We start from the raw sequence: 55,941 nt of genomic DNA, 5'->3' as shown, positions 1-55,941 counted from the left end.
GCTCATTTATTTGGATCGACGAGACTCAGGCCACGACCGCAGGGGACGGCCGTGACCTGCGCCCGCAGTCTTTATTTCTTGTCCTTCAGGTACGCCTGATAATCCTTGTCCATGGCATCGACAAAGGCTTCGGGGGTGATATTGCCGGACAGAAGAAGCGGCGTGTTGTCGTCTATTGTCTTCAGCATCGTTGGGCTCGACCAATCGGGGTAATGGCCGAGAGCGTCGTTTGCGTTGAGTGTCTTCCACATTTCGATGCCGGAGCTGAGGAGCGGCGTGAGCTTTGGCTTTGCGTCAGCCGCGAGCGAAGTTGCCGGGAGATAGCCAGCATTGGCCCAGGTTTCCGCAGCCTTCTCTGAAACCATATAGTCGATATATGCGCCGGCTAGGTCCTGTGTTGGCTTAGTTTTGGCAAGGCTCGTTATCGCCCAGGCAAGATCCACACCCCCGACACTCATGGGCTTGGAAATGCCTTTCGGGGCGGGGATGGCCATGAAGCCGATATCCGGATTGTGTTGCATGTCACCGAAATACCAGGTCCCGGAGATAAGAAACGCGCCCTGTCCTGAAATGAAAAGCTGGACGGCGTCGTCACCCGAGATGCCTTCGAAACCAGGGAAAAAATAACCGCCCTGTGCCCACTGCTGCACGAGTTTGGCGGATTCGATGTTCCCCTTGGTGTTCCAGGAGCCGCCTCGGCCGTAGATCAGATCGTCAAGTTCGGCGCGATTGCTCGCGTCGATATGCGCTTGGTCGATGGCGCCGATCATATGCAGGGCCAGATGTTGCTTTGCCGAGCCCATCATGAAGGGCGGAACCCCCTTTTCCTTCAGCTTGTCGAGATCGGCCAGGAACTCCTCGAAGGTTTGCGGCAGCGCTACTCCTGCATCGGCGAGGATCTTTTTATTGTAGAAGAGGCCAACGATCTCGCCGAGGCCGGAGATGCCGTAGGTCTTACCGACCCCAAATTTTCCATCCTCCCAGCGGTCTCGAGCAAGCACGGAATCCGACTGGAGCTTATCCCAGCCATATTGTTTGATGTAGTCGTCGACCGGCAGGAGCAATCCTTCCTTGACCATCGCCCCCATGTCACCGGCACCTTGGTTGACCTTCGTGATGACAGGGCCATCACCCGCTGAAACCGCAAGCTTCAGCGTCAGCTTCATGTCATCAAAGGTGCGGGCAGTGCGTTTGATAGTGACGCCGGGATGGGCAGCTTCGAAGTCCTTGTTAAGCTGCTCTATGACCGCACTCTGGCCTTCATAGGTTTGGTCATCCCACACGGCCAGGTCGTCAGCGCGCGCGGCTGCCGAAAGGCCAAAACTCAGAAGCGCCGCGCCAGCAAGCGCGACAGCTGCTTTCAATCCGTATGCCGGCAGTATGCTGATCGATTTCACAGTTCTTTTCATCTGCTCCACCTCATCTGGTTTATTCTCCACTCTCCGCTCAGGCCTTGCGCCAAGCACCGGCCGAACGTTTTCTTCCCCCAGAGCTTTGCCTGGCTGGCGAATCTGAGGTAATCGTCAATGCATCCGCACCTCTCGCGACCTAAAATGACAAAGCGCCACGCAGGAGGTGGCAAAGTGATGGACACCAGCTGCTTCATCCGCCCCGCGATTGAAGCGGATATCGACGCCTTTTTCGACATCTGCCTGAAAACCGCGAATGGCGGTCATGATGCCAGCACGCTTTATAGCGACCCGCATCTGCCCGGCTACATCTGGTCGGTACCCTACCTCAAGTTCGCCCAAGACTTTGCCTTTGTTCTCGTTCAGGACGGCCAGCCGGTTGGCTACGTCGTGGGGGTACCGGACACCGGCGGGTTCGACAGAGACTTGCAGACAAACTGGTGGCCGTTCGTCCGCCAGCAGGTTGCGGGACTGGCACCCACCCGTCCGCGCGACGCCGACGTGATGGAACGAATTCAAAATCCGCGCAGCGGAACGGCGTGGCTTCAAGACCAGTATCCGGCGCATCTTCACATCAACATCCTTCCCGGACTTCAGGCAAGCGGTTGGGGACGCAGGATGATCGGCACGGAGCTTCAAGCGCTTCGAAGCCGCGGGGTCGGAGCCGTGCATCTCGGTGTCGACCCAAACAACGAACGCGCCAAAGGTTTCTACCGTCACCTTGGCTTTTCCGAATTCGAGCGCGATGGCTCCGTCGCCTTTGCTATGCGGATTGACCAGGCATTGGGTTGAAGTACTTCCTGGTTTCTGCGAGGCACGGCAAGGCCCTGTCTCGTAGGTATAAGGACCCTTGATTGGAGAAAATCTCACACGCCCAGAGCTGCCTGCTCCCCACAAGGCGAGATCAGCGTACCTATCTGGATGAACGTTCGCCTGAAGGCGTGGTGCCATCATCGGCAGTAGAACAGGTTGCTCGGCGGAAAGCTGTCCATCAATCGAGGGCTTCATCATGAGCAAATCCTCGGCAGCCAGGTTCAAGGAGTCGGGGGAACGCGAAAGAGGAAAGAGCTAGCTAAACCTAGCCTAATTCTTCTTCGGGCGATCTTGACGGGCGCACGGCTAACCAGACGATACGTATGGCGCATACTTCTACTCGACCCTCTTTATTTCATCGCGCATTTTCATCGCACGTTAATCTCAAGCCTACAGCTGGCCTCCCATTTGTCAAGGACATAGACAAATTACTTACTTCGATGTATTGAATTCCAGTTGGTCGCGATGATTGCCAACTCAATACCGCCCCCATTAAGTATGTGCTCCGAACTAATTGGACTGAGCTAGCCGGATGGCAATGACATCTTCTGTCGCACAGACTCCGATCGCACGAAAAATTTCAACCAATGCCGTCATCCGAACCGTGTTCGCGAACGGATCGATCTCTCGCGCCGATATTGCCAAGCTGACCGGCTTGTCAAAGCAGACGATTTCCGATGTCGTGCGCGACCTCGAGGATGACGGATGGCTGAAACCAGTCGGGCAGACTGATGGTCGCCCGGGCCGGAATGCGATCACCTATGAAATCAATGCCAGGGCGGGACTGGCCGTCTCTATCGATCTCGGGAGCACCAAGATTGCTGCGGCTATTTGCGATCTGTTAGGGAATGTGGTTGCTGAAACCAAAGTATCCACCGATCCGCGCGGCGGAATGCATCTCGTCAATCAGTTCAGTGATCTTATCGTGGAACTCGCACTTGCGGCCGGGACGACTGCCGACAAACTTCGTCTCGTCGTTCTCGGCAGTCCCGGTGTGCTCGATCCGGCCACCGGACATATCAACGTAGCGCCAAGCATCCCCGGCATCGACGCAATAAATCTGCGGCAAGTCTTCAGCGACAGAATGGGGATACCCGTGATCGTTGAAAATGACGTCAACCTGGCCGCGCAAGGGGAGAAATGGCGGGGACACGGTGTCGAAACCAGCAATTTTGCTTTCGTTGCTCTCGGCACGGGCGTCGGCATGGGCATCATCGCCAACGGAACTCTGTTGCGCGGCGCGCGTGGGGCGGCCGGTGAAATCGCCTATCTTCCGATCGGTGGAGATGCTTTTGATCCTGGTGGATTTACGCTTGGAACCTTTGAGAGTGCGGTCGGCAGCGTCGCTATGTTGCGCCGCTACGTCGGTTTCGGCGGGCGTAATGCATCCACCGTGGCCGATCTCTTCGCCGCGTTTAATGCGGGAGAAACAAGCGCCGTGGCCGCAATCGAAGAGACGGCAAGGCTGGTCGCAGTCGCCATTGCTGCGATCGGAGCGGCACTCGATCCTGAACTGGTAATCACCGGTGGCAGCATCGGCGCAAGACCGGAACTCGTAAACGCCATCCGCGGTTTCCTGCCGCGTTGCACACCTTATCCGCCGCGGATCGAGATCAGTCGCTTTGGGAACCGGGCCGCCCTCATGGGAGGAATGGGAATCGCGGTCGAGCGCATGCATGACGATCTATTTGGGGTAAAATTGAGGGAAGTTTGAAGAGTGTGTGCCTTAGGAAGCGAAACCGGCCAACGTGACAGCGCGGCCACTTGAGAAGCGCTGGAAATGCGCTAGATTTTCGATCATGATAACAGCAACGCAGATACGCGGCGCGCGCGCCATGATCGGAATGAGCATCGAAGAGCTCGCCGCCGCTAGCGGGCTGCCGGTCGAGACCGTGACAGCGCTGGAAAACGGCGAATTCGCGGGCGAGCCGCACGCGCTGTTCGATGTGCGCAGCACGCTCGAGGCGAACGGCATTATCTTCCTGTCGAGCGGCAATCAGGATGAAGGCGGCCCCGGCATCCGGTTACGCGCACGCAGTTCCAGCGATGACGGCATCCGACCGGAAAACCTCAACGCCGCCAACGACGACTGACGGAACCAATCGGTCGCCCGAGCGTTTTGCTGTCCCATAACATATCGGGGGCAATCTCTTGAATCGCAGCAATGGTCTCTACGTCATCATCGGCGTTCTTGTCGTCGCCGTCATCGGCCTCGGCGCCTATATTTTCCACGAGGAAAACAAGCCGCAGGGGATCGAGATGAGCATCGGTAAGAACGGTGTCTCGATCGAACAGAACTGATCTTCAAAGATAGGTTTTTGCAAGGTCGGCGAGTTTGCCGCCGTCCTTCACGCCCTGCCTGTAGAGCTGAATGATGACCGCACCAATCCGCTCGGCCTCCGGCGTCGTTTTGACGAGGCCGCGTTCATCGCAGACCTTGTCGAGCACTTGTGAAAGCAGATCGAGATCTTCCGAAAATAGCGGTAAATCATGCGGATGAATTGATGACCGTAACATCATGCCGCAATCCTCCGAGGGCAAACGCATCCACGCTTGGATCGCCGGCCGCCCTCCGCAACCGTCATGAAGTCATTATGCGCGAGGGCCTGAACTTTAGCAACTGCGCAAATTCCCGTGGGACAAAATTTGGAACAAAATTTTGTCCCACGCGTTGTGGCCGCGTTTTGTAGCAGGAATCCATGAGTGCAGATGTGAGTGAAAAACGCTTTCCCTCCCCCGTCCGGGTCGTTTCTCCAAACAGCAGCCTGATCGTTTCCACCGTCTGGGAGGCCGCCGAATATCTGAAACGGTGGCCGAGCAAGCGTGGGCGCGATTATCGAGTTGCGCGCCAGCACTGCCTGGATGCGCTCGACGGATTGTGCAGCCCGCGCGCAGCACAGACTTCCTTTATCACGGCAGCGAAAACGGCAGGATTGCTGGTGTAACAGGGGTTAGCTGTTGCGGCCGCCCGCGGCGACTCGTTGGGGATGGATGGAGCCTTCCATGATCACCTTGGCAGTAATCTCAATCACCCGCTCCTCGGCGAGTTCGGCAAGCGCGAGGGCGACATCGCCTTCCGACCAGCCGGCTTTGACGGCCTCGTCCGACAGTGCCTGGAACGCGCTGGCGAGGCTCTGCCTGCAAGTTAGATTGTGCTTCATATCCGCCATGCGCTCGACTAGGCTATCTGTGATCGGGATAATGTTAATCTACACATATTCGCGAGAATGCGAAGAGGTTTCAGATTTTTTTCAATCCAAAATTGGGTTGATAACTTCAAAACTGGGTATAGCCTTAACAAAAGGCAACAAATACCGCCTCCCCCACTGAGGGAGTACCAAAAAGAACTAAAGGATTTATTTGCGATGCACTCTCAAAGAGTATTTCATCGCCTTATTTATTTTAAATGGTCGACGCGGCCGGAGCCGATGCAGCGGCCCCTTGGGCCACGAGAATGCGGAAAACCCGAATGCGGCCCGTTTTCAGCATCTTCTCGGCACCCTGTCAATCAGCTTCGGGATCCCGATGGAGCGGGCGTCGGGCGCGTTGGAGGATGTCGCGCGCAGTCGGTACAGCCAAACGGCGGGCGCTCCCTTAGCCTAAGTAGCCGCGAACGCCTTCGGTGTTAATCACCTTAATACCACAACGACACCACACTCCCGTCAAAGTCCGCCCTACCATTGCGGTGGCGGCTCACTTCTTCAGATTTTCAGGAGGTAAAATGTCTATCGAACTAGACGCGACTACCTATGTACACGCCAAGCCGGCGACAGCCCATTCCTATATTTTGCCGGCCGTTGTCGATGTTCTCGAGAACAGTTTCCAGGAGGCAAATGAAACGGCAGTCTTCGACCTCGGTTGTGGCACCGGCGGTGCTGCCGCCGTGCTTGCGGAAAAAGGCTATGACGTCGTCGGTGTCGATCCCTCCCAGGACGGCATCGCGAAAGCGAGAACGGCCCACCCTGATCTTTCGCTGGAAATCGGTTCCGGTTACGAAGATCTTTCCAGCCGGTATGGAACCTTCGATGCGGTCATCAGTCTCGAGGTGGTGGAGCATGTCTATGATCCCAAGGCCTTCTCGACCACCATTTACGATCTGGTGAAGCCTGGCGGCATCGCGGTCGTATCGACGCCTTTCCACGGCTACTGGAAAAATCTGGCTCTGGCCGTGAGCGGAAAGATGGACGACCATTTTATGCCCCTCAAGGACCATGGCCATATCAAATTCTGGTCTCCCGAAACGCTCAGCACGCTGCTGGTCGAAACTGGCTTCGAAGACGTCGAATTCGAATATGTCGGAAGAATTCCGTTGCTGGCGAAATCGATGATCGCGATCGCTCAGAAACCGCACTGAAGGCGGCCCCAAGGCCCGCCGCCGTTTGCAATGGCGGCGCTATAGCTCGCCTGCAACATGAACAAATGACATTGTCGTTCGGGACGTTCGGTTCCCGTTTCAGCATTTCTGCCTATGTCTCGTTCCGTTTCCGCCGCTAGCGGGACGCAAAAAAATGAGATTCTGACTGGGATTTCAAGGGGATAAATGGTCGGGGCGACTGGACTCGAACCAGCGACCCCTTGACCCCCAGTCAAGTGCGCTACCGGGCTGCGCTACGCCCCGACCTGCCGAAACGGCTTGCTTCGTTTAGTTTTTCAGCGCGTGCAATGCAAGCGGAAAAACTTCGCCTCCAACAAAAAGGAAGCGGTTTGCCTGAATGCTCAGATCGGGGCGAGCTTCAGCCGGCCTTCGGCGGTCTGGCGGGGCTGCCATGCCTGGTAGTTGGCGATCGAAAAATGCGGTGTTTCGAAAGGTGTGGCGTGGGTTTCGGTGATGACGGCAACACCGGCGCCGGCAGCTTCGCCGGCGAGAATGCCGGCGACCGCATCTTCGAAGACCAGGCATTTTTTCGGATCGACGCCGAGGCGGCTTGCGCCGAGCAGATATCCTTCGGGGCTGGGCTTGCCTGATTTGACCTCCTGGCCGCTGACGATGACCTTCGGCATCGGGATGCCGGCGGCGGCCATGCGGCGCCTGGCAAGCTCGATCGGCGCCGAAGTGACGATTGCCCACCTGCCCTCGGCGATGGCGGAGAGGAAGCGGACGGCGCCTGGGATCTCGACGATGCCGGAGACATCCTGCATTTCCTCGGCGAGCAGCAGATCCGCCTCGTGGGCCGGATCGACGCCGGGCAGGCCGAGCCCGCGGATAACGTCGGAGGCGCGGATGCCATGGATCGTCTTCAGGAAGACCTCCGGCTCGAAGCCGTGGCGTCTTGCCCATTCGCTCCAGACGCGTTCGACAACGGCAATGGAATTCAGCAGCGTTCCGTCCATATCGAAAAGGAAGGCATCGTAGGACCTGTCGAGGATGTCATGGAGAGCGGGCACGGGCGTTTCCTTGCGGGTCCACAGCGCGCCGCTCGTCTTTGAAGACGCGCAAAGGACGCTGGGACATTTTGAAGCTAAGCAGGCGAGTAACGGAGAGCGGCGGCAGCGTCAACGTCAGTCGTTGACGTCGGGATGCGTGACGTTTCTAACGTCGGCCAGACCGCGGGCAGCATCGCGGCTGCCAGTCGCAGCAGCGGCTTCGAAGATGCGGGTCGCATCGCCGTACATTTTGAGATTGAGATAGCAGTAGCCGCGCAGAACCATCAGGTCGATACGCTCCTGCTGCAGTTGGGCGCGCTGATCGAGGTAGATGAGGGTTTCGCGATAACGACCGGCGTCAAAGGCTGAAAGCGCACGGTCGGCGAGGATCGTCACCTGAAGCTCGGCGGCACGCTGGCGGTTTTGCGGCGCCTTGGTGGCTGCGACGGCGGCATTGCCGGAGAGGCCGGCGCGGAGATAAGCGAGGCTCTGGCCGTAGGCTGCGTCTTCACGGACCTTGCGGGCCGGGCTTCGCAATGCCGCCTCGAAGGCCGAGACTGCCTCCATCGGCCGGTTGATATCCATCAGGCACCAGCCGCGCGACAGCGCGTCGGCCGGGCTGAGCTGTCCCGCATCGATTGTCGTCGAGCAGCCGCGCGTCTGGCGCCGACCACGCGGAACGGTCATCGTCTCCATTGCCGGCCCCGCCGCGCGAACGACCACTTCCGACCCCGGCTGCAGGGTGACGCGGCGCTCGGCCGGAAGTGGCTCCGTCGGGGGACGCTGCGTCGGTTGAGCCGGTTGCTGTACGGCAAGCGCCTCCTTCCCCGGCGGCGACGGGACGGCATTCGGCGTCAGGGAGGAGGTGTCTTCGAGATTGGTGATCCGGCTCGACCGGCCGGCCCAGGCGCGCTGGAGGTCGAGCACGCCCTTGCGGTCGCTCAGCTGCTCGCGGGTGATGACAAGGCCATAGGCGGACGGTTCGTCATCTGCTTTCCAGGCAAGCGCCGTCTCGAACCACCGTGCAGCGGTCTGGAACTGGTTGAGGGAGCGGGCATACCAGCCGAACTGCTGCGCCGTCGGTACGTATTTCCGAGCGATGACCTCGGCGGCAATGCGATGCAGCACGTCTTCGGCCAAATCGGCCGGCGGCTGCAACGCCATCAGGTTGGCGGTGGCGGCGAGATAGGTTGATGTCGCATCCTCGGAATCGGCACGCCAGCGGAACATCACGTCCTCGGCTTCCTCAGGCGCCTTGCGGGCAATCAGCGCCAGCGCCAGCCCCTGCGAAGCGGCCGCCGAATCTTGCTTGGCTCGGGCGGCGCGGAACCACTTCTCGGCATCGGCATCATTGTTGCGGCGAAGCTGGTACCAGCCGAGCAGCAGCGCATCGGAGGCAAGCCCCCCAGTCTCGGCGAGTTTTTCGAGGCGGGCGACATAATCGGGCGCGATGGCGAGATTCGGATCGTCATTGCCCTCGGCCATGAATCGTCGGGCGAGGTTGTCGCGGATCGCATCGAATTCCTTGCTGCCGTCGGCGGCAGGCCTCTCCAGCGTGAGCAGTGCCTGCATCGGCTGGTAGCCGAGCAGCGTCGAGGCCTTTTCGACCGTCGCCTGCCGCTCGGCGGGATTGGTGCAATTCTTCAGGATATAGGTGTAGGCATCCTGGCCGCGCTTCGCCCTCTCCGTCTGGATGAAGGCTTCGGCGACGCGCCAGAGAACATCGACCTCGCTGCAGGTGAGCAGGCTCGGTGTTGCGGCGGCAATATCGACCACCGTCGCATATTGCTTGAGGTCCGACGCGTTGACGAGGCGGGCACGGGCCTCGGCGACGTCGAGCCGGTCGAGCAGATCGGCCGGCGGCTGCCATCCGGCATCGGCTGCCTGGCGGTCGGCGACCGCCTTGCGCAGCTCCGCATAGCGGCCATCGGAATAGAGTTGCCACATGGCCTCGAGCCGTTTGTCGCCATTCTGCGGCACGGCGAGCGGATCGGCCGGCGGAACCCAGTTCGGGTAGAGCGCCTGAAGGCGGGAGATTTCGGCTTGCAGGCGCACCTTGTCGCCGCGGCTGGCGAAATAACGAAGCGCGCTTTCATCAACGGTAGGCTGCGGCGGCGCGGCGGCCTGTGGTGGAGCCTGCGGCTCGGAAACGATGGGGGGCGTGACCGGCGCCGGCTGGACGGCCGTCTGAGGTGCCACAGGTTGCGATGCTACGGGCGGCGAGCCTGCAGGCCGCTGTGCTGCGGCATTCGGCACGGGTGTATCAGGTGTCGACGGCGACGGGGATGTGATCGCCTCGATCTTGTCGGCCACCAGCTGCGCATTGAATTGGGGATTGCCGGCGGAAGCATCAGTCGGCTTGATGCGGCCCATCATCATCAGTTCCGGCGCCGGCTTGGCGGCAGATCCAAGGCCGAACCTTTCCTGCAGAGCGGCACGATCTTTCAGCCCGGTGACGAGTGTCGCCACCACGACTGCCGCTGATACCGCCACGAGAGAAGACTTCACAGACACTCCGGATGCTTCTCCCCGATATAGGCCAGTCCCAGCAGCTGAAGCGTGGACGGATAATAGAGTGCGGGCGCAAATTGCAGGGCCGAGCCCGGCAGCTTGGTCCCGTCGAGTACACAGGCCACAACATCGTTAACAATTCGATAACCGGGGTCCGGCAGCACGGTCTTCGGCCGGCCGGTGGTCAGATCGATGGTCGCGGGAACACCGTCTTTCGACATCCCCTGCTGCAGACGGGTCAGCAGGGCCTTGTCGGTGACGCCGCCGCGAACGAGATAGAGCGGGATGCGGATGGCGTTATAGGCGAATTCGGCGTCGAAACCCTGCGCAGGCTGCGGTTGGCCGCTGAGACTGACCCATTCGGCGGGAAGCTTGCGCGGGCCGAACTGCATCGTCTTCAGCAGCGCCACGCCATCTTCCGACAGTTGTTTCCAGGCATCCGACGGAGCGAGCGCCGCCATCACCGGGATAGCCTCGTAAATCCAGTAGGACGGGTTGACGACGGGACCGTCGTCACGGTCGGTGCCGGTAAACCCCTCGCTTCCCGGCAAGAGGAGCGTCCGGTCGGCCGAGCGCACAACGGTTTCGGCAAGCAGCGCCTGCGCCATGCGGGAGGCGGCGAGAATATAGTCCTCGCGTTTCCACGCCGTGCCGGCCAGCGCCAGCGCATAGGCGATCAGCATGTCGCCATCCGAGGCATTGTTGGTATCGGTGACGTGCGGCTTGACGTTCGGATCCCATTTCCAGACGGCCAGGCCATCGTCGCGCAGCAGCAGTTCGGTGCGGGTAAAATACCAGATCTGCTCGAAATCGGCGGGGCTTGCAGCGAGATAAGCGAGCAGCATGCCGTAGCCCTGCCCTTCGCTATGGCTGATATTGCCGTTGCCGTTATCGACGATGCGGCCGGTCGCATCGAGAAACTTCGCCTTGTAGGCCGACCATGCGCCGGCATTGATCATCGCCTGCTGCGCAACGGCGGGCGTTCCCGCGGGAGCGAGCGCGACCGATGCTGCAAACAGGAGCGCGCGTAACCGTCTCATTTCGACCGACCCAACCTTTTGAGCATGCTCGAGGTGGTGATGCCGATCAGCAGAACAAAGACGACCAGCAGGAAGGCATAGGAGAGGATATTCGTCGACAGCCAGTTGGCGGCGATCAGGCGGTAATTGGCGATCGACCACGGGGTGGACGGCACGAAATCAAAGCGGGTGACGGGCACGGTGTCGATCTTGCCTGTCTTGCTCGAATAGGTGGTGATGTGGCCTGATATCTGCGGCCAGTTCAATTGCTCGGTCAGGACCTCGAGCCCCGCGCGCAAATCCTTCGCCGACGGCGCCGTCACCACCGTCCATGAGCCCGCTCCCGCGGGGCTGGAGCCCTGGGCAACCATAAGCGTGGCGGCGTTGGGCGGGGTAAAGATCTCCTCGGCGCCGGGAACGAATTGCAGCGAACTGCGGGAGATATCGAAATTGCGCGACAGCCACTCGCGGAAAGCCGTGATCCGGCTGCGCAGGACACCGCCGCTGACCTTGGAGTTCCACTCTTCGAAGGCCGTACCGGTGTCGACGACGCCCGCCTGCGTTTCGACGACGGGGCGCCACGAGGCCTGGCTCGCCGTAGAGATATTGGTCTGCGTCAGCGCAGTTGCCGGCATCTGCGAGATGGAACCGATGAAGATGGCGTCGCGATCGCCGATCATGTTCGGCGAGGCGACGGTTTCGACGGCGATCGGATGGCCGGCCGTAATCGCCATCTGGCCGAGCAACGTGGCGGCGGCCGAAAGTGTGTCGGCATCGACGCGGTCGATAAAGAGCGGCGTCGGCTCCGTGGCCCGACCATAGGGATAGGCGGTGCCGGCCATTGCCGCCAGATTCGGACGCTGGCCGACGCGGGCGAAATCCGGAATCTCCAGCTCTGATGTATCGAACAGGGCAAAGCGCGGGGTGGCGCCGGCGGTCGCGCCCGGCGCGCAGGCGGCATCGTCCTTGGTCATCAGGATCGCCTCGATCGCCACCGAATTGAGACCTGGCTTGAAGTGCCGCATCGTCACGCGGATCGGCAGATGGCGGAGAATACCGCCAGTGGTCGTGGTGATCGGCACGGTGGAGGCGATGTTGTCGTTGACGTAGATATCGATGTGGCTGCCGGGCAGCACGTTGTCAGTATAGGCGGCGTCGAGCAGCACCTTCGCCTCGCCATAGGCATTGGCATAAAAATCCGCCGGCACGGCAATATTGAAGCTCGTACGCAACCGCCGGCCGGAGAATTCGGTGGTCTTCACACCGAGCTGAGACAGGGCGATATTCGTATCGGAAAAGACCAGCGGCGCGTTCGGCGCGCTCCAGCGCTCGGTGGTCAGCACGTCGCGGCGAACATCCGAGGACCGGTCTGTCGGCGAGACGATGGTATCGATCGCCGAGGAGACCGCCTGCCAGGAGGGGCCGCTGATCAGAAGTAGCGGCGAGCCGCTGCGCGGGTCGGTGACGAAAGCGGCGAGTGCCGCACTTTCGGCGCCGGGCGGCAGGCCAGGAAAGAGCGGCCGCAGTTCCGCCGCGGTGCCGACGAGCACACTGAGCTTGCCAGGGCCGGCGGCCGGAAGCGAAGCGGTGCTGAAGGCAAAGATCTGGTTCGGCATGCTGCTCAGCACCGACAGGCCCTGCGCCAGCCGCAGCAGCGGCTTGGTGGTTCCCGGCTGCTCCAACGCGGGGACAACGATGTCGAACTCCGTCTTGCCGGCGCCGTCAACGCCGATGGCGCGGATTGCGTCGGCGCTCGCCAGCTGGGAAACGTCCATGCCGGCAAAGCTCAGATAGGTCCCGGCCGGATCGATATTCGACCACAGTTCATAAGTGGATTGAATGCTGCAATCGGTTCGGTGGCGCTGGCCGGCTTCGAAGGTGACGAGATTGGCGCCCGGCTGCAGCAGACCAGTTGGAACCTCGAAGGTGACGGTCGAAGGGCCATCCGGTGAGCCGACGCGCTGCTGGCCGATCGGGCGATTGTTGAGATAGACGGTCAGCGCCGAGGCCTCAGGCGCGACGACGATCGAATTCTGGTAGGCGAAAGTGAAGCTTGCCTTGGCCGCCGCCTGCTCCGGTGTCAGATAAATAGACCATGACCGGCGATCGTATTCACCGCCGAGGCCGAGTTTCGAAAAGGGCACGACAAAGCGACGGACATCGCCGGCACGCGGCGGCGCAGCGCTGTTTGCCGCCGCTGCTGGCTGGAGCGCGGGTGGCTGCGACTGCGGTGACTGGACGGCGATCGGCGGAGGAACGGGAGCAGGAGCAGGAGCAGCCGGGGTTGCAGGTGCGGGTAAGACGGAAACCGGAGACGCGGTGGCTGCGGACGGCGTGGGCGGCGTCAACCTCGGGGTAACGGGCGCACCGGGCGGCCGTTCGCCGGACATGTCGAAGGGTGCCGTCTGCGCCTGGGCGAAGGCGGAAACATTCAGCAGGAGAAGCGAGGCGGCGACGATCCTTCTCATCCGGCGTTGACCTTTGCCGCCTGCTGCTGGGCTTCTCGCTCCGGCCGCATGCTGCGGAAGAAGTAAACGAGGCCGCGGCTCGTCTGGTAGAACGACATGCCGAGAAACCAGATGGTGCCGCGGATTAGGCCCGGATTGCGGCGGCGCGAGGCCTGGAACTGGGTCCACTGATCGGAATTGGCAAACATCAGATCGGCGATCAGGCGATGGTCGAGCGCGCTTTTCGGCACATACTGGCAACCGACATTGCTGATGTCGCCCGACGGCTCGATGTTGCGGACGATGAGCGGCAGGGTTTCCAGATCCGCGCCGCTATAGGGACGGAAGCGAATTTCGCCGACGGCGCCGACCAGCATCTCGTCGAGATGCTTGTTGAAGATGTGCAGTCTTGCGCCATGGACGGAAACATCCTCGATCGAGGCCGTATACCACTTGCCGTTGGCGCCGAATTCGCAGCGCCGGTTGACGCGGACGCGACGGGACGAGGCGCGCTCGCCGCGCTCCGACACGACACCAAGTGCGCAGCCGGCCATGATCAGATTGATGAGATTCCATCCGCCGACGACGAGCGTGACGTCGGCCTTATAGGGCTCGGCGTAGATCTTGTAGATGGTGATGATGAGCGCGACGATCTGCACCGCAAAGATGACGAAGAACGGGCGGCTGATCTCCGACAGACGGCTGACGGCGATCGATTCGTCTTTGGCGGTGACCTTGAAGGTCGGCTTCCTCGGATTGAGCATGACGGAGACGACAGCCGGCAGCAGATGCACGGTCTGGACATATTCGTAGAGCTCGGAAATCCAGGGCCAGCGAAACGACCCGTAGAGGTAGTTCTGCATCATCAGATTCACGAGCATATAGGCGAGCGTATAGGCAAGGAACTCGCCGCCGGAGGCGGTGAAGATCTCCAGATCGAAGAACAGGTAGAAGAGCGGCGCAAACAGGAAGATCGTGCGCGGGAACGGGAAGAGCCAGAAAAGCGTGGAGGACATGTAGCAGAAGCGCTGCGGGATCGTCAGGCCGCGCTTCAGCAGCGGGAAGCGGAAACGCAGGATCTGCATCATGCCCTGCGCCCAGCGGCTGCGCTGGCCGATGAAGCTTGCAAAGGTGGCCGGCTGCAGGCCGGCGATCAGCGGCTTGTCGACATAGATGCTGTTCCAGCCGCTGCCATGGAGCGCCAGCGCCGTCTCGCAATCCTCCGTGATGCTGATGCCGCTGAAGCCGTTCTGGGATTCGAGCGCCCTGCGGCTCAGAACCGCGGCCGAGCCGCAGAAGAAGGCGGCGTTCCACTTATCGAGGCCGCGCTGGATGATGCCGTAGAACATCTCGTTCTCGCTCGGCATTTTGTCGAAGGTGCGCAGGTTGCGCTCCAGCGGGTCGGGATTGATGAAGAAGTGCGGGGTCTGGACAAGGAAAAGCTTCGGATCGTCCTCGAAGTAACCGACGGTCTCGAGCAGGAAATCGCGGGCCGGCGCGTGGTCGGCATCGAAGACGGCAATGAGTTCGCCGGTCGAAAGTTTCATGGCGTTGTTGAGATTGCCGGCCTTGGCATGCTCGTTGCGGTCGCGCGTGAGGTAGCTGACGTCGAGATCGTCGCAGAGCTGCTTCAGCTCGATATGGCGGGCAGCAGCAGCCTGGGCTTCGAGCAGCTTCCCGGAGTTGCGCTTCTGCAAGGTGCCGCCGTCGTCGAGCAGCCAGACATGCAACTTCTCGGCCGGATAATCCATGGCCTTGGCGGCGGCCAGCGTATTTCCCAGCAGGCCGGCATCCTCGTTGTAGGATGGCACGAAGACGTCGACATGAGGGAAACGCTCATTCTTGGCGGCACGCGAGGGGCGCGACGGCAGCGGCGTCGCGACGATGAAGAGGCTGAGAGCCAGCATCGCAACGCTATACATTTCGGCAAGATAGAGCAGCAGGCCGGGAATGAAATTCTCAGGCTGGTTCAGAGGCGGCAGCGTATTGGTGGTGCGCCAGTAAACATAGCGCAACACGATCGATGTGCCGAAGGCGAGCGCCACCAGGCGCCACGTCCCCTCGCCCTTCAGCACCTTGATCAGCGCCATCACAGTCACGACCGTGATGCTGGTGATGAGCTGGGTCTGCAGGTTGACCGGCAACGTGATCAGCACGATCATGCAGAGCGAAACCACGGCCCATATGATGACACTGCGGGCTTTGCGCATTGACGTTCCTTCGAAATTGCTCAACCGGGGCACCAACTGGCGCCCGCGGGCATGCATGCTCTATCTCCGGCAGGCAGCCGTCATGGCCGCGTCGCCTATGCAGTCCGGCGAAGGCACGGTGACGCCGATCGCCCTTACCGATTGTTCGATTGGCGCGGCGGCCGCATCCGGCCTTGCGCTCGTCTGCGGCGGCTCGCCCGGCAGCGGCACGCGCGGGCCGATGGGTGCAGGCACCGATGCGACGCCTTGAGCCGGTTGCGAGGTCGAGGCGCTGCGAACGGCAGCTGCCCGCGGCCGGCTGACTATGGCCGGCGCCGGCTCGTAGCCGATCGGCATCGGGCTGGCGCGATAACCGCCCTTGTCGGGATAGATCGGCTCGCCGGTGCGTCCGAGCGCACCGTCGGCGGACGGCGGATTGCCGTAAGGGTTCCAGACCACGCCATCGAAGGTGCCTGATATGGTGTAACCATAGACGATGCCGAGCAGCTGGCGCTCGCTCGCCCTCGCATCGCAAAGGCGCAGGCGCAGCTGGATCATGCCGAAATTGCGCGCCTGGGTATTGGCAGCAGTGCTCGAGCGGATCTGCTGCCAGGCATAGACGCAGGTGTCGCCGGCCCGGCTGCGGCCGGAGGCGTAACCGAAGGGGCCATAGGCGTTCTGCAGGAAGGTCGCCGACGTCGCCATCGGCACGCTAGGGGCCGAACGGGCCACCTCGCGGGCAATGCCGCTCTCGTTGATCATGCTGAAGCCCGCATTGCCGGTGCCGGGGTTGGCCCCGGAGGCGCCGAAGAACTGGACCTTCAGGAAATTCTGACCAGGCACGGAGGATGACGTAAACAGCGAGATCGTCTGCTCGACGCCGTTTCCACGCTTGCGCTCGACAACACTGACGATCGACGGACCGCCCGGCGGCGGCAGGACCAGCGCTTTTTCCGGCGCCACGGTTTCCGGCCCGGAAGGCTGGCGCACACCGCCCGTCGATGTGCAGCCGGCCATCATGCCAGCCACCGCCACCAGCGATATCGTCTTCCGCAAGCGCATGTCTCGAGCCGCAATCGCCTTTTCAGATATCCATTCGCAAACCGAAACGCGACGGACCTTCGAATCAACGACCACCTGGCCGTTCATCCGACATAAATCGCCTACATGGTTAACGAAGAGTAAAGAACCGGCCGCTGATGTCACCGGACGAACTCTCACTGAACGTTATTCGGACAACTCAACCCAATGATGTGGAAATCAATTTAGCAGCAACTTAATTGCTTTGATTGCGCCTGTCTTCCGCTGGGCGAAAAGCCCGTGGGGAACTATGCCGCATGGCCGGCGTTGCCTTGATGTCTGGGGTAGGAAAAGGAGAACATCCCATGCGCAAGACCATGCTGGCTGCGGCCGCCATACTGACCATCAGCTCCGCCGCCTTCGCGCAGAGCACCGTCATCGTCACAGATCCCGCACCGACCGGCTCCGTCGTATTGCCCGGCGAAGTGCGCACCTATGTGATGGAGCAAAACACGCCGTCCGTCGTCTATGACGGCGATATCGTGGTTGGCACGACGCTGCCCGATACCGTCGAAGTGCACACCGTGCCTGACATGGACGGTTACGGCTATACAGTCGTCAATGAGCGGCGCGTTATCGTCGAGCCGAAGACCCACCGTATCATCCAGGTGCTGGAATAACACGATCGGGAATTGTGGACGTGCGGCCGTATTCCGGCTTCACGTCCGCTCGTCTCCCACCCTCGCCGGTACATTCAAAAGTTCGCGGATCTTATGAGCCAGCTGCTCCAGGCTGAAGGGCTTGGCGAGCAGGGAAACGCCGTGATCGAGCACACCATTGTGGACGATGGCATTGCGGGTGTAACCCGTGGTGTAAAGGATCCGGATCGTCGGCCATTTTTCCTGGACGACATCGGCAAGCTGGCGTCCGCTCATCTGCGGCATGACGATATCGGTGAAGATCAAATCGACTGCCGGATTTTCTTCGAGCAACAGAAGCGCCTCTATGCCGCTTGCCGCCTGCAATACGGTGTAACCGAGTTCATGCAGGCTTTCGGCCGTCATGGTGCGGACGTGCTCGTCGTCTTCCACCACCAGGATCGTATCATTGACGCTGCCGTGAGGAATCGGCTGGGTGCCGGCGGCGCCCGACCGGGCGTCCGTCGCGCCGACATGACGGGGAAGATAGATCTTCACCGTCGTGCCCCTGTCGATCTCTGAATAGATCTTGATGTGGCCGCCGCTCTGCTTGATGTAGCCGTAAACCTGGCTGAGGCCGAGGCCGGTGCCTTTGCCGGGTCCCTTGGTCGTATAGAAAGGGTCGAAGGCGCGCTCGATCACCTCCGGCGACATGCCGGTGCCAGTGTCAGTTATGCTGACCATTACATATTGGCCCGCCTCGACCTCCGAATGCATGCGCGAATATCGCTCGTCGAGTTCGGTATTGGCGGTCTCGATCGTCAGATTTCCGCCGCCCGGCATAGCGTCGCGAGCGTTGACGGCAAGGTTCAGGATGGCATTCTCGAGCTGGCTCAAATCGGCAAAGCTCGGCCACAGACCGCCGGCAAGCACGGTCTCGATCCGGATCTGCTCACCGAGCGTGCGCCGCAATAGCTCAGACATGCCGCCGACCAGCTTGTTAAGGTCGATCACCTCAGGGGCGAGCGGCTGCTGGCGCGAGAAAGCGAGAAGACGCGCGGTCAGTACCGCCGCCCTCTGCGCGCCGTCTTTGGCATTCTGGATGGAGTAAAGCAGGCGGGGATCCTCGCTGCCGCTCAGGCGCCGCTGGGCGAGGTCGAGGTTGCCGATGATGATCGCCAACATGTTGTTGAAGTCATGAGCGACGCCGCCGGTCAGCTGACCAATCGTCTCCATCTTCTGCAACTGGCGGACCTGCGCCTGAGCGGCGGCATTCTCTTCCATCTCGTGCCTGAGCTCGGCAGTGCGCTGGACGACTGTCTCTTCGAGGCGCGTGTTGAAGCTGTTGAGCTCACTGCGAAGGCGGCTCTGCCGCTCATGTGCGATAATGATCATCTCCATCAGGCCGACGATGATCGCGGCATTGACGAGATAAGTGGAAAGACCGACCCATTGCCCGGCGCTGACCGGCCAGAAGATGTTGTGCGGCTCGACGAAAAACTGCTGGACGATGAAAGCGGCAAGCAAGGCCGCAACCAGACCCGGCCCGGCCCCGCCTATGAAACTCGCCAGCAATATCGCCGGAAGGAAGCTGAGGAAGGGAAAGCCGGAGAGAGTGTCGCTGGCGGCAAGCCTCAGAAGAAAGGTCAGGCCAACGAAGGCAACGGCCAGCGGATAGGTAAAACCCGGCCTGTGACGCAGCCAATCCGTGGCACTCAGCAAATCCATTCGACACCCCTTCTTACAGCGCCGCCATGTCTTTTCAGACGCGCATAGGACGCTGTAACACTTTGGATTACTGCATAATTTTATCCATAGATCGATTCCGATTTAAGGAATTATGCAGTCGCCGTTGCGGAGACGGCATCCCAGCTTTTGCACATCAAATTTCACCGGGCAATATGCTGTTTCTTGCAGTGCCGGGCACGACGTCTTGACGAGCGGTGCAAGCGGTCCACATAAATCTCCATGCCCGGCGAGGGGAAATGGGTGGACGGGATCATGAAAGACATATTCATCGTCGAAGACGACGCGCTGATTGCCATGCTGCTCGAGGACATGCTTGCCGATCTGGGTTACCGGGTCTGCGCCAGCGCGCCCGATCTGGAGCGGGCGCTGGCAACCGCCAGGGATACGGAGTTCGACGCTGCAATCCTCGACGTCTCGCTTGCCGGGCAGAGTTCGCTGCCGGTCGCAAAGCTGCTCGACGAACGCGGCAAACCCTATCTCTACGCGACGGGATATGGCACTGCACCTGATGGCAGCAGCCCAAGCACGTTGCCCGTGCTGCAAAAACCCTTCCAGCTCAGCGAACTCGAACAGGCGATGAAGCGGCTTACCGAAGCCTGAGCTCCTGTTCAGCGCACCTGATCGAGCAGACGCTTGCATTCCAGGAGGTCGTAGAGCGCCTCCTGCAGCAGCGCCCTGTCTTCCTTGCCGACGCTCGACTTGCCGATCGAGACTTCCTGCTCGTCGTCTCCAGCGACGAAATTGAAGAACCGGCGGGTGATCGGCGGCTTGGCGCGGCCGACAATCTGGTCTTCGTCGGCCATGCCGACGCGCGGTTCCCCGCCAGCCGTATCCTGCACGCCCGACGCAAGCGCCTCGACGCTGGCGAGGTCGCCATGACCGACTGATATGACGAACTTGTTGCCGTTGGTCTTCAGAAGCTTCTGCACACCCTTGATCGTATAGCCATGATCATAGAGCAAATGCCGGATGCCCTTGAGGAGATCCACATCTTCCGGCCGGTAGTAGCGACGGCCGCCGCCGCGCTTCATCGGCTTTATCTGGGGGAAACGCGTCTCCCAGAAGCGCAGCACATGCTGCGGCAGATCAAGATCGTCTGCGACTTCGCTGATAGTGCGAAAGGCATCGGGGCTCTTGTCCAACGTCATACTGCTACGCGACCTCGCGGCTCGATCCAACGGCGACTCATCATATTTCAACGGTTTGGCGCCGACAATTCAAGTCATGTCTCGACGTTGCGCACAAGGATGGACAGTGCGAGAGAGAAAAAAACGCCGTTCCGAAACGAGATGCCGATATCAGGGAGCCGGATTCAGAGGCTTCAGCTTGATCTTGCGAGCGACATGCGCCTTGAGGATGCGCGTCTTCAGCACGTTCGACGCCTTGAAGGTCATGACCCGGCGGGGGGAAATCGGAACCTCCTCGCCGGTCTTCGGATTGCGGCCGATTCGCTCGTTCTTGTCGCGCACCTGAAAGGTGGCAAAGGAAGAAAGCTTGACGGTTTCACCACGCACGATGGCGTTGCAGATCTCGTCGATGACGGTTTCGACCAGTTCGGCAGATTCGGTCCGGGACAGCCCGACCTTTCGGAAAACGGATTCCGCCAGGTCTGCTCGCGTCACTGTCTTTCCGGTCATGGTTTCCCCGCCCATACAAAATATTTTGTGAAATCGCACGAAGAGTATTTGTCTTGCGCCTTACGGTCAAGCTCTTGTTCGCCGCCAGTTTTTTAGGATTCGTGCCTACCAGCGCAGCAGAACCGCACCCCAGGTAAAGCCGCCGCCCATCGCTTCGAGCATCACCAGGTCGCCCTTCTTGATGCGGCCGTCGCCGGCAGCGGTCGCAAGTGCCAACGGGATCGAGGCGGCCGACGTATTGCCGTGCAGATCGACGGTGATGACCACCTTCGCGGCATCGATGTTCAGCTTCTTCGCCGAACCGTCGATAATGCGGCGATTGGCCTGATGCGGCACCAGCCAGTCGAGGTCATCGGCGGTGGTGCCGGTCGAATCGAATGCCGCCTGGATAACGTCGGTGATCATGCCGACAGCGTATTTGAAGACCTCGCGGCCTTCCATGCGCAGCTTGCCGACAGTGCCCGTCGTCGACGGTCCGCCATCGACATAGAGCTTTTCCTTGTGCGAGCCGTCGGAACGCAGATGTGCGGTCAGCACGCCGCGATCGGCAACGGTGCCCTCGCCTTCGGTCGCTTCGAGTATGATCGCGCCGGCACCGTCGCCGAAAAGCACGCAGGTGGTGCGGTCGTTCCAGTCGAGAATGCGCGAAAATGTTTCGGCGCCGATGACCAGAACGCGCTTGGCAAGCCCGCCGCGGATGTAGGCATCCGCTGTGGTAACCGCATAGACGAAACCGGTGCAGACGGCCTGGACGTCGAAGGCGAAGCCATGGCTCATGCCGAGGCGGTTCTGGATGTTGACCGACGTTGCGGGAAACGTGTTGTCCGGCGTCGAGGTGGCGCAGATGATAAGATCGATATCGGCAGGCGTCAGGCCGCCATTGGCAAGGGCTGCGCGTGCGGCGGCCTCGCCGAGCGACGCCGTCGTTTCGTCATCGCCGGCGACATAACGCTGGCGGATGCCGGTGCGCTGGACGATCCATTCGTCCGATGTGTCGACGATGGCCTCCATGTCACGATTGGTTATCACGCGCTTCGGAAGCGCTGCTCCGAACCCGCGAACCACTGAACGGATCATCTTTGATTGAACCCCATCGCTCATGCCGCTTCCGGGCCCATCGGGGGCAGCCGCTTGGCGTGATATTTCTTAAGATCGTTTTCTATTTTCTGATTGAGGCCGTTCTTGGCCATGTCGTAACCGACTTCAATGGCGGCGGCGATGCCTTCGGCATTCGCCCCGCCATGGCTTTTGATAACGATGCCGTTCAACCCGAGAAACACGCCGCCATTGACCTTGCTCGGATCGAGCTTCTCGCGAAGCATGTCGAATGCACTTTTGGCGAACAGGTAGCCGATGCGGGCCAGCAGCGTGCGCGACATGGCGGCACGCAGATATTCGCCGATCTGCTTGGCGGTGCCTTCAGCGGTCTTGAGCGCGATATTGCCGGAAAATCCTTCGGTGACGACGACGTCGACTGTGCCCTTGCCAAGGTCGTTGCCCTCGACGAAGCCGGAATATTCGAGCGAATCGATGTTCGCCTCGCGTAACAGCCGGCCGGCTTCCTTGACCTCTTCCTGGCCCTTCATCTCCTCGACGCCGACGTTCAGAAGGCCGACCGTCGGCCGTTCGACCTCGAAAAGCGCGCGCGCCATGGCGCCGCCCATCAGGGCAAAATCCATCAGCTGCTGCGCGTCGGCGCCGATCGTCGCGCCAACATCGAGCACGATGCTCTCACCCTTCAGCGTCGGCCAGATCGCAGCGATCGCCGGACGCTCGATATTGGCCATGGTGCGCAGACAGAATTTCGCCATCGCCATCAGTGCGCCAGTATTGCCGGCCGAGACCGCGACATCGGCGTCACCCGTCTTCACCGCCTCGATCGAGCGCCACATGGTGGAGATATAGCGGCCACGGCGCAGCGCCTGGCTCGGCTTTTCATCCATGGCGACGGCAAGCTCGCAGTCGTGAAAGAGCGATTTTTCCTTGAGTTTCGGAAACTTGGCGAGAACCGGATCGCACTGTTCCTTGAGACCATAGAGAACGAAGGAAATATCCGGATGCCGATCCAGCGCCTTGGCGGCGCCAGGGATGACAACTTGGGGACCAAAGTCGCCACCCATGAGGTCGAGAGATATTCTGATCACGCGTCCCTGATCCTTCTTTCCGCCGAGGGCGAAATTTCGGCCAAAATACCGGTTTTGGCGTCGCTTACAACTGAATTGTGTCAAATGCCAGAGGAGCTTCAGTCCTTTTTCCAGTCCTTGAGGGCTGCGAAAGCCGAGGGCTTTTTGTCCCTCTCGCCGCTATCCTCGATATGGCCGTCGAACTCAATGCCCTCCTTGCGCGGATAGGGATCGATCGCGAGAGCGGCGAATTCGGCAACCACCTCGCCGGCATCGATCGTATCGCCGACAAAGGTCTCAGGCAGATCAGGACCGTCGGGATCGAGCAGCATCTCGCCGGCGTCGTTGCCGGCCTGGCGGGCAAGCTTGGAACCCTCCGGCACGAAGATCTGCTCGAAGCTCTCGTCGATGGCGGATTCCACCGGCTCCAGCGTCACGACGCAGGACTGGACGATCTTCGCCTGCACGCGGCCCTTGATGCGCACACCGTCGCGCTTCCAGCGGGCAATCTGCAGATCGGCGCTGAGATCGTCGACGGAGACGACGTTCCAGGTCTCGGCAAGCGCCTTCAGTTCGCTGGTGTCGGCCTCGACATGGACTTCGACGGGGTTGGCCGAGATGTGGCCGACCTTTACTTGATAGGAGAAGGGAACATCGTCCCGAGCGTTCTTCATCGTTTCCTCCTTCAGGCGACCGCCGGGAGCGTTACCGATCCGGTGGTGATCACCTCTTCGGGGACGGCGGACAGATGCGATTCTGCGGCCATCATCCATCCGGCGAGGCCGGTCATATCGGCAGGCGCCGAGGTTTCGGGGTAGATATTGCGCTGAAGAGCGACAGCGAGGGCTTCGGCATCGCCTGTGTCCATCGCCTTCGAATAGGCCTCGAGCCGGCCGTAAAACATGCCGGCGAGCTTCTTCATGCGCTTTGGCACGCTGTTGTCGCCGATGCCGAGTTCGCGGATCGAATAGTCGATATCCTGGAAGAAAGCGTCGACGATCTCCTGGGCGATCTCCTGGCCGCTGGTGGCGGAAGCACGTGTGCGGCGAAAAAACAGAATCATCGCAATCGACAGCATCTCGAAACGGCCCATGACCGTATCCGGCACATTGAGCCGCTCATAGATCTCCGGCATGCGCGCGGCGGCCGTCAGGGCCGCATATTGCCTGTCGACGATCGCCTGATTGTTGTTTTTCTTGCGGAAGAGCCCGAAGATCATTGTTTTTTCCGGAAATGCCTCATTCTTCATGCCGGCCGGCGTCTGGCCTTGTTGCATGATTTCGAAAGCTGGTTTACCGAAGCAGGCGCGAATTGCAATGCCGATCATGGCCTGTTTCGGGACGACGCCTTCGATGCGTCAGCGAAGCGAATTCGGGAAATTCGACCCGGAATGGCCACAATGGTTTTGCAGGAGGAAAGCGTGCAAGGCCCCAAATGGCTGCTATCGACACTCAAGGGAGTAGATGTCGTTGAATAAACGGTATTTCAAGTCTGACGTGAAATTCTTCAGCAGCGCGGCCATTGCCTTCATAATCGCCTCCACCACCGCTCTCTCCGGTTGCCAGACCAGCACCGTGCTCAATGGCGGCTACGTCGCCGACCAGCAGTCGCTGAACCTCGTTCCGGAAGGCTCCAGCCGCGAGCAGGTGCTGCTTTCGCTGGGCACCCCGTCGACGACGGCGACCTTCGACGGCGAAGTCTTCTATTACATCTCGCAGCGGCGCACGCGTGCCGTCGCCTTCCAGAAGCTGAAGGTCGTCGATCAGAGCGTTCTGGCGATCTATTTCGACAAGGACGGCGTCGTCAGCCGCCGCGCCAACTATGCGCTGCAGGACGGCAAGGTGTTCGACACGATCGGACGCGTCACACCGACCGGCGGCAAGGAGCTCACCTTCCTGCAACAGATGCTTTCCGGCGGCAGCGCCGCGAGTGCTGCCCGCAGCCTGTTCGGCGGTGGCGCCGGCGGCACGCCGCAGAACCCAAGCAGCCTGCGCTGATCGGACACGCCTCATACGAAAAACCCGCCGGATCGCTCCGGCGGGTTTTTTACTGCATGATTCCTTAAATCGGAGTCGATTTAAGGATAACATCATGCAGCCATTCAAAGTGTTACAGCGTCCTTTGCGCGTCTAGAAAGACGCGCGGCGCTGTAATGGCCTCTGCTTCGGCGTGAAGTGCACCACGCCAAGGCGGCGTTGTTTATCCGGCGAGAACGGCAAGCAAGAGCAGCGCGACGATGTTGGTGATCTTGATCGCCGGGTTGACGGCAGGGCCGGCGGTATCCTTGTAAGGATCGCCGACGGTATCACCGGTGACGGAGGCCTTGTGTGCATCCGAGCCCTTCATGTGGCGCACGCCGTCCTTATCGACGAACCCGTCTTCGAAGCTCTTCTTGGCATTGTCCCAGGCGCCGCCGCCCGATGTCATCGAGATAGCGACGAAGAGGCCGTTGATGATGACGCCGAGCAGCGATGCGCCGAGGGCGGCAAAGGCGGAGGCCTTGGAACCGGAGATGAGAAGAACGCCGAAATAGACGACGATAGGCGCCAGCACCGGCAGCAGCGACGGCACGATCATCTCGCGGATGGCGGCCTTGGTCAAAAGGTCGACCGCCCTGCCGTAATCCGGCTTTTCCGTGCCTTGCATGATGCCGGGCTTTTCCTTGAACTGACGGCGCACTTCCTCGACGATTGCGCCGGCAGCACGGCCGACGGCGGTCATGGCGATGCCACCGAAGAGGTAGGGAATGAGACCTCCGAAGATCAATCCCGCCACCACGTAAGGGTTGGAAAGATCGAAGGAAATTTCGCCGATGCCGGCGAAATAAGGGAACTTGTCGCCATTCGCTGCAAAATATTTGAGGTCGTAGGAGTAGGCAGCGAAGAGAACCAGGGCGCCGAGACCGGCGGAGCCGATGGCATAACCCTTGGTGACGGCCTTGGTCGTATTGCCGACGGCATCGAGCGCATCAGTGGATTTGCGCACCTCCGGCGGCAGATGCGCCATTTCGGCGATACCGCCGGCATTGTCCGTCACCGGTCCGAAGGCGTCGAGCGCGACGATCATGCCGGCGATGCCGAGCATCGCCGTGACCGCAATACCGGTGCCGAACAGGCCGCCGAGCTGGTAGGTGGCGAGAATGCCGCCGACGATGACGATCGCCGGCAGCGCCGTCGATTCCAGTGAGACGGCTAGGCCCTGGATGACGTTGGTGCCATGACCGGTGACCGAGGCCTGGGCGATCGAGACGACCGGACGCTTGCCCGTGCCGGTATAATATTCGGTGATCACCACGATCAGCGCAGTGACGACGAGGCCGACGATGCCGCAGAAGAAGAGGTGCGCGCCTGATATGTCGGCGCCTCCGACGGAACCGATCGATCCCCAGCCTATGGTGAGCGAAGTGGCAGCACCAAGTCCGACGATCGACAGTAGGCCGGTGACGATGAGGCCCTTGTAGAGAGCGCCCATGATCGAGCCGTTCGAGCCGAGCTTGACGAAGAAGGTGCCGATGATCGAGGTGATGATGCAGGCGCCGCAGATCGCCAGCGGATAGACCATCGCAGACTGGAGGATCGGCGCGCCGGCAAAGAAGATCGCAGCGAGAACCATGGTAGCGACGACTGAGACCGCATAGGTCTCGAAAAGGTCGGCGGCCATGCCGGCGCAGTCGCCGACATTGTCGCCGACGTTATCGGCAATCGTTGCCGGGTTGCGCGGATCGTCTTCGGGAATGCCGGCTTCCACCTTGCCGACCAGATCGCCGCCGACATCGGCGCCCTTGGTGAAGATGCCGCCGCCGAGACGGGCGAAGATCGAGATCAGCGAAGCGCCGAAGCCGAGCGCCACCAGCGCATCGATGACTTCGCGCGAGCCGCTCTCATGGCCGAGCCCGACGGTCAAGACCGTATAGTAGATGGAGACGCCGAGCAGCGCCAGGCCAGCCACCAGCATGCCGGTGATCGCACCCGACTTGAAGGCGATGTCGAGGCCGGCGGAAAGGCTGACGGAAGCCGCCTGGGCGGTGCGCACATTGGCGCGGACGGAAACGTGCATGCCGATGAAACCGGCAGCACCGGAAAGCACGGCGCCGATCAGGAAGCCGATCGCGGCCTCGGCGGAAAGAAGCAGCCAGGCTAAAACGAAAACAACAACGCCGACAATGGCAATGGTTTTGTACTGGCGCGTCAGATAGGCTTGAGCGCCTTCGCGGATATAACCCGCGATCTCCTGCATGCGGCTATTGCCCTGATCGGCGGCAAGCACCGACCGGGTTGCCCAGGCGGCATAAACCACCGAGAGCAGACCGCATGCGATTACGCATAAAAGAATCGTCATTTCGCTCTTTCCTCCCATAGGCCGGAGATCACTCCTTCTCCGGCAGATACGCCGCCGAATCGCCTTCCTCTCCACAGAAATGCCACAGCTAAGCGTTGCGGAGATTGCGTGGTCGATCACGTGGCGTCAAGACCGCAACGGGCGAAAACCATTGCGGTGCGAAGAAAGAAGCGGGAGGACTATTTGGCGGCGAAAGACTTATTTCTTCGCCTCGCCGCGAACCTGCTTTGCGATGCGGTCGAGCACGGCGTTTACGAGCTTCGGCTCGTCGTCATCGAAGAAAGCCTGGGCGATCTCGACATATTCGGTAACGATGACCGCCACCGGAACGTCCTTGCGGTCGGTGATCTCGAAGACGCCGGCGCGCAGGATGGCGCGCACGGTGCTGTCGAGGCGCGACAAGGCCCAATCATCCTGCAGGGCTGCGGCAATCAGCGGATCGAGGCGGACCTGATCGCGCACGACGCCGGAGACGATGGAACGGAACCAGGCGGCATCGGCCTTCAGATAGGTCGCGCCGTCGAGTTCCTGGCCAAGACGGTGCGCCTCGTATTCGGCTACGATCTCCAGAACGCCGGTGCCGCCGACATCCATCTGATAAAGTGCCTGAACGGCAGCAAGACGGGCAGCGCCCCGCTGGTTTGCAGTCTTGACCGGCCGTTCCGTCTTGTCGTCGTTCATTCGTTATGCACCCAGTTTCTGCTTCAGCTCGATCATGGTCAGAGCTGCACGAGCGGCAAATCCGCCCTTGTCCTTGTCCGAGCGGCGCGCGCGCGCCCATGCCTGTTCGTCGTTTTCGACGGTCAGGATGCCGTTGCCGATGGCAAGGGACTCGCTGACCGCGAGATCCATCAAGGCGCGCGAGGATTCATTCGACACGATATCGAAGTGATACGTCTCGCCGCGAATGACCATGCCGAGGGCGACATAGCCGTCATAATGCGTTCCGCCATTGTCGTCTCCATCGAGCGACATGGCAATCGCCGCCGGAATTTCCAGTGCGCCGGGGACGGTGACGACCTCGAAGGTGGCGCCGGCCTCTGTCAATGCGAAGGTCGCGCCTTCGAGCAGGGCGTCGGCCATGTCGTCGTAGAAGCGGGCCTCAACGATCAAAATATGGGGAGCGGTCTCTCTCGACATGGTTCACCTTCGGTTGGCGGGACATTTTCCCACTCGGCAGCCCGCGGTCAAAACATGCCTTCGTCCGAATGGCAAGCAATTTCGCCCGATGCCGCAATACGAAAGAGGAAATATCTGCAAGGGGATAGCACCACCACGGATCCACAGCTGGGCAAGCTTCCAAAACCGACTTTCCGCGATGCCTCGAAAGCGGCAATTCGAAGGCAGTTTTCATGAACAATTCTTAACGTATTTTCAGTGGCTTAACCCATTGAATCGCGGAAGGGAGAGCGCCAATTCCATGTCGTGACGCAGACGATCCCCTGCAACGACAGCCGACCGTCTAAGCAGATGAAAGGATACAAATCATGCACCGCGTTCTCACCATCACCCTCGCTGCCGCCCTCTCCTCCCTCGCCTTTGCCGGCGTCAGCCGGGCCGAAAGCCTCGGAATGAACACCCCTCAAGGCATCGAACAGACGCTCAGGGGTTTCCAGGGCAATGATTTCAATGTCCAGGAGGTTTACAACTGGCGCAACTTCGACGACGAGACGAGCGGCCCACACTCGGCACCGCTGCGCTCCGGCGAGGCTATCCGTGGCATCCAGGCGTCGATCGATGCCAACAGGTCGCTTGCCCACCGTCTCAACAATGAAGGTGTCAACATTCGCAATGTGGTCAACGCCGAGCAGGCGGCCGATGGAAGCATAACCTTCTACGTTCGTTGACGGCTCCAGCGCATAACCTCGAAAATCGGAACGATCTTCGGGGGGTATGCGTGGGTCGAAGTGATAGAGCGTCCTTCACGCGTCCTATCGACGCACGGCGCTCGAAGCATGGGCGGCGGTCTCCTCTCCGCCCATGCTGGGGATATCAGAGATAAGCATTGAATTTTCCTGGGATGACGGCTTCTCTTGCTGAAACAGGAGGACGTCATGGCAACGGAACCGAAGGCGGTGATCAATCCCGCCGATCTCAAGCTCGACCACTGGAAACAGGGCGAGCTCTATGAAAGCACCGACACCTCTTTCGGTGCGCTTCTTGGCTTGGCCAGCCTCGGCGTCAGCTACAACGAGGTACCTCCCGGCAAATCAGGCTGCCCCTTCCACAACCACCATGTCGAAGACGAGCTCTTCTATGTGATCGCGGGCTCTGGCGAATATCGCTTCGGCGACGCGCGCCATGTTATCAAGGCGGGCGACGTGCTCGGCGCGCCGGCCGGCGGGCCTGAAACGGCGCACCAGATCATCAATACCGGCACGGCGACACTCGTCTATCTCGGCATTTCGACAATGGCGAGGACCGAGATCGTCGAATATCCCGATTCCGGAAAGTTCCTTGCCAAAACGAACTGGGCAGCCAAGACCAACAGGGACAATACAGAAACCAAGCGCTTCCGTCATATCGGACGGCCGGAAGGCGATCTCGACTATTGGGACGGCGAGCCCGGCGCCTGAGGACACGTTATTTCACAAGGACCCGATGTGACCGACATTCCAACCCTCGAAACGGCGCGGCTGACGCTTCGCCCTCACCGCCTCGACGATTTCGACGCGCATGCGGCACTATGGGCGGACGAGGATGTCGTGCGCTTCATCACCGGCGTGCCATCGACACGCGAGCAGAGCTGGAGCCGCATGCTACGCGTTGCCGGCATGTGGCATCATATGGGCTTCGGTTTTCTGGCGATCGTCGAAAAGGGGAGCGGCCGGTTCATCGGCGAAGCGGGCTTCCTGGAAGCCCGGCGCGAGATGGAACCCTCGATCGAGGGGACGATGGAGGTCGGCTGGGCGCTGATGCCCTCGGCGCACGGCCGCGGTTATGCCACCGAGGCGCTGACCGTCCTGATCGGCTGGGCGGAAACGCATTTCCCGGGTAAACCGATGAGCTGCATCATCAGCCCCGAGAACCAGGCCTCGCTGCGGGTTGCGGCCAAGCTCGGCTTCCGCGAGACGGCGCGCACCCAGTACAACGGCGATATCATTCAATTTTCGCGTTAGAGCGTCGGACGTCGATTCCGATTTTCGACGGTTATGTGCTGGGGAACTCAGCCAACCGGGCGGCATAACGCGCCATAGTGTCGACTTCGAAATTGACGAAATCACCGGCCCTGCGCTCGCCCCAGGTGGTGACCTCAAGCGTGTGCCGGATGAGCAGCACGTCGAAATCCGTGCCGTCGACGGCATTGACCGTCAACGAAGTACCGTCGAGTGCAATCGACCCCTTGGGGGCGACGAATTTCGCCAGATGTTCGGGCGCGCGCAGGCGGTAGCGCGTGGCGTCGCCCTCTGCTGTTACCGAGAGGATTTCCGCCTTGCCGTCGACATGGCCGGAAACGATGTGACCGCCGAGTTCATCCCCGATCTTCAGCGACCGTTCAAGATTGATGCGGCTGCCCTCCTGCCAGTTGCCGATCGTCGTCAGTCGCAGCGCCTCTTCCCAGGCCTCGACCTCGAACCAGCGGCCGTTGCTTCCCTCGGTCGGAAGTCCAGTGACAGTCAGGCAGATGCCGGCGTGAGAGATCGAGGCGCCCATATCGATGGTTGAGGGATCATAGGCGGTCGCGACCCGCAGCCGGATACCTTCCTTCAGCGGGGAAACGGATTCGACCGTGCCGACATCGGTGACTATTCCGGTGAACATCAAAGCCCTCTTTCGTATTCGTCCAGGCGATCGCCGCCGAACATCAGCGTGCCCGTATGGGCAAAACCCGATGGTATGTCGGTTGCATCAAGCGGGGATTCAATACCACCCTCGCCAATCATAACAGGCGCCTGATAAAGCTGGATGCGATCGACGAGGCCAGCCTCGAGGAAAAGCCGCGCCGTCTTTGCACCGCCCTCGACCAGAAGCGAGGAAATACCGCGCGTCGCGAGTGCCGGCAGCAGGACTTCCGGATGGTAGGGATTGCAATGGACGACCTCGACGCCGGCGGCCTCGAGGGCTGCGCGGCAAGATTCCATCTCTGTGGATGCGATATCACCCTCTGCCTGCGACAATGATCCTTCCTCACTCGTAACCACGATGACTGGCACCTCCCGCGCCGTCCCGACGAGTCTGCTGGTCAGCGGCAATGCCAGGGAAGGATCGAGGACGATGCGGATCGGCGATTGTGATTCAAGACCTGGCGAGCGCGCAGTCAGCAGCGGATCATCCGCAATCGCGGTACCGATGCCGACCAGGATGGCATCGGTTTCGGCGCGCAGCGCCTGCACCTGGGCGCGGGCCTCCGGGCCTGTTATCGCCACCTGCCCTGCCCCCTGGCGGCCGATCATGCCATCGGCGGAAACGGCAAGTTTGAGAGTCACATAGGGCCGGTTCTTCGTCTGGCGGGTGAGATAGGCGGCAAGCGACTGCCTGCCCTCCGCCTCCAGCACGCCGGCGTCCACCTCTATGCTAGCTTCGCGCAGCCTGGCGATGCCGCGGCCGGAGACCCGCGGATCGGGATCGGTGACGCTGATGACGACGCGGGCAACACCATAGGCGATCAGCGCCTCGGCGCAGGGCGGCGTCTTGCCGTGATGCGAGCAGGGTTCGAGCGTCACATAGGCGGTAGCGCCGCGGGCGAGCGCGCCGGCTTCAGAGAGCGCCTGCGTCTCGGCATGCGGGCGGCCGCCGAGGGCGGTCACGGCACGGCCGACGATGACGCCGTCCTTGACGATCAGACAGCCGACGGAAGGATTGGTGGCGGTGCGGCCGAGATGCCAGCGCGACAGACGGATCGCCGCCGCCATGAAACGTTCGTCATGCGGCGTGATGCTCATGGCTCACCTGTCCAGCGGGTCGCGGGCGATCTTGGCGTTGATTTCGGAAATAACCTTCTCGAAATCCTCGGCAAGCGAGAAATCCCGATAGACCGAGGCATAGCGCACGAAGCCGACATCATCGAGGCTCTTCATGGCTTCCAGCACCTGCAGGCCGATCTGCTCGGAGGAGATCTCGGTCTCGCCGGAGCTTTCAAGCCGGCGGACGATACCGGAGACGGCGCGCTCGATGCGATCGCGCTCGACCGGGCGTTTGCGCAGCGCCACCTCGAAGGAGCGCACCAGCTTGTCGCGGTCGAAGGGCACTTTGCGTCCGGTCTTCTTGATGACCATCAACTCGCGCAGTTGCACACGTTCGAACGTGGTGAAGCGGCCGCCGCAATCCGGACAGATACGCCGCCGGCGGATGGACGTGTTGTCCTCCGCCGGGCGCGAATCCTTGACCTGGGTATCTTCCGAACCGCAATAGGGGCAGCGCATCCCTACTCCTTATCCCATGTAGCCGTACATGGGGAAGCGGTCGGTGAGGTTGACCACCTTGCCGCGCACAGCGGCTTCGACGGCAGCGTTGCCTTCATCGGAATTGGCGACCTTCAGCCCGTCGAGGACCTCGACGATGAGATTGCCGATCTCGCGGAATTCAGCTTCCTTGAAGCCGCGGGTCGTGCCGGCCGGTGCGCCGAGGCGCACGCCCGAAGTAACGAAGGGCTTTTCCGGATCGAAGGGAATGCCGTTCTTGTTGCAGGTGACGTAAGCGCGGCCAAGCGCTGCCTCGGCGCGCTTGCCGGTGGCGTTCTTCTTGCGAAGGTCGACCAGCATCAGGTGGTTGTCGGTGCCGCCGGAGACGACGTCAAGGCCACCCGATATCAGCGTTTCGGCCAGCGCCTTGGCGTTCTTGACGACCTGGGCGGCATAATCCTTGAATTCAGGCTGCAGCGCCTCGCCGAAGGCCACAGCCTTGGCGGCGATAATGTGCATCAGCGGGCCACCCTGCAGACCGGGGAAGACGGCCGAATTGAACTTCTTGGCCAGATCCTCGTCATTGGTGAGGATGACACCACCGCGCGGGCCGCGCAGCGACTTGTGGGTCGTCGTCGTCGCGACATGGCAGTGCGGGAATGGCGACGGATGAACGCCACCGGCAACGAGGCCGGCAATATGCGCCATGTCGACCATGAGGTAGGCGCCAACCGAGTCGGCGATCTCGCGGAAACGCTTCCAGTCCCAGATGCGGGAATAGGCAGTGCCGCCGGCGATGATGAGCTTCGGCTTGGTTTCCTCGGCCTTGCGGGCCACTTCATCCATGTCGAGCAGGTTGTCGCCTTCGCGCACGCCGTAGGAGACGACATTGAACCACTTGCCGGACATGTTGACCGGCGAACCATGCGTGAGGTGGCCGCCCGAATTCAGGTCGAGACCCATGAAGGTGTCACCCGGCTGCAGCAGCGCCAGGAACACCGCCTGGTTCATCTGCGAGCCGGAATTCGGCTGAACATTGGCGAAATTGACGCCGAACAGCTTCTTGGCGCGCTCGATCGCCAGTTCCTCGGCGATATCGACGAACTGGCAGCCGCCGTAATAACGCTTGCCGGGATAACCCTCGGCATATTTGTTGGTCATGATGGAGCCCTGGGCTTCCAGCACGGCGCGGGAGACGATGTTCTCAGAAGCGATCAGTTCGATCTCGTGCCGTTGGCGACCGAGTTCCTTTCCGATCGCGCCGAAAATGTCGGGATCGACGTCCGCAAGCGAGCGATTGAAGAAGGATTCGGTGGAAGCATTGGTCATGGGCGGGCTCCTCAACTGGAATGCGCTGAGGTATTAGCCTTCCGCCGTGGCGAGGGCAATACGAAGAACGACATTTGCTGAGCAAAGCGCGCGCTCTCGCTCTTTTGTGGTCGCACCGGCCGATCCTTGGCGACGACATCGAGGAGCGTCTCCTCGGACATAAAAAAACCGCGCCCGAAAGCGCGGTTCTCAAATCACGATGCAAAGGTCGCCGCTTACTGGACCGGCTGTTCCATGCCCGCCGTGGTGTCGAGCGCCAGCTCGGCATTGCCGTCCATCTGATAGATGTCGTCGCGGAACTGGACGATGCCGTCGGGCATGCCCCAGGCAGAGATGTAAACGAAATAGACAGGAACTTCCGCAGCGAGCTTGATCGGCGTGTTGACGCCGGTTGCAATCACCTGCTCCATCTGCTGGCGGCTCCAGCCGGGGGTCTCGCGCAACAGCCAGTTCGTCAGGTCGCGGACGTTCTGAACGCGGACGCAGCCCGACGATTCAAAGCGCATCAGCTTGTTGAACAGGCCCTGCTGCGGCGTGTCGTGCATATACTCGCCGTTCTTGTTGTAGAAGTTGATCTTCGTCGAGGCCATGGCGTTGATCTTGCCGGGGTCCTGACGGAACATCAGATTTGGCGCCTCGCCGTTCCAATCGACGGTTTCGGGGGCGACTTCATTGCCCTTGCCGTCGATCAGGCGGATGGCGTTCTTTTCGAGATAGGTCGGATCCTTGCGCATCAGCGGCATGATGTCTTTTTCGACGATCGAGCGCGGCGCCGTCCAGTAAGGATTGAGGATGACCTCGTAAATCTTCGAATTGACGAGATGCGTCGGGCGGCTCAAGCGGCCGACAACCGCGGTGTGGCGCGTCGCGACACTGCCGTCTTCGACAGCCTCGACATAAGCGGCCGGGATGTTGACCATCAGGTGACGGCGGCCCATGTCTTCGGGGAAGGTCTGCAGGCGGATCAGATTGGTGTTCAGCTGCTGCAGGCGGACATCGGCAGGAATGTTCATCGCCTTCAGCGTGAATTCGCCGAGAACACCATCGGACGGCAGACCGTGGCGGGCCTGGAAGCGCTTGACGGCGCCATCGACATAGGAATCGAAGGCGTTGGACATGCCGGCTTCGCGCGGCAGGTCGCCGGTGATCGCAAGGCGCTGGCGCAGCGCCTGGACGGAAGGAGAGCTAACGCCGAGCTGCAGGCGCTGGTCACCGGGGTTGACCTCAGGCCAGCCGCCGGCTGCGGCGATCTGCTGATACTGCATGATCGCCTGCTGCGCGCTCGCAACCGACTGCGGGCCGAGGATCGGCGTGTTGGAAACCATGGCGGTCGCCGTGCGCGAAGCCGCCTTGGCGTCAAACTGGTCGTCCCAGTTGCCGCGGCGCGGCGCATTGATCAGCGTATCGAGCGCCGATTGCGCGAATGCCGGCGCAGCAATCGCGCTGGCGCCAACCGTTGCCGCGGACGCAAGGAATGCGCGGCGAGAGAGAGCTTCAATTCCGTTTTTCTTCGACATAGTCCCAACCACTGACTGCGGCGATAAAGAGATGCCGCGGGCTCTTTGCGATATCACTGCGCTTTAACGCAGATCCCAGTCCATTCGTTGTCCCGGCGCATCAAAAAATTCCGCTTGCCCCATCACAAGATTGCGATGCGACAGCCAGCATTCCTGATCGGTCCATTGAAAGCGCCGGTTGTTAAGCCTTCCGCTGCCACACCAATATGGCCAATTCGTGTTGCCGGGTGGGTAGAAGGACTGCCGGCTACCGGAAACACGACACAACGAACCATATGACGGGGTAAAGCGTGCCGGTTAATAACGGCTAAAAAACGGCTTGAATACCGGGCTTTGCGCTTGCCTGCCATGCGTTGCAAAGATGCCACGCGGATCAAACGGCAAATCGGACGTGCAGGGACACGTCCGATTTTCTGCAACCCTGGAAGGAGGTCAGGGGTCTTAGAGACGGTACAGGATCTGATCGTTCCAGAAACGGTCCAGACGCTGGAGCAGCTTGTTCATCTGCGTGAACTCGTCGGTGCCGATGCCGCCGACCTTGTCGATCGAGGCGATGTGGCGTTCGTAGAGCTTGGCCACCGTTTCGGCGATGTCCTGGCCGGTTTCGGTCAGGCTGATGCGGACCGAGCGGCGGTCGATGCGCGAGCGCTGGTGGTTGATGAAACCGAGATCGACCAGTTTCTTGACGTTGTAGGAGACGTTGGAGCCGAGATAGTAGCCACGCGAGCGCAGCTCGCCGGCGGTCAGCTCGGAGTTGCCGATGTTGAAAAGGAGCAGCGCCTGGATGGCGTTGACATCGCTGCGACCCTGACGGTCGAATTCGTCCTTGATGACGTCGAGAAGACGACGGTGCAGACGTTCAACGAGGTGAAGGGATTCCATGTAAAGATCACGGATGTCATGATCCTGCTGGTCACGGAAGTTCGATACCGCCTGCGGCTTAATTTTCGTGTTCATATTGACTGCCTCACTGTTTGTTTGGCGGTGTGTTTTCTTCCCGCCTTGAGTGAGACCCTATCGAATACATATAAAATTCGACTTAAACCGCAGGCTTAACGGAGCCTTACCGCTAACCCCACGTTGTCTCAGGGTAAATCAACACTTACCTGGCGGCGGTGCCGGCGCTTTTCCAGCCACAGCAGCAGGCGGAAAATCCAGTAGACGACGGCGACCATGAGATGCAGCAGGATGATCAGCTGGTTGGGTCCGAAAATATCCGGCAGCAGGCCATACATGAGGATCTGCCCGCCGGCGGCCAGCACCCAGATGACCGGTCCCCAGGAGACGGTGAGCCAGAGGCCGAGGGAGGCGACGGGGAAGAGCACGGCGAGGCTGGTGCTCGCCACCTTCCACGGCAGGCTCAAAAGATCGAAGCGGCCGGCGCCGACCAGCGAATAGCCGACGAGCATCGCCCAATATTGCAGGCCAAACCAGAAGCAGGATACGGCAACCAGCCTCAGGAAGAGAATGAAGAGGATATCCGCCAGTGTGCGTTTCGGTATCGTCGGGGATTCGGTTTCCATAGCGCAGACATCGGTTTGGGGTTGCATCTTCACAAGGGCGCCCGCGCGTCTGACACGACGCGCCAGGGACGCTCTATAACATCGAGTTGGCGCATAACCCGAAAATCCATTTCGATTTTCGGGTTATGCGCCAGAGGTTTTTCCGCCGCGGCCAATCGTCCGGTTTGGATTTTCCAGGCGCCATGATAATGAGCGCTCCGATAAATGGAATGGGCCAAGGACAGATATCATGCAGGACAGGACGCATCTCGTCGACGACATCACCGGTCATCGCCGCATGCGGCGCAACCGCAAGGCGGATTGGACACGCCGGCTGGTGCAGGAGAACCGGCTGACGGTCGATGACCTGATCTGGCCGATCTTCATCGTGCCGGGTTCCGGCATCATCGATCCGATCCCGGCCATGCCGGGCGTCAACCGCATGAGCATCGACAAGGCCGTGGAAGCCGCGCGCGAAGCGGCCGGCCTCGGCATTCCGGCGCTTGCCACCTTTCCGAATATCGAGATGGAACTGCGTGACGAGACCGGCTCGAACAGCCTCGAGGCCAACAATCTGATCAATCAGACGACGGCGGCGATCAAGAAGGCGGTGCCCAATATCGGCGTCATTACCGACGTCGCGCTCGATCCCTTCACCAGCCACGGCCATGACGGCATTCTCAGGGGCGGCGAGATCGTCAACGACGAGACCGTTGACCAGGTCGCACGCGCCGCCGTCATGCAGGCGGATGCCGGCGCAGACATCATCGCGCCGTCGGAGATGATGGACGGGCGCATCGGCGCGATCCGCATGGCGCTCGATGCGGCCGGCCACCAGAGCGTCGGCATCATGAGCTATGCGACGAAATTCGCCTCCGCCTTCTACGGTCCCTATCGCGAGGCGATCTCGACGGGCGGGCTGCTGAAAGGCGACAAGAAGACCTATTATATCGACCCCGCCAACGGCACCGAGGCAATCCGCGACGCGGCCCTCGACGTCGAAGAAGGCGCCGACATGCTGATGGTCAAGCCCGGCCTGCCCTATCTCGATATCTGCTGGCGGATGAAGGAGGCCTTCGGCCTGCCGACCTTCGCTTACCAGGTTTCCGGCGAATATACGCAGATCAAGGCGGCGGCGATGAACGGCTGGATCGATGGCGAGCGGGCGATGCTCGAAACGCTGCTGTCGTTCAAGCGGGCGGGATGCGACGGTGTCCTCACCTATTTCGCGGTCGAAGTGGCGAAAATTCTCGCAAAGCGGTGACTGCATAATTCCTTAAATCGGAATCGATTTAAGGATAAAATTATGCAGCGATTCAAAGTGCTACAGCGTCCTTCGCGCATCTCAAAAGACGCGCGGCGTTGTAGTGCATGATGCCGAAAAGGGTCCGCGGTTTTCGGACGACATCATGCTCCATTTCTTTAATTTAGATGCGGATGGTTTTGGGCCGATCCGGCCTAAAACCATTCGCATCTGGGGCAGATTATTGCATTTTGCCCTGCCGATACCATATCAGCGGCATCGCTTTTCCTGAGGAGATTGAGATGAGCTACAACCCCAATCCGCTTTATGCCGCCCCGGAGGACTGGCGCGCCTATAGCGGCGTGTTGAGCCGCCGGGTCTTCGCCTTCATTCTCGACTATGTCATCGTGGCGCTGCTCTGCATTCCCGCGGCGATCGTGCTGTTCTTCCTGTCGATCGTCACGCTGGGGCTCGGCTTCTTTCTCTACCCTGCCCTCTTCGTCATCGTCGCCGGCATTTACTTCGGCCTGACTGTGGGCGGGCCGAGCCAGGCCTCGCTCGGCATGCGCGCGATGGGTATCGCGATCGTGCGCATCGATGGACGGCCGATGGATTTCATGACGGCGATCGTGCATCTGGCGCTGTTCTGGATCCTCAACTCGGTGCTGACGCCGCTCATCCTGCTTGCCGGCCTGTTTATCGAGCGCAGCCGTCTCGTCCACGACCTGCTGGTCGGCACGGCGACGGTGCGCACAGCCTGATACCTTGGCTGAAACCCTAAATGCGATCCCGGGGCGGAGACGAAATAAAGTCTCCGCCTTCTCTTTGCGGACGGGCGCCAGCGCTCCATATTTAAAATTAGAAGACTGATATGAAGGGCGAAAAACGCCCCGCTGTTGACGTTTTTTATTCTTAGGTCATGCTGTCAGGAAACGGCACGGTCTCGACAAGGAAATTTCCGCGACAAATGAATACGCAGACGACGCCATCACCGCAGTTTTATCTGACGGCTCCGGCTGCGTGTCCGTACCTGCCGCATGAGATGGAGCGAAAGGTGTTCACCCATCTGGTCGGCCCGCGCGCCGCCGAGATGAACGACATCCTGACGCAGGGCGGTTTCCGCCGCTCGCAGAACATCGCTTATCGCCCGGCCTGCGAATCCTGTCGCGCCTGCGTTTCCGTGCGAATTCTCGCCCAGGAGTTCGAGCCGACGAAATCGATGAAGCGGGTGCTTGGCGCCAATTCCGACGTCATCGCCACCGAATTCGCAGCCCAACCTTCCAGCGAACAATATTCGCTCTTCCGACGCTATCTCGATTTTCGCCACCAGCAGGGCGGCATGTCCGACATGACCGTGCTCGACTATGCAATCATGGTGGAAGACACGCATGTGAATACGAGAATCATCGAATATCGCCGGCGCGAGGAAGGCTCCGGACTGGAGCAGCGACCAAAGGGCGAGTTGCTGGCTGCCGCCCTTACCGACACGATGAGCGACGGGCTGTCGATGGTCTATTCCTATTTCAATCCGGCGCTTGAACGGCGTTCGCTCGGCACTTTCATGATTCTCGACCATGTCAGGCGCACAAAAGCGCTGGGACTGCCGCATGTCTACCTCGGCTACTGGGTTCAAGGGTCGCGGAAAATGGACTACAAGACGCGCTTCCAGCCGCAGGAGCATCTGACCCCGCGCGGCTGGGAACGCTTCGATCCCTCGTCCATGCCCGAGAGCACCCACGACTGAATGTTCCCCACCGCTCTTTCCGACCATCGGAAGGGCCTGCTGCTGACGGCGATCGGCGGGCTGGCGCTTTCCGTGGATATCCCGCTCATGCGGCTCGCCGACGGCGAGCTGTGGTCGATCCTTGCCGCGAGAAGCATCGCGACCCTTGGCGTGACGCTTCTGGTAGCCACAGTGCTCAGGATCGCCAAGGGGCGATGGCCAGTGCTCGTGCCGGGGTGGCCGGGCCTCGTCACCGGCCTGCTCTACGGGCTGACGACGGTGGTCTTCCTTCTTGCCGTTTTCAACACGTCGACGGCCAATGTCGTTTTCATCGTCGCCTTCAATCCGATGTTCGCCGCGCTGCTTTCCTGGATTTTCCTCAAGGAGCGGCCGGCGCTAGCTACGCTGATCGCCATGGCAGCGATGATCGTCGGCGTCGGTCTGATCGTGCGGGACGGGCTTTCGGGCGGCCATCTCTTCGGCGATATCATGGCGCTGCTGACCGCCTTCATCATTGCCGCCGCCATCACCATCAGCCGCGCCTCGCGCCGGGAGATGGGCTTCGTCTCCCTGCTTTCGACGGTGCTGCCGGCGGCGGTCGGCCTGATCTCGGTCATGCCAGCCGGCGGTTTTTCGATCGAGCATCCCGCCTGGATCCTCTTCAACGGCGCGGTGATGATGCCGCTTGCCTTCTGGTGCCTGGCGACCGGGCCGCGTTACCTCTCTGCGCCTGAGGTCGGCATGTTCTACCTGCTCGAAACCGTTCTCGCACCGATCTGGGTCTGGCTGATCTTTGCGGAAACGCCGACGACCATGACACTGGTCGGCGGCGGCATCCTGGTGGCGGCGATCGCAGCCCATTCCGTCTGGATGGTGCGGAGGAAAAGCATCGTTCAAATGGCAGGCTAGGACGGTCTCGCCTGCTCGGCCTCATGTTATAACGCCGCTATCACAGAGGATAAAACGATGAACGTCACAATCCGCAAGATCGGCAATTCCGAGGGTATTATCATCCCTAAAGAGGTGCTGCAGCGGTTGGGCCTGAGCAGCGGCGACAGCCTCGAACTGCGAGAGATCGAGGGTAATATTCAGCTTGTACCGGAATCGGCGGATCTTGCCGAGCAAATGCGGGCGGCCCGCATCGGTATGGAAAAATATCGGGTGGCACTCCGTGAACTCGGGAAATGATACGGCTTCAGTGGCTGAGCCGCCAAGCGATTGAATATGCACGATGAGCATGGCGGTCTGCCTGGCCTGCGGGATGCCAATGCATTGGAAACCTTAGCGCGCCCGCTTAACAAGGCTGCATACGGCGAGACCGACATCTTCGTACTCGCCGCAGCCTATCTCTATGCCATTGTTAGAAACCACCCATTCGCGGATGGAAACAAGCGTACCGGCTATCTCGCGGCGTTTACGTTTCTCTACATCAACCGCTATGTCATCAATGCCGAAAGCGCAGGTCATTGTATTTGTACTAGAGGTAGCCGCAGGCGAGATCGACGAGGAAGGTGCGACCCGCTTCCTTCGAGATTTCAGCATACCGCTCAACCCGTCGCCTTGAACTGCTGCTGCTCCAGTTCCCTGCCAAGCCCTTCGACCACATGCGCCCAGCCTTGCCGGGTCTTTTCCTCGTGTTCGGCCCATTCGGCGCACATTTCGTGGGTCAGCGTCAGACGACTGCCGCCGCCAAGAGGCTCGATGTTGATTTCGACACGGTCGCAATTGTGGTCGTGTTCCTCGACGGAAAAGCTGAAGACCATGCGCTGCGGGCGCTTCAGTTCCAAAAAGACGCCCTGGTGGAAGGCGTCGCCGGTCGGGCGGCGGTCGACGACGAAGAAACGGCCGCCGACATGCGGATCGATATCGGCGCGGATGACGTGACCGTCATCGGTCGCAAACAGGAAGCGGCGGGCGATTTCGGGGTTGAGCCAGGCGTCGTAGACAACGGCGGGCGGCACCCTATAGGTGTGGCTGACATGCAGTTTGATGGTGCTGGCGGGCATCTATTTTCCTCCGGTAATGGCGCGCGCACTCCTCCCGTGCGCGGCCTGCGGCCATTCCGTCCGCCTCCGGAGCCGGCCTGCTCATATTTTTGCTAACAGGATTGAAATAGAGGAATTGTCGCGCCCGCCAAGACTCGGGCGCGGAATTTACTGCATCTAAGTTTTACAGCGTTCTTTGCGCGTCTGAAAAGACGCGCGGTGCTCTCGTGCCTCAGCCGGCGAATTTACCGCTGCGCGGGAAGCCCTTTGGCACGGTGCGGCCGGCGGTGGCGCGGTCGGCCAGCCATTCGGCAAGTTCATCCTTGTTCTTCGTGAAGGTGCGGCCGGCGCTGTCTTCCCAGACGAGGCCGTCTGATATCGCGAAGCAACGGACGTCGGAAATGCCGCCATCCTTGTAACGCTGCAGACGCACGCCCTTGCCGCGCGACATTTCCGGCACCTGCGCCAGCGGGAATACCAGCAGCTTGCGGTTTTCGCCGACGACGGCGACATGGTCGCCGCTGACGGGCACGAGCAGCTGCGTTTCCTCGGGCAGCCCGACGTTCATGATCTGCTTGCCCTTGCGCGTATTGGCGACCAGTTCGGCTTCAGGCACGACGAAGCCGTTGCCGGCGGTCGAGACGATCAGCTGCTTGCGCGAGGGATCATGGACAAAAGCGGTCAGCACCGCCTGGTCGTTATCCATATCGACGATGATGCGTAGCGGCTCGCCATGACCGCGGCCGCCCGGCAGCTTGTCGCCGCCGAGCGTGAACGCCTTGCCGCCTGTCGTGACGATCAGGATCTTGTCCGTCGTCTGCGCCGGGAAGGCGATCTTCAAGCCGTCACCTTCCTTGAAGGTCAGCGTTGCCGTATCGGCGATATGGCCCTTCAATGCGCGGATCCAGCCCTTTTCGGAAATGACGACGGTGATCGGTTCCTTCTCGATCATCGCCTGCTGGATTGCTTCCTCGTCAGTCTCGGGCGCGTCGGCAAACTGGGTGCGGCGGCGGCCGACCTCCGTTGCCTTGGCGAATTTCTTCTTCACCTCACCGATTTCCCAGGCGACCGTCTGCCATTGCTTGTCGTCGGAGGAAAGCAACGCCTCGATCTCGCCCTTTTCCTTGGTGAGTTCGTCGAATTCCTTGCGGATCTCGAACTCTTCCAGCTTGCGCAAGGCGCGCAACCGCATATTGAGGATCGCCTCGACCTGATTGTCGGTGAGATCCCAGCGCGCCATCATGACCGGCTTCGGCTCGTCCTCCTCGCGGATGATGCGGATGACCTCATCGATGTTGAGGTAGGCGACCAGCAGGCCGCTGAGGATTTCGAGGCGTCTGTCGATCGCGGCGAGACGGAAGCGCGAGCGGCGCTGCAGAACTTCGCGGCGGTGGTCCAGCCACTCCCTCAGCACCTCGTTCAGCGCCATGACCCGCGGGATGCGGCCCATGGAGAGCACGTTCATGTTGAGCGGGAAGCGGCTTTCGAGCTCCGTCAGCTTGAACATCGATTCCATCAGGATCGTCGGATCGACGCTGCGTGTCTTCGGCACCAGCACGACACGAATGTCCTCGGCCGATTCGTCGCGGATATCTTCCAGCAGCGGCAGCTTGCGGGCGATCAGCAGCTCGGCGATCTTCTCGATCAGCCGCGATTTCTGCACCTGGAAGGGAATTTCGGTGATGACGATCTGGTAGCCGCCGCGACCGAGATCTTCCGTCTGCCATTTCGCCCGCACGCGGAAACCGCCGCGGCCGGTGCGGTAGCTCTCGATGATGCTGTCGCGGCTGTCGATGATGATGCCGCCGGTGGGGAAATCCGGGCCGGGAATGAATTCGACGAGTTTTTCGACGGTCGCATCCGGATGCTTGATCAGATGCAGGGCGGCATCGCAAAGCTCGTGGGCATTGTGCGACGGGATCGAGGTCGCCATGCCGACGGCGATGCCGGAGGAGCCGTTGGCGAGCAGGTTCGGAAAGGCGCCGGGAAGGACGACCGGCTCGGAATTCGATTCGTCGTAAGTGTCGCGGAAATCGACGGCATCCTGATCGATGCCTTCAAGCAGCAGCTCGGAGACCGCCGTCATCTTCGATTCGGTGTAACGCATGGCGGCGGGGCTGTCGCCGTCGATATTGCCGAAATTGCCCTGGCCGTTGACCAGCGTGTAGCGCTGCGAGAAATCCTGGGCGAGACGGGCAAGCGCGTCGTAGATCGACTGGTCGCCGTGCGGATGGTAGTTACCCATCACCTCGCCGACGATCTTGGCGCATTTTCTGAAGGCCGAGTTCGGCCTCAGCCCCATTTCGTTCATCGCATAGACGATGCGGCGGTGAACGGGCTTCAGCCCGTCGCGCACGTCAGGCAGGGCACGGTGCATGATGGTCGACAGCGCATAGGCAAGGTAACGCTGCTCGAGCGCCGCCTTGAGGTCGACCGGTTGGATATGATCGTCGTCTCCGCCGGAAGGCGGCAAAATCTCTTGTCCCATAGGTCCTGACTAGCTCAGAAGCGGCCGGCGGGCAAGGAATCCGGGCCATTACGGCTGTGGATGAAGTCTTGGGACTGACATCAAAGGATGAGACAAACGTTCCGCCGCAATTTGGACTTCGTTTGCCGTTCCTCTCAACAGAAATTTAGAGATCCGCAAATATAAAGCTGGCCCAATCCGTAGTAGCGTAACTGCAGATTTCCAACCGCCACCACGCCACCAGAGGAAACACCCCATGAACTTTTCCCGGACAACGCGGCTGATGCTGTCGGGCGCCGCCTTTTTCTCGCTCGCCGGTTCGGCTTTCGCTCTCGACGGCGCCGATCTGCTGAAGAAGCTCAACGCCGCCTATGCCGTCCAGGGCGGAACGATTTCGGCTGACGCCGTCGATATCGACGGCACGACCGCGACGCTGAAGAATGTCACCGTCAAATCGGCCGGCGGCGAAAGCCTGGCCGTCGGCGAAGTCACCCTTTCCGGCGTCGAAGAAGACGAGGATGGCGGCTATTACATCGAAGAGGCCGCCTTCCCCGATATCAACACCACGAAAGACGGCGTCACGGTAACGGCGCAGGAGCTGACGCTCGGCGGCATCTCGATCCCGGCAACGGCGGGCGGCGACACGCTCGATACCATGATGCTCTACGAAACCGCCCATACCGGCCCGCTGAAGGTGGTCAAGGACGGCGCGGAAATGTTCTCGGTGCTCGAAAGCGACGTCAACCTGACACTGCGCGAAGACGAATCCGGCTTCGATTTCGACGGCGCCTTCAAAAGCATGAAGGCCGATCTCAGCAAAGCCGAGGATCCGCAGAGCAAAGACGCGATCGAGAAGCTTGCCCTGCAGCACATCCAGGGCGACATCACCATGAAGGGCGCCTGGGAACTTGCCCCCGGCACGATCGACATTTCGGAATTTGCCTTCGACTTCACCAACATCGGCAAGCTGAACCTTGGCTTCAAGATCTCGGGCTATACGATGGCCTTCGTGAAGTCGCTGCAGGATGCGATGAAGCAATCCGAAGCCAGTGCGAACAAGGAAGAATCGCAGCAGGCGCTCGGCCTTGCCATGCTCGGCCTGATGCAGCAGCTGTCCTTCGAGGCAGCACAGGTGCGCTTCGAAGATGCCTCGATCACCAAGCGTGCGCTGGATTATGCCGGTTCGCAGCAGAACATGTCGGGCAAGCAGATGGCGGATTCGCTGAAAGCGATGACGCCGATCATGCTGGCGCAGCTCAATATCCCGGAACTGCAGAACGCCGTTTCGGCTGCCGTCAACACCTTCCTCGACGATCCGAAGAGCCTGACCGTCAAGGCCGCTCCCGAAAAGCCGGTGCCGTTCCCGACGATCGTGGGCGCCGCCATGGGTGCTCCGAACACACTGCCGCAAGTGCTCGGCGTCAAGGTTACCGCCAACGACTGATCGCTTCGATCTTGCGATGAAAGGCCCGGCAGTCCGTGAACTGCCCCCAAAGGTTGACGTCCAACTTTCGGGGGCAGTTCACGGACTGCCGGGCCTTTTCGTTTTCAGGCGTGGTGGCGGGCGACTTCAGAAATGGCGAAGCTTGCGATATCAAGCAATTCTTCAAGAGATGCGCCGTCCCTCGCCTGCACCGACATGCCCTGGATGATGGCACCGAGGAACCGTGCGAGTGCGCGAGGGTTCGTCCCGGCCTTGATATCACCCTCGCGGATGCCACGCTCGATCCTTGCCGTGAAAGCGTCCAGCGACCGACGACGCATCGCCGCAACATGGTCGGCGATCACGTCGTTCTCGCTGGCGCAATTCAGCACAGCCGTCGAAATCATGCAGCCTTTAGGATGCTCGGGAGCCGAGAAAATCTCGGCCGAGCCCCGCAATATGCACTCGAAGGCGGAGACGGTGTCGATCGGATCGCCGAGCGCGGAAAACGTGTCGGAGCCCAGCGTTCGGTATTGCTCGAGCGCGGCGCGATAGAGATCGGCCTTCGAGTTGAAGGCGGCATAGAGGCTTTGCGGCGTGATGCCCATAGCGGCAGTGAGATCGGCGATCGAGGCGCCCTCATATCCATGCGCCCAGAAGGTCTCGCGCGCCGCCGACAGCACAGTCTCGCGGTCGAAGGCCGGCGGACGGCCGCGGCGGCGGGTGGCAGGATTTTTCATGTCAGTGCTATTTTTCACAATGATCACTCTAGAAATTCAAAACGGCTTTCTATATTCAGGAACGGTCATTGTGATTATAGAAGGTTTAATCTGATGAGTCTTCCCCTCGAAATGGCAGACGCCGACAGGAATTCATCCCTTGCCGCAGCGGTTGATGCGGCAATCACAAGCGCGCTCGACGACAAACGGCTTGTGGGGACGGTGGTACTCGTTGCCCGCGACGGAGAGATCGTCCATCACCACGCCGACGGCCTTGCCGACCGCGAAAGCGGTCTGCCGATGCGCGAGGACACCATCTTCAGGCTTGCCTCCATCACCAAGCCGATCGTCACCATCGCCGCGATGCGGCTCGTCGAGCAGGCAAGAATCGGGCTCGACGACGCCGTGACGAGATGGCTGCCGGATTTCCGTCCGAGGCTGCCTGACGGCGGAGAGGCGATCATCCGCATCCGCCACCTGCTGACCCATACGTCCGGCCTTGGCTACAGCTTTTCCGAAGAGGACGGCGGTTCCTATATCAGCGCCGGCGTTTCCGACGGCCTTGCCGAACCGGGACTGCCGCTGGCCGAGAACCTGCGGCGGATCGCCAGCGTGCCGCTGCGCTTTGCGCCGGGCAGTGACTGGCAATATTCCGTCGCCATGGATGTTCTGGGCGGCATCATCGAGGCGGAAACGGGAGTGCCGTTGGGCGATGCCGTCGCTGATCTGGTGACGAAACCGCTTGGCCTTGCCGATACCGCGTTTTCCGTGCGCGACCGCCGTCGGCTTGCCGCGGCCTATATGAATGCCTCGCCGGAGCCGGCGCTGATGGGCGAGAATGCGCTGGTGATGTCGCTGATGGGTCCCATCCGCTTCGCGCCGAACCGCATCTTCGACCCCGCCTCCTATCATTCCGGCGGCGCCGGCATGGCGGGAACGGCGGGTGACGTCCTGGCCATACTCGATACCATCCGTAGGGGTGGCGCGCCGCTACTCTCGACCGAAACCGTAGGGATGATGATGACTGACCAAGCCGGCGGGCGCCGCCAGCAGCATGAACCAGGCTCCGGCTTTGGCTTCGGCTGGTCTGTTATCACCAATCCGGCCGAGGCAGGCGTCCCCTTCCCCAAGGGCACGCTGAAATGGGGCGGCGTCTACGGCCATAGCTGGTTCATCGACCCCGTCAACGGGCTGACCGTCGTTGCGCTGACCAACACGACACTGGAAGGCATGTGGGGCAAGTTCACAGTCGATCTTCGCGAGGCGATCTACGCGGCATTGTGAGCGACCGAACCAAACGAAAAGCCCGGCGATTTGCCGGGCTTTTGCATTCGGGATCAGACGATCTCAGTCCTTCTTGACCGGCGGGATCGGCCGGATAGAGAGCTCACGCAGTTGCGTCGGCGTTGCCGGGCTCGGCGCGCCCATCAGCAGGTCCTGGGCCTGCTGGTTCATCGGGAAGAGCGAGATTTCGCGCAGGTTCTTCGCGCCGACGAGCAGCATGACGATACGGTCGATGCCGAAAGCAGCACCGCCATGCGGCGGCGCGCCGTACTGGAAGGCGCGGTAGAGGCCGCCGAAACGGTCTTCGACATCCTGCTGGCTGAGGCCGACCTTCTCGAAGGCGGCGACCATGGTTTCCGGCGACTGGTTACGGATCGAGCCCGAGGCGATTTCGAAGCCGTTGCAGACGGCGTCATACTGGAACGCCTTGATCGTCAGCGGATCCTGGTTCTGCAGCGCATCGAGGCCGCCCTGCGGCATTGAGAACGGGTTGTGCGCGAAATCGACCTTCTTTTCTTCCTCGCTCCATTCGAAGAACGGGAAGTCGACGATCCAGCAGAGTTCGAAACGGTCGCGATCGACGAGGTTCAGCTCTTCGCCGGCTTTGGTGCGGGCTTCACCGGCAAACTTGTAGAACTTCGCCGGATCGCCGGCAACGAAGAAGCAGGCGTCACCGTCATCGAGGCCGAGCTGGGTACGGATCGCGTCGGTGCGCTCCTCGCCGATGTTCTTTGCAAGCGGGCCGGCGCCCTCGAGCTTGTCACCTTCCTTGCGCCAGAAGATGTAGCCGAGGCCAGGCTGACCGGTCGACTGCGCCCAGGCATTCATGCGATCGCAGAACGCTCTGGAACCGCCGGTCTTGGCCGGAATAGCCCAGATCTCGACCTTCGGGTTGGAGGCGATCATGCCTGCGAAAACCTTGAAGCCGGAGCCGGCGAAATGTTCGGTGACCGCTTCCATGACGATGGGGTTGCGCAGGTCCGGCTTGTCCGAACCATATTTACGGATCGCCTCGTCGTAGGGGATGCGCGGCCATTCCTTGGTGACCGGCTTGCCTTCGGCGAACTCTTCGAAAATGCCGGTCATCAGCGGACCCATCGTGTCCCAGACGTCTTCCTGGGTGACGAAGCTCATTTCGAGGTCGAGCTGGTAGAATTCGCCCGGCAGGCGATCGGCACGCGGGTCTTCGTCGCGGAAGCAGGGCGCGATCTGGAAGTAGCGGTCGAAGCCTGCAACCATCAGCAGCTGCTTGTACTGCTGCGGCGCCTGCGGCAGCGCATAGAAGGTGCCGGGATGAATGCGCGACGGCACGAGGAAGTCGCGTGCGCCTTCCGGCGAGGAGGCCGTCAGGATCGGCGTCGTATATTCGGTGAAGCCGACATTGCCCATTTCGCGGCGCATGGCGGAGATCACCTGGGTGCGCTTGACGATGTTTTTGTGCAGCGTTTCGCGGCGAAGATCGAGGAAGCGATACTTCAAGCGGACGTCTTCCGGATAATCCGGCTCGCCGAAGACCGGCAGCGGCAGTTCCTTGGCGGCGGAGAGAACTTCGATCTCCTGCGCGTAGAGTTCGATCTCGCCTGTTGCCATGGCCTTGTTGACGGTGTCTTCGGTACGGGCCTTGACGAGGCCGTCGATACGGATGACCCATTCGCCACGCACGGTTTCCGCCATCTTGAAGGCCGGGCTGTCGGGATCGGCGACGACCTGAGTGATGCCGTAATGGTCGCGAAGGTCGATGAAAAGAACGCCGCCATGGTCGCGAACGCGGTGAACCCAGCCGGAAATACGGACGGTCGAGCCGACATCCGTCTTGCGGAGGGCGGCGCATGTGTGGCTGCGGTAGCGATGCATGATCTCAAATCCTGGCATGTGGCTTAAGACGGCACAAGGGTTCCAAGACCCTCAAGCGCCGACAAGAAAATCGGGCGGAAAAGCGCATGGACGCTCCGATTTGTCAAGGCTTGGCGCACGCGGCCGGGCGTTTGGCACGCGTTTATGGCGAGGCTGCGACCGGTATGCTGCGGCAGTTTGGCCGCGTTTCCTGTATTGATGAAGATGTCGGTCAACTTTACAAGGATCGGCATTCTCATCGTGGAGCCTCCGCATGCCTCTCCTGACCCGCCGCAACCTCTTGAAGGCATCCGCTGTCGCGGGCGCCTATGGTGTCGGCATCGGCGTTGCCGGTAAATTCGGGCTTGCCGAGGCAGCTCCCGAGCCGCAGCTGCTGACGGCAGTGAAAACCGAAGCCATGCTGACCGAGGCGGGACCGACCAGGGATATCATGAGCTGGGGTCATGACGGCATGCCGCCGGTTCTGAGGATGACAAAGGGGCGACCCTATGCGGCGCGGCTGAAAAACGGCCTCGACGAGCCGACGACGATCCACTGGCACGGGCTTCGCATCGATAATCGCATGGACGGCGTGCCGTTCATGACGCAGCCCTACATCTATACCGGCGACAGCTTCGATTATGCCTTCACGCCGCCCGATGCCGGCACCTTCTGGTATCATCCGCATTGCAACACGCTGACGCAGATGGGGCACGGCATGACCGGCATCATCGTCGTCGAAGATCCGACCGATCCGGAGTTCGATGCCGAAGTGGTGCTGAACCTGCGTGACTGGCGGCTCGGCGGCGACGGGCAATTCATCGCTCCCTTCCGGCCGCGGGACGCTGCCAAGACCGGTACCTACGGCACGGTGCGCACCGCCAACTGGCATCAGGAACCGCGATATGACGCGCCAGCCGGCGGACTGGTGCGGCTGCGCATCGCCGTGACCGACGTGACGCGGATCTTCTCGCTGAAGATGGAAGGCGCCGATGCGACCGTGATTGCGATCGACGGCAATCCGGTGCCGAAGCGCTTTTCCCTCGACCTCCTGCAGATCGGACCGGGTCAACGGCTCGATCTTGCAGTGCGCATGCCGGATGGTGAAGGTGCGGTCGCAACGCTCGAGGATATCCGCGGCACGACGCCGAAGACGATCGCCAGCCTGCGCGCGGTCGGATCATCGCTGAAGCGCGATATCGGCGATCTCGGGCCGCTTGTCGAGAATCCCGTCCCGAAAGCCGATCTTTCCGCCGCTGAGCAGATCCCGTTGATACTGAGCGCCACCGCCGAGAATGCCGCTATTGAAAGCATCTGCGGCACGCTGGGCTACAGTTTCTGGGCAATCAACAAGGTGCCGTGGCCAGGCGATACGCCCGATCCGACGGCGCCGCTTGCGGAATTGAAGCTCGGCAAGAGCTATGTCTTTAATCTGGAGAATACTACGCCGCATGCCCATCCGATTCATCTGCACGGGATGAGCTTCACGGTGGTCTCCTCCTCGACGCGCGAGGTGATGCCGCAGGTGTCCGATACCTATCTCATTCAGCCGGACGAGAAGGTGCAGCTTGCCTTCGTCGCCGACAATCCCGGCGACTGGCTGCTGCATTGCCATATCATCGAGCATCAGAAGACGGGGATGACGAGCTATCTCAGGGTAAGCTGAGACAGCCCGCGCTTTCGCCGCGATTGCAGCTTTGCTTCGCGCCGGCGTTCGCGCCATGCCTCAGTTTAGACGTGATTCTTCGCCAGCAATGCTCGAAGCGTATGCTGTTGTATTGACATATCGAACCGAAAGGAGAAGGAAGGTTTAACCGACCTTTTCCTTGCGAATGAAATGATATGATCGAAACCACCGCCGATTTGGCGGCCGCCTGCAAAGAGCTGGCCAAGTCCGACTTCATCACCATCGACACCGAATTCCTGCGCGAAACGACCTTCTGGCCGGAGCTCTGCCTGATCCAGATGGCAAGCCCGACGACGGAAGTTCTCGTCGATCCGCTGGCCAAGGGCATCGATCTCGCCCCCTTCTTCGAGCTGATGGCCGATCCGAAGGTGCTGAAGGTCTTTCACGCGGCGCGCCAGGATATCGAAATCATCTTCAATCGCGGCAATCTCATTCCGCATCCGATCTTCGACACGCAGGTCGCCGCCATGGTCTGCGGCTTCGGCGACAGCGTCTCCTATGACCAGTTGGTCAGCCGCATCAAGAACGTCCATATCGACAAGTCGTCGCGCTTCACCGACTGGAGCCGCCGGCCGCTCTCGGACAAACAGCTGGATTATGCGCTGGCTGACGTCACCCACCTGCGCGACGTCTACCTGTCGCTGAAGGCGGAACTCGATCGCGAAGGCCGCACCTCCTGGCTCTCCGAGGAAATGGACATTCTCGAGTCGCGCGAAACCTACGACATGCATCCCGACGATGCCTGGCAGCGGCTGAAGATGCGTCTGCGCAAGCCGCAGGAGCTGGCGATCCTGAAATATGTCGCCGCCTGGCGCGAACGCGAGGCGCGGGCCCGCAACGTGCCGCGTTCGCGGGTGCTGAAGGATGATGCGATCTACGAGATCGCCCAGCAGCAACCCAAGGATACCGAGGCGCTCGGCCGTCTGCGCACCATTCCAAAGGGCTGGGAGCGCTCGACTTCCGGTGCCGCGGTCATCGAGGCCGTCAACACGGCGCTTGCTCTTCCGAAGGCCGATATGCCGCATGTGCCACGCCAGGCGCAGGCGCCCGAAGGGGCCGCTGCTGCCGTCGAATTGTTGAAGGTGCTGCTGAAGCTGATTTCGGAAAAACACGGCGTGGCGCCGAAGGTCATCGCCAACAGCGAGGATCTCGACAGGATCGCCGCCGAGGGCGAGAAGGCCGAAGTGGCTGCCCTGCACGGCTGGCGGCGCGATCTTTTCGGCGAGCCGGCACTGCAGCTGATCCAGGGCGCAATCGCCTTGCGTTTCGTCGACCGGAAGGTCGAAACCGTCAGCCTCTGAGGTTGCTGCCTAACTCCTTAAATCGGACTCGATTTAAGGGTAAAATTATGCAGCAATTCAAAGTGCTACAGCGTCCTTAGTGGCTCTCGAAAAGACACGCTAAGGACGCTGTAGTTTCGAATTCGCTTGACGGTTTTTTCCGGCCTGAAACAATGGGCGGGAAGTGACATCACGGCGCAGAGGCGGCATGCGGGAAATATCTCCGACGCAGAATTGGATCCTGATCGCGATCGTCCTCGCGGCCAGCGGCGTCATGTATGATCTGATGTTCTACTCCAACCAGACGCCCGTCATTGGCGCGATCTTCGCGCTCTTCATCGGCATGCCGATCATCGCCTTCGAGCGCAAGGTGCTGTTTCGCCGGCTCTACAGGCGCATCCAGAAGCTGCCGACCTTCGCCTTCATCATTACCGAGCTGGTGATCTACGAGATCCTGATGAGCATCGGCTTTGCCTGCGCCGGCCTGCTGCTCTGGTCGTTCGCCATGCTGAAGCCGGCATCGCTCCTCGATCTCGTCATCATGCCGTTCGAGGTCTTCCTCTATGCGCTGACGGTCTGCGCGCTGCTGATCTTCGTCTTGCGCGTGCGAGAGCTGCTCGGCCGCGAGGTTTTCCTCAGCATGCTCATTAGCCGCTACCGCAACCCGGTTAGGGAAGAGCGTGTCTTCCTGTTCATCGATCTCGTCGATTCGACGGCTTTTGCCGAAAAGCACGGCGACCTCAGGGCGCAGCAGCTGCTGAGCTCGCTGTTTGCGACTTTCGCCGAACCGGTCAGGCGCCACAAGGGCATGATCAACGACTATGTCGGCGATGCGGCGATCATCACTTGGCCGCTTGCCCGCGGCGTCAAAAATGCGCGCTGCGTGCGCTGCATCTTCGATATCCTCGGCGATATCGAAGCCAATGCCGCCGGCTGGCGGAAAAGCTATGGGCAGGTGCCGAAGCTCCGCGCCGCCCTTCATGGAGGCGAAATCATCACCGCCGAAATCGGCGTCGACCATCACAAGATCAGCTATTTCGGCGACACGGTGAACACCACTGCCCGGCTGGAGACGCTCTGCCGCAGCCTGAACCGGCCGGTGCTGATCTCCACTGAGCTTGCCCGGCGCATGAACTTTCCCGACGACGTCAGCTGCGAGGATCTCGGCACTCACGCCGTGAAGGGGCGCGGCCAGGCGCTCGGCGTGATGGCGCTTTCCTCGCGCGCAGTCACCGTGTTGAACACGCCGGCGGTCATTCTGCACGGCTGAGCAAGGGCTCTGCCGCATCGGCCCGAAAATCGGAATCGATTTTCGGAAAGCACGATGCGAGAATTGAAAGTGTTGCAGCGTCCTTTGCGCGTCAGAGGAGACGCGCTGCGCTGTAAGTACGTCACCAAAGCTTCACCCAACCGTCAATTCGCTGACATTAAAGCCCTGCTAAGCGGAAGGCCTTTGCAATCCGTTCCACGGGGATATTATGAAGAACGTCCTTTTTGCTTCCGTATCGCTTTTCATCCTGGTCGCCGGCTCCGCTTCGGCCGACCAGCAGCAGTTCCCGGCCAAGCTCGCCGGCCAGGCGATCCTGCCTGCCAACACCATGGTTCTGGCACCGGCCGATGCCCCCGAATTCCTCAAGCATGCCGGCAAGTTTACGACGCCTGACCGCAAGCGCACCGAAGCGCTCGGCACCGTTCCCGGTAAGGACGGCGCCCGTGTCACCGATCTGAAGCTTCCCTTCGACGGCCAGCCGATCCAGGGATTCTCCGGCGTCAAGACGATGACCGACGGCACGTTCTGGACGCTCTCCGACAACGGCTTCGGCTCGAAGTCCAACTCGTCGGACTCCATGCTTTTCCTGCACCAGATGAAGTTTGACTGGGCCGGCAACAAGGCTGAGGTCGTCAAGAACCTCTTCCTCTCCGACCCCAACAAGATTGCTCCGTTCCCGATCGTGCTTGAAGGTACTGACACGCGCTATCTCACCGGTGCCGACTTCGACATCGAATCGATCCAGCCGGTTGCCGACGGCTTCTGGCTCGGCGACGAATTCGGTCCCTACATCCTGAAGTTCGACACCGCTGGCCGCCTCACCGACGTCATTCCGACGACGCTCGACGGCAAGCCGGTGCTTTCGCCCGACAATCCGCTTCTCTCGGTTCCATCAAACCCGGCCGCCAAGATGCCGGTCTTCAACCTGAAGCGCTCCGGCGGCTTCGAAGGCCTCGCTATGTCGAAGGACGGCGCCAAGCTCTACGGCCTGCTCGAAGGGGCCATCTACAAGGATGACGGCACTGTGGAAACCATCGATGGCCACACCGCCATCCGCGTCATCGAATTCGATGTCGCCTCCAAGAAGTGGACCGGCCGCAGCTGGCTTTATCCGTTCGAAGACAAGGGGGTATCGATCGGCGACTTCAACATGCTCGACGACACCACCGCTCTCGTCATCGAGCGCGATAACGGCGCCGGCACGACGGACAAGGCCTGCGCCGATCCGAAGCAGCCGAAGCCGGATTGTTTCGAAGCTCCGGCCGTGCTGAAGCGCGTCTACAAGATCGAGTACAACGATGCCAATGTCGGCAAGGCGGTCCGCAAGATCGGCTATATCGACCTCCTGAACATCCAGGACCCCGACAACAAGAAGAAGGCCGGCAGCAAGGACGGCGTCTACGACATGCCATTCGTGACGATCGAAAACGTCGACCGCGTCGACGCCACGCACATCATCATCGGCAACGACAACAACCTGCCCTTCTCGGCCGGCCGCGCCGTCGACAAGGCTGACAATAACGAGTTCAGCCTGCTCGAAGTCGGCGAGTTCCTGAACGCGAAGTAATTCGGCGTTCTGGTGTGAAATGCAGAGGGTGGCGCGAAGGCGCCGCCCTTTTTGTTCTTGGCTGCTTAGGTTGCGTTCCTGACGACGTGCCGTGGCACAGACCTATTCAAACCGAAACGCCAACCGCTTGTTTGTCAGCCTCGACAGCTGCTGCAGGCGGCCGTCCAGGCGCTCGCCGGCGAAATCGCGATATTCGGGAGGCACGACGAATTCGAGGTCGAGGTCCGGGCTCGACGATTTGCGGAAGGTCAGGTTCTTGACGATGCCGGGCATCGAGGCAGAGAAGAGGTAGACGACGCGCAGCATGCCGCCGAGCAGCTTGGCGCGCTCGATGAGCTGGGGCGTGGCAATCTGCGCCAGCGGACCGGTGGCGCCGTCGTCATGCAGGCCTTCGAAACGGTAATAGTTGGAAAGCGCGATAAAGGCGCGGCCGGGATGACTGATGCCGACGAAGGAAGAGTGGGCGATGACGTTCAGCGCCTGCAGGCCGCGATAGTCAGGATGGGCGCGCCA

At 60.9% G+C, this 55,941-nt stretch carries 55 protein-coding genes, 1 tRNA gene and 1 pseudogene (1 of these 57 running past the window's edge); 24 read left to right on the top strand and 33 right to left on the bottom strand.

Going from position 1 to position 55,941, the window contains the following annotated elements:
- Positions 1–71 precede the first annotated feature (71 nt).
- Entirely contained in the window at positions 72–1,409 is a 1,338-nt protein-coding gene (locus ACD590_RS06820; RefSeq protein ID WP_028733645.1) for an extracellular solute-binding protein, read from the bottom strand.
- A 177-nt stretch (positions 1,410–1,586) separates the two neighbouring features.
- Between ACD590_RS06820 and ACD590_RS06815 the strand changes: the two genes are divergently transcribed.
- From ACD590_RS06815 to ACD590_RS06800, 4 genes are all read left to right on the top strand, one after another.
- The gene (locus ACD590_RS06815; protein ID WP_130718830.1) at positions 1,587–2,201 is read left to right on the top strand and encodes a GNAT family N-acetyltransferase; all 615 of its coding nucleotides are present in this window, start codon (positions 1,587–1,589) and stop codon (positions 2,199–2,201) included.
- Positions 2,202–2,754: 553 nt separating this feature from the next.
- Positions 2,755–3,936: an ROK family transcriptional regulator gene (locus ACD590_RS06810; protein ID WP_130728968.1), complete on the top strand. Its 1,182-nt coding sequence runs from the start codon at positions 2,755–2,757 to the stop codon at positions 3,934–3,936.
- Positions 3,937–4,021: 85 nt separating this feature from the next.
- Positions 4,022–4,315, top strand: a complete 294-nt coding sequence (locus ACD590_RS06805) for a helix-turn-helix domain-containing protein (RefSeq protein ID WP_018241542.1) — start codon at positions 4,022–4,024, stop codon at positions 4,313–4,315.
- Between the two features lie 58 nt (positions 4,316–4,373).
- A complete protein-coding gene (locus tag ACD590_RS06800; protein WP_018241541.1) occupies positions 4,374–4,523 on the top strand; it encodes a hypothetical protein in 150 nt (49 codons plus the stop codon).
- Positions 4,524–4,526: 3 nt separating this feature from the next.
- Here the strand turns inward: ACD590_RS06800 and ACD590_RS06795 are convergent, their stop codons facing one another.
- Positions 4,527–4,742: a hypothetical protein gene (locus tag ACD590_RS06795; RefSeq protein ID WP_018069423.1), complete on the bottom strand. Its 216-nt coding sequence runs from the start codon at positions 4,740–4,742 to the stop codon at positions 4,527–4,529.
- 179 nt (positions 4,743–4,921) lie between these two features.
- Here ACD590_RS06795 and ACD590_RS06790 point away from each other — a divergent pair, with 179 nt between their 5' ends.
- Positions 4,922–5,167 carry a DUF982 domain-containing protein gene (locus ACD590_RS06790; protein WP_018241540.1) on the top strand — a complete coding sequence of 82 codons (246 nt, stop codon included), beginning with the start codon at positions 4,922–4,924 and terminating at the stop codon, positions 5,165–5,167.
- Positions 5,168–5,173: 6 nt separating this feature from the next.
- On the opposite strand, the gene ACD590_RS06785 is transcribed toward ACD590_RS06790, so the two are convergent.
- Positions 5,174–5,392: a hypothetical protein gene (locus ACD590_RS06785; protein WP_018447490.1), complete on the bottom strand. Its 219-nt coding sequence runs from the start codon at positions 5,390–5,392 to the stop codon at positions 5,174–5,176.
- A 551-nt stretch (positions 5,393–5,943) separates the two neighbouring features.
- On the opposite strand from ACD590_RS06785, the gene ACD590_RS06780 reads away from it, so the two are divergent.
- A complete protein-coding gene (locus ACD590_RS06780) occupies positions 5,944–6,576 on the top strand; it encodes a class I SAM-dependent methyltransferase (protein ID WP_018241538.1) in 633 nt (210 codons plus the stop codon).
- A gap of 187 nt (positions 6,577–6,763) precedes the next feature.
- Here the strand turns inward: ACD590_RS06780 and ACD590_RS06775 are convergent.
- From ACD590_RS06775 to bcsN, 7 genes are all read right to left on the bottom strand, one after another.
- A tRNA-Pro gene (locus ACD590_RS06775) sits at positions 6,764–6,840 on the bottom strand.
- A gap of 98 nt (positions 6,841–6,938) precedes the next feature.
- A complete protein-coding gene (locus ACD590_RS06770) occupies positions 6,939–7,607 on the bottom strand; it encodes an HAD-IA family hydrolase (protein ID WP_247265928.1) in 669 nt (222 codons plus the stop codon).
- Between the two features lie 114 nt (positions 7,608–7,721).
- On the bottom strand, positions 7,722–10,094 hold the full coding sequence (locus tag ACD590_RS06765; RefSeq protein WP_439002335.1) for a cellulose synthase: 2,373 nt from the start codon (positions 10,092–10,094) through the stop codon (positions 7,722–7,724).
- Complete coding sequence (locus tag ACD590_RS06760; RefSeq protein WP_028733641.1) at positions 10,091–11,137, bottom strand: glycosyl hydrolase family 8; 1,047 nt, start codon at positions 11,135–11,137, stop codon at positions 10,091–10,093. Before ACD590_RS06760 ends, ACD590_RS06765 begins: the two co-directional genes overlap by 4 nt.
- On the bottom strand, positions 11,134–13,584 hold the full coding sequence (locus ACD590_RS06755) for a cellulose biosynthesis cyclic di-GMP-binding regulatory protein BcsB (protein WP_439002334.1): 2,451 nt from the start codon (positions 13,582–13,584) through the stop codon (positions 11,134–11,136). Before ACD590_RS06755 ends, ACD590_RS06760 begins: the two co-directional genes overlap by 4 nt.
- Complete coding sequence (gene bcsA, locus ACD590_RS06750; RefSeq protein WP_130652159.1) at positions 13,581–15,773, bottom strand: UDP-forming cellulose synthase catalytic subunit; 2,193 nt, start codon at positions 15,771–15,773, stop codon at positions 13,581–13,583. Before bcsA ends, ACD590_RS06755 begins: the two co-directional genes overlap by 4 nt.
- Before the next feature lie 60 nt (positions 15,774–15,833).
- Positions 15,834–16,814, bottom strand: a complete 981-nt coding sequence (bcsN, locus tag ACD590_RS06745) for a cellulose biosynthesis protein BcsN (RefSeq protein WP_047621649.1) — start codon at positions 16,812–16,814, stop codon at positions 15,834–15,836.
- 323 nt (positions 16,815–17,137) lie between these two features.
- Here bcsN and ACD590_RS06740 point away from each other — a divergent pair, with 323 nt between their 5' ends.
- Entirely contained in the window at positions 17,138–17,452 is a 315-nt protein-coding gene (locus ACD590_RS06740; protein ID WP_018070485.1) for a DUF1236 domain-containing protein, read from the top strand.
- A 39-nt stretch (positions 17,453–17,491) separates the two neighbouring features.
- Here the strand turns inward: ACD590_RS06740 and ACD590_RS06735 are convergent, their stop codons facing one another.
- Positions 17,492–19,138 carry an ATP-binding protein gene (locus ACD590_RS06735; protein ID WP_018447483.1) on the bottom strand — a complete coding sequence of 549 codons (1,647 nt, stop codon included), beginning with the start codon at positions 19,136–19,138 and terminating at the stop codon, positions 17,492–17,494.
- A gap of 273 nt (positions 19,139–19,411) precedes the next feature.
- Here ACD590_RS06735 and ACD590_RS06730 point away from each other — a divergent pair, with 273 nt between their 5' ends.
- The gene (locus ACD590_RS06730; RefSeq protein WP_018447482.1) at positions 19,412–19,759 is read left to right on the top strand and encodes a response regulator; all 348 of its coding nucleotides are present in this window, start codon (positions 19,412–19,414) and stop codon (positions 19,757–19,759) included.
- 8 nt (positions 19,760–19,767) lie between these two features.
- Here ACD590_RS06730 and ACD590_RS06725 read toward each other — a convergent pair whose 3' ends face one another.
- The 6 genes from ACD590_RS06725 to ACD590_RS06700 form a co-directional block, all read right to left on the bottom strand.
- A complete protein-coding gene (locus ACD590_RS06725; RefSeq protein ID WP_018447481.1) occupies positions 19,768–20,307 on the bottom strand; it encodes a MerR family transcriptional regulator in 540 nt (179 codons plus the stop codon).
- A 150-nt stretch (positions 20,308–20,457) separates the two neighbouring features.
- Positions 20,458–20,796: an integration host factor subunit alpha gene (locus ACD590_RS06720; RefSeq protein ID WP_018241528.1), complete on the bottom strand. Its 339-nt coding sequence runs from the start codon at positions 20,794–20,796 to the stop codon at positions 20,458–20,460.
- Between the two features lie 105 nt (positions 20,797–20,901).
- Positions 20,902–21,873: a beta-ketoacyl-ACP synthase III gene (locus ACD590_RS06715; RefSeq protein ID WP_047621648.1), complete on the bottom strand. Its 972-nt coding sequence runs from the start codon at positions 21,871–21,873 to the stop codon at positions 20,902–20,904.
- Positions 21,874–21,893: 20 nt separating this feature from the next.
- Positions 21,894–22,940: a phosphate acyltransferase PlsX gene (gene plsX, locus ACD590_RS06710; RefSeq protein WP_020397442.1), complete on the bottom strand. Its 1,047-nt coding sequence runs from the start codon at positions 22,938–22,940 to the stop codon at positions 21,894–21,896.
- Between the two features lie 98 nt (positions 22,941–23,038).
- Complete coding sequence (locus ACD590_RS06705) at positions 23,039–23,593, bottom strand: YceD family protein (protein ID WP_018241525.1); 555 nt, start codon at positions 23,591–23,593, stop codon at positions 23,039–23,041.
- An 11-nt stretch (positions 23,594–23,604) separates the two neighbouring features.
- On the bottom strand, positions 23,605–24,246 hold the full coding sequence (locus tag ACD590_RS06700; protein ID WP_018241524.1) for a ubiquinol-cytochrome C chaperone family protein: 642 nt from the start codon (positions 24,244–24,246) through the stop codon (positions 23,605–23,607).
- A 136-nt stretch (positions 24,247–24,382) separates the two neighbouring features.
- Between ACD590_RS06700 and ACD590_RS06695 the strand changes: the two genes are divergently transcribed.
- A complete protein-coding gene (locus ACD590_RS06695; RefSeq protein ID WP_003547220.1) occupies positions 24,383–24,916 on the top strand; it encodes an outer membrane protein assembly factor BamE in 534 nt (177 codons plus the stop codon).
- A gap of 202 nt (positions 24,917–25,118) precedes the next feature.
- On the opposite strand, the gene ACD590_RS06690 is transcribed toward ACD590_RS06695, so the two are convergent.
- The 3 genes from ACD590_RS06690 to ribH form a co-directional block, all read right to left on the bottom strand.
- Entirely contained in the window at positions 25,119–27,257 is a 2,139-nt protein-coding gene (locus ACD590_RS06690; protein WP_130652156.1) for a sodium-translocating pyrophosphatase, read from the bottom strand.
- Positions 27,258–27,455: 198 nt separating this feature from the next.
- Positions 27,456–27,938, bottom strand: coding sequence for a transcription antitermination factor NusB (gene nusB / locus ACD590_RS06685; protein ID WP_018241520.1), 483 nt, complete (start codon positions 27,936–27,938; stop codon positions 27,456–27,458).
- 3 nt (positions 27,939–27,941) lie between these two features.
- The gene (gene ribH, locus ACD590_RS06680; protein WP_018241519.1) at positions 27,942–28,397 is read right to left on the bottom strand and encodes a 6,7-dimethyl-8-ribityllumazine synthase; all 456 of its coding nucleotides are present in this window, start codon (positions 28,395–28,397) and stop codon (positions 27,942–27,944) included.
- A gap of 347 nt (positions 28,398–28,744) precedes the next feature.
- Here ribH and ACD590_RS06675 point away from each other — a divergent pair, with 347 nt between their 5' ends.
- From ACD590_RS06675 to ACD590_RS06665, 3 genes are all read left to right on the top strand, one after another.
- A complete protein-coding gene (locus ACD590_RS06675) occupies positions 28,745–29,104 on the top strand; it encodes a hypothetical protein (RefSeq protein ID WP_028733638.1) in 360 nt (119 codons plus the stop codon).
- 207 nt (positions 29,105–29,311) lie between these two features.
- Positions 29,312–29,833: a cupin domain-containing protein gene (locus ACD590_RS06670; RefSeq protein ID WP_130652155.1), complete on the top strand. Its 522-nt coding sequence runs from the start codon at positions 29,312–29,314 to the stop codon at positions 29,831–29,833.
- A gap of 27 nt (positions 29,834–29,860) precedes the next feature.
- On the top strand, positions 29,861–30,376 hold the full coding sequence (locus ACD590_RS06665) for a GNAT family N-acetyltransferase (RefSeq protein WP_028733637.1): 516 nt from the start codon (positions 29,861–29,863) through the stop codon (positions 30,374–30,376).
- Between the two features lie 31 nt (positions 30,377–30,407).
- On the opposite strand, the gene ACD590_RS06660 is transcribed toward ACD590_RS06665, so the two are convergent.
- The 7 genes from ACD590_RS06660 to ACD590_RS06630 form a co-directional block, all read right to left on the bottom strand.
- On the bottom strand, positions 30,408–31,019 hold the full coding sequence (locus tag ACD590_RS06660; RefSeq protein ID WP_026188350.1) for a riboflavin synthase: 612 nt from the start codon (positions 31,017–31,019) through the stop codon (positions 30,408–30,410).
- Positions 31,019–32,140 carry a bifunctional diaminohydroxyphosphoribosylaminopyrimidine deaminase/5-amino-6-(5-phosphoribosylamino)uracil reductase RibD gene (gene ribD / locus ACD590_RS06655; protein ID WP_018241514.1) on the bottom strand — a complete coding sequence of 374 codons (1,122 nt, stop codon included), beginning with the start codon at positions 32,138–32,140 and terminating at the stop codon, positions 31,019–31,021. The genes ACD590_RS06660 and ribD overlap by 1 nt, the downstream gene beginning before the upstream one ends.
- A 3-nt stretch (positions 32,141–32,143) precedes the next feature.
- Positions 32,144–32,620: a transcriptional regulator NrdR gene (gene nrdR / locus ACD590_RS06650; protein ID WP_003547190.1), complete on the bottom strand. Its 477-nt coding sequence runs from the start codon at positions 32,618–32,620 to the stop codon at positions 32,144–32,146.
- Between the two features lie 9 nt (positions 32,621–32,629).
- Entirely contained in the window at positions 32,630–33,928 is a 1,299-nt protein-coding gene (gene glyA / locus ACD590_RS06645) for a serine hydroxymethyltransferase (protein WP_003547182.1), read from the bottom strand.
- 215 nt (positions 33,929–34,143) lie between these two features.
- Positions 34,144–35,445 carry a L,D-transpeptidase family protein gene (locus tag ACD590_RS06640; protein ID WP_018241513.1) on the bottom strand — a complete coding sequence of 434 codons (1,302 nt, stop codon included), beginning with the start codon at positions 35,443–35,445 and terminating at the stop codon, positions 34,144–34,146.
- Positions 35,446–35,886: 441 nt separating this feature from the next.
- Positions 35,887–36,402, bottom strand: a complete 516-nt coding sequence (ldtR, locus tag ACD590_RS06635) for a transcriptional regulator LdtR (protein WP_018241512.1) — start codon at positions 36,400–36,402, stop codon at positions 35,887–35,889.
- Between the two features lie 128 nt (positions 36,403–36,530).
- On the bottom strand, positions 36,531–36,968 hold the full coding sequence (locus ACD590_RS06630) for a DUF6163 family protein (RefSeq protein ID WP_018447468.1): 438 nt from the start codon (positions 36,966–36,968) through the stop codon (positions 36,531–36,533).
- A 229-nt stretch (positions 36,969–37,197) separates the two neighbouring features.
- Between ACD590_RS06630 and hemB the strand changes: the two genes are divergently transcribed.
- The 6 genes and pseudogenes from hemB to ACD590_RS06600 all read left to right on the top strand — a co-directional run bounded on the left by hemB (position 37,198) and on the right by ACD590_RS06600 (position 41,477).
- Positions 37,198–38,211 (top strand): porphobilinogen synthase, encoded by a 1,014-nt coding sequence (gene hemB / locus ACD590_RS06625; protein WP_018447467.1) that lies wholly within the window; start codon positions 37,198–37,200, stop codon positions 38,209–38,211.
- A 281-nt stretch (positions 38,212–38,492) separates the two neighbouring features.
- Positions 38,493–38,951, top strand: coding sequence for an RDD family protein (locus ACD590_RS06620; RefSeq protein WP_018241510.1), 459 nt, complete (start codon positions 38,493–38,495; stop codon positions 38,949–38,951).
- A 206-nt stretch (positions 38,952–39,157) separates the two neighbouring features.
- A complete protein-coding gene (locus ACD590_RS06615) occupies positions 39,158–39,934 on the top strand; it encodes an arginyltransferase (protein WP_018241509.1) in 777 nt (258 codons plus the stop codon).
- A complete protein-coding gene (locus ACD590_RS06610; protein WP_130652154.1) occupies positions 39,935–40,822 on the top strand; it encodes a DMT family transporter in 888 nt (295 codons plus the stop codon).
- A gap of 57 nt (positions 40,823–40,879) precedes the next feature.
- Entirely contained in the window at positions 40,880–41,101 is a 222-nt protein-coding gene (locus tag ACD590_RS06605) for an AbrB/MazE/SpoVT family DNA-binding domain-containing protein (RefSeq protein ID WP_018241507.1), read from the top strand.
- Positions 41,098–41,477 (top strand): annotated as a pseudogene (locus ACD590_RS06600) (type II toxin-antitoxin system death-on-curing family toxin). The gene ACD590_RS06605 and the pseudogene ACD590_RS06600 overlap by 4 nt, the downstream one beginning before the upstream one ends.
- Here the strand turns inward: ACD590_RS06600 and ACD590_RS06595 are convergent.
- Both ACD590_RS06595 and parC read right to left on the bottom strand, forming a co-directional pair.
- Positions 41,461–41,919, bottom strand: coding sequence for an SRPBCC family protein (locus ACD590_RS06595; protein ID WP_018241505.1), 459 nt, complete (start codon positions 41,917–41,919; stop codon positions 41,461–41,463). The pseudogene ACD590_RS06600 and the gene ACD590_RS06595 overlap by 17 nt on opposite strands.
- Before the next feature lie 211 nt (positions 41,920–42,130).
- Positions 42,131–44,386, bottom strand: a complete 2,256-nt coding sequence (gene parC / locus ACD590_RS06590; protein ID WP_018241504.1) for a DNA topoisomerase IV subunit A — start codon at positions 44,384–44,386, stop codon at positions 42,131–42,133.
- A gap of 235 nt (positions 44,387–44,621) precedes the next feature.
- On the opposite strand from parC, the gene ACD590_RS06585 reads away from it, so the two are divergent.
- On the top strand, positions 44,622–45,809 hold the full coding sequence (locus tag ACD590_RS06585; protein ID WP_018241503.1) for a membrane protein: 1,188 nt from the start codon (positions 44,622–44,624) through the stop codon (positions 45,807–45,809).
- Between the two features lie 104 nt (positions 45,810–45,913).
- Here ACD590_RS06585 and ACD590_RS06580 read toward each other — a convergent pair whose 3' ends face one another.
- Positions 45,914–46,555: a TetR/AcrR family transcriptional regulator gene (locus ACD590_RS06580; protein WP_130652152.1), complete on the bottom strand. Its 642-nt coding sequence runs from the start codon at positions 46,553–46,555 to the stop codon at positions 45,914–45,916.
- Positions 46,556–46,621: 66 nt separating this feature from the next.
- Here ACD590_RS06580 and ACD590_RS06575 point away from each other — a divergent pair, with 66 nt between their 5' ends.
- Positions 46,622–47,791, top strand: a complete 1,170-nt coding sequence (locus tag ACD590_RS06575) for a serine hydrolase domain-containing protein (RefSeq protein ID WP_018241501.1) — start codon at positions 46,622–46,624, stop codon at positions 47,789–47,791.
- Positions 47,792–47,854: 63 nt separating this feature from the next.
- Here ACD590_RS06575 and aspS read toward each other — a convergent pair whose 3' ends face one another.
- Together aspS and ACD590_RS06565 are read right to left on the bottom strand one after the other, a co-directional pair.
- A complete protein-coding gene (gene aspS / locus ACD590_RS06570; protein WP_026188349.1) occupies positions 47,855–49,645 on the bottom strand; it encodes an aspartate--tRNA ligase in 1,791 nt (596 codons plus the stop codon).
- Positions 49,646–49,668: 23 nt separating this feature from the next.
- Complete coding sequence (locus ACD590_RS06565) at positions 49,669–49,884, bottom strand: hypothetical protein (protein WP_245275419.1); 216 nt, start codon at positions 49,882–49,884, stop codon at positions 49,669–49,671.
- Between the two features lie 14 nt (positions 49,885–49,898).
- On the opposite strand from ACD590_RS06565, the gene ACD590_RS06560 reads away from it, so the two are divergent.
- The 4 genes from ACD590_RS06560 (at position 49,899) to ACD590_RS06545 (ending at position 55,428) form a co-directional block, all read left to right on the top strand.
- Positions 49,899–51,290 carry a multicopper oxidase family protein gene (locus ACD590_RS06560; RefSeq protein WP_439002333.1) on the top strand — a complete coding sequence of 464 codons (1,392 nt, stop codon included), beginning with the start codon at positions 49,899–49,901 and terminating at the stop codon, positions 51,288–51,290.
- A gap of 176 nt (positions 51,291–51,466) precedes the next feature.
- Positions 51,467–52,612: a ribonuclease D gene (gene rnd, locus ACD590_RS06555; RefSeq protein WP_018241497.1), complete on the top strand. Its 1,146-nt coding sequence runs from the start codon at positions 51,467–51,469 to the stop codon at positions 52,610–52,612.
- A gap of 187 nt (positions 52,613–52,799) precedes the next feature.
- Positions 52,800–53,861: an adenylate/guanylate cyclase domain-containing protein gene (locus ACD590_RS06550; RefSeq protein WP_018241496.1), complete on the top strand. Its 1,062-nt coding sequence runs from the start codon at positions 52,800–52,802 to the stop codon at positions 53,859–53,861.
- 208 nt (positions 53,862–54,069) lie between these two features.
- Complete coding sequence (locus ACD590_RS06545) at positions 54,070–55,428, top strand: esterase-like activity of phytase family protein (protein ID WP_439002332.1); 1,359 nt, start codon at positions 54,070–54,072, stop codon at positions 55,426–55,428.
- 102 nt (positions 55,429–55,530) lie between these two features.
- On the opposite strand, the gene ppx is transcribed toward ACD590_RS06545, so the two are convergent.
- Positions 55,531–55,941: the final stretch of an exopolyphosphatase gene (gene ppx / locus ACD590_RS06540; protein WP_018241494.1), read on the bottom strand. 1,110 nt of this gene lie beyond the right edge of the window; only the last 411 of its 1,521 coding nucleotides appear in the window; the start codon falls outside the window, past its right edge; its stop codon occupies positions 55,531–55,533.

This window comes from Rhizobium sp. 862_C5_N1_2 (assembly GCF_051811205.1).
Lineage (GTDB): Bacteria > Pseudomonadota > Alphaproteobacteria > Rhizobiales > Rhizobiaceae > Rhizobium > Rhizobium leguminosarum.
This window is presented reverse-complemented; position numbering and strand designations above follow the sequence as displayed.

Excerpts from the sequence above, each read along its gene's own strand:
- ACD590_RS06805 (WP_018241542.1), top strand. The coding sequence starts at position 4,022 with ATGATAACAGCAACGCAGATACGCGGCGCGCGCGCCATGATCGGAATG.
- ACD590_RS06695 (WP_003547220.1), top strand. The coding sequence starts at position 24,383 with ATGTCGTTGAATAAACGGTATTTCAAGTCTGACGTGAAATTCTTCAGC.
- ACD590_RS06550 (WP_018241496.1), top strand. The coding sequence starts at position 52,800 with ATGCGGGAAATATCTCCGACGCAGAATTGGATCCTGATCGCGATCGTC.
- ACD590_RS06615 (WP_018241509.1), top strand. The coding sequence starts at position 39,158 with ATGAATACGCAGACGACGCCATCACCGCAGTTTTATCTGACGGCTCCG.
- ACD590_RS06605 (WP_018241507.1), top strand. The coding sequence starts at position 40,880 with ATGAACGTCACAATCCGCAAGATCGGCAATTCCGAGGGTATTATCATC.
- ACD590_RS06810 (WP_130728968.1), top strand. The coding sequence starts at position 2,755 with ATGGCAATGACATCTTCTGTCGCACAGACTCCGATCGCACGAAAAATT.
- nrdR (WP_003547190.1), bottom strand. The coding sequence starts at position 32,620 with ATGCGCTGCCCCTATTGCGGTTCGGAAGATACCCAGGTCAAGGATTCG.
- ACD590_RS06730 (WP_018447482.1), top strand. The coding sequence starts at position 19,412 with ATGAAAGACATATTCATCGTCGAAGACGACGCGCTGATTGCCATGCTG.
- ACD590_RS06670 (WP_130652155.1), top strand. The coding sequence starts at position 29,312 with ATGGCAACGGAACCGAAGGCGGTGATCAATCCCGCCGATCTCAAGCTC.
- ACD590_RS06575 (WP_018241501.1), top strand. The coding sequence starts at position 46,622 with ATGAGTCTTCCCCTCGAAATGGCAGACGCCGACAGGAATTCATCCCTT.
- ribH (WP_018241519.1), bottom strand. The coding sequence starts at position 28,397 with ATGTCGAGAGAGACCGCTCCCCATATTTTGATCGTTGAGGCCCGCTTC.
- ACD590_RS06545 (WP_439002332.1), top strand. The coding sequence starts at position 54,070 with ATGAAGAACGTCCTTTTTGCTTCCGTATCGCTTTTCATCCTGGTCGCC.
- nusB (WP_018241520.1), bottom strand. The coding sequence starts at position 27,938 with ATGAACGACGACAAGACGGAACGGCCGGTCAAGACTGCAAACCAGCGG.
- ACD590_RS06565 (WP_245275419.1), bottom strand. The coding sequence starts at position 49,884 with ATGAGAATGCCGATCCTTGTAAAGTTGACCGACATCTTCATCAATACA.
- hemB (WP_018447467.1), top strand. The coding sequence starts at position 37,198 with ATGCAGGACAGGACGCATCTCGTCGACGACATCACCGGTCATCGCCGC.
- glyA (WP_003547182.1), bottom strand. The coding sequence starts at position 33,928 with ATGACCAATGCTTCCACCGAATCCTTCTTCAATCGCTCGCTTGCGGAC.
- ACD590_RS06795 (WP_018069423.1), bottom strand. The coding sequence starts at position 4,742 with ATGATGTTACGGTCATCAATTCATCCGCATGATTTACCGCTATTTTCG.
- ACD590_RS06690 (WP_130652156.1), bottom strand. The coding sequence starts at position 27,257 with ATGACGATTCTTTTATGCGTAATCGCATGCGGTCTGCTCTCGGTGGTT.
- ACD590_RS06640 (WP_018241513.1), bottom strand. The coding sequence starts at position 35,445 with ATGTCGAAGAAAAACGGAATTGAAGCTCTCTCTCGCCGCGCATTCCTT.
- ACD590_RS06620 (WP_018241510.1), top strand. The coding sequence starts at position 38,493 with ATGAGCTACAACCCCAATCCGCTTTATGCCGCCCCGGAGGACTGGCGC.
- ACD590_RS06700 (WP_018241524.1), bottom strand. The coding sequence starts at position 24,246 with ATGATCGGCATTGCAATTCGCGCCTGCTTCGGTAAACCAGCTTTCGAA.
- ACD590_RS06660 (WP_026188350.1), bottom strand. The coding sequence starts at position 31,019 with ATGTTCACCGGAATAGTCACCGATGTCGGCACGGTCGAATCCGTTTCC.
- ldtR (WP_018241512.1), bottom strand. The coding sequence starts at position 36,402 with ATGAACACGAAAATTAAGCCGCAGGCGGTATCGAACTTCCGTGACCAG.
- ACD590_RS06715 (WP_047621648.1), bottom strand. The coding sequence starts at position 21,873 with ATGATCCGTTCAGTGGTTCGCGGGTTCGGAGCAGCGCTTCCGAAGCGC.
- ribD (WP_018241514.1), bottom strand. The coding sequence starts at position 32,140 with ATGAGCATCACGCCGCATGACGAACGTTTCATGGCGGCGGCGATCCGT.
- ACD590_RS06675 (WP_028733638.1), top strand. The coding sequence starts at position 28,745 with ATGCACCGCGTTCTCACCATCACCCTCGCTGCCGCCCTCTCCTCCCTC.
- ACD590_RS06780 (WP_018241538.1), top strand. The coding sequence starts at position 5,944 with ATGTCTATCGAACTAGACGCGACTACCTATGTACACGCCAAGCCGGCG.
- bcsN (WP_047621649.1), bottom strand. The coding sequence starts at position 16,814 with ATGCGCTTGCGGAAGACGATATCGCTGGTGGCGGTGGCTGGCATGATG.
- ACD590_RS06735 (WP_018447483.1), bottom strand. The coding sequence starts at position 19,138 with ATGGATTTGCTGAGTGCCACGGATTGGCTGCGTCACAGGCCGGGTTTT.
- ACD590_RS06820 (WP_028733645.1), bottom strand. The coding sequence starts at position 1,409 with ATGAAAAGAACTGTGAAATCGATCAGCATACTGCCGGCATACGGATTG.
- rnd (WP_018241497.1), top strand. The coding sequence starts at position 51,467 with ATGATCGAAACCACCGCCGATTTGGCGGCCGCCTGCAAAGAGCTGGCC.
- ACD590_RS06755 (WP_439002334.1), bottom strand. The coding sequence starts at position 13,584 with ATGAGAAGGATCGTCGCCGCCTCGCTTCTCCTGCTGAATGTTTCCGCC.
- ACD590_RS06740 (WP_018070485.1), top strand. The coding sequence starts at position 17,138 with ATGCGCAAGACCATGCTGGCTGCGGCCGCCATACTGACCATCAGCTCC.
- ACD590_RS06585 (WP_018241503.1), top strand. The coding sequence starts at position 44,622 with ATGAACTTTTCCCGGACAACGCGGCTGATGCTGTCGGGCGCCGCCTTT.
- bcsA (WP_130652159.1), bottom strand. The coding sequence starts at position 15,773 with ATGCGCAAAGCCCGCAGTGTCATCATATGGGCCGTGGTTTCGCTCTGC.
- ACD590_RS06595 (WP_018241505.1), bottom strand. The coding sequence starts at position 41,919 with ATGCCCGCCAGCACCATCAAACTGCATGTCAGCCACACCTATAGGGTG.
- ACD590_RS06790 (WP_018241540.1), top strand. The coding sequence starts at position 4,922 with ATGAGTGCAGATGTGAGTGAAAAACGCTTTCCCTCCCCCGTCCGGGTC.
- ACD590_RS06610 (WP_130652154.1), top strand. The coding sequence starts at position 39,935 with ATGTTCCCCACCGCTCTTTCCGACCATCGGAAGGGCCTGCTGCTGACG.
- ACD590_RS06630 (WP_018447468.1), bottom strand. The coding sequence starts at position 36,968 with ATGGAAACCGAATCCCCGACGATACCGAAACGCACACTGGCGGATATC.
- ACD590_RS06815 (WP_130718830.1), top strand. The coding sequence starts at position 1,587 with ATGGACACCAGCTGCTTCATCCGCCCCGCGATTGAAGCGGATATCGAC.
- ACD590_RS06785 (WP_018447490.1), bottom strand. The coding sequence starts at position 5,392 with ATGGCGGATATGAAGCACAATCTAACTTGCAGGCAGAGCCTCGCCAGC.
- ACD590_RS06725 (WP_018447481.1), bottom strand. The coding sequence starts at position 20,307 with ATGACGTTGGACAAGAGCCCCGATGCCTTTCGCACTATCAGCGAAGTC.
- parC (WP_018241504.1), bottom strand. The coding sequence starts at position 44,386 with ATGGGACAAGAGATTTTGCCGCCTTCCGGCGGAGACGACGATCATATC.
- ACD590_RS06760 (WP_028733641.1), bottom strand. The coding sequence starts at position 11,137 with ATGAGACGGTTACGCGCGCTCCTGTTTGCAGCATCGGTCGCGCTCGCT.
- ACD590_RS06560 (WP_439002333.1), top strand. The coding sequence starts at position 49,899 with ATGCCTCTCCTGACCCGCCGCAACCTCTTGAAGGCATCCGCTGTCGCG.
- ACD590_RS06705 (WP_018241525.1), bottom strand. The coding sequence starts at position 23,593 with ATGAAGAACGCTCGGGACGATGTTCCCTTCTCCTATCAAGTAAAGGTC.
- aspS (WP_026188349.1), bottom strand. The coding sequence starts at position 49,645 with ATGCATCGCTACCGCAGCCACACATGCGCCGCCCTCCGCAAGACGGAT.
- ACD590_RS06720 (WP_018241528.1), bottom strand. The coding sequence starts at position 20,796 with ATGACCGGAAAGACAGTGACGCGAGCAGACCTGGCGGAATCCGTTTTC.